Annotated in this window: 51 protein-coding genes, 1 tRNA gene and 1 pseudogene; 29 read left to right on the top strand and 24 right to left on the bottom strand. The window is 60.5% G+C overall.

Features of this window, described 5'->3' with window-relative positions; all coding sequences use genetic code 11:
- A partial coding sequence (locus AC1DXO_RS25310; protein WP_476980994.1) for a hypothetical protein occupies nt 1-180 on the bottom strand: 180 nt, incomplete at its 3' end.
- A 265-nt stretch (nt 181-445) separates the two neighbouring features.
- Between AC1DXO_RS25310 and AC1DXO_RS25305 the strand changes: the two genes are divergently transcribed.
- From AC1DXO_RS25305 to AC1DXO_RS25295, 3 genes are all read left to right on the top strand, one after another.
- Entirely contained in the window at nt 446-2974 is a 2529-nt protein-coding gene (locus AC1DXO_RS25305) for a glycoside hydrolase family 9 protein (RefSeq protein WP_476980993.1), read from the top strand.
- A gap of 161 nt (nt 2975-3135) precedes the next feature.
- Nucleotides 3136-3507, top strand: coding sequence for an energy transducer TonB (locus tag AC1DXO_RS25300; protein WP_476980992.1), 372 nt, complete (start codon nt 3136-3138; stop codon nt 3505-3507).
- Between the two features lie 163 nt (nt 3508-3670).
- Nucleotides 3671-4171, top strand: a complete 501-nt coding sequence (locus AC1DXO_RS25295; RefSeq protein ID WP_476980991.1) for a hypothetical protein — start codon at nt 3671-3673, stop codon at nt 4169-4171.
- Here AC1DXO_RS25295 and AC1DXO_RS25290 read toward each other — a convergent pair whose 3' ends face one another.
- Together AC1DXO_RS25290 and AC1DXO_RS25285 are read right to left on the bottom strand one after the other, a co-directional pair.
- Nucleotides 4172-4729 (bottom strand): fasciclin domain-containing protein, encoded by a 558-nt coding sequence (locus AC1DXO_RS25290; protein ID WP_476980990.1) that lies wholly within the window; start codon nt 4727-4729, stop codon nt 4172-4174.
- A 242-nt stretch (nt 4730-4971) separates the two neighbouring features.
- Complete coding sequence (locus tag AC1DXO_RS25285; RefSeq protein ID WP_476980989.1) at nt 4972-6204, bottom strand: SGNH/GDSL hydrolase family protein; 1233 nt, start codon at nt 6202-6204, stop codon at nt 4972-4974.
- Nucleotides 6205-6498: 294 nt separating this feature from the next.
- Between AC1DXO_RS25285 and AC1DXO_RS25280 the strand changes: the two genes are divergently transcribed.
- From AC1DXO_RS25280 to AC1DXO_RS25270, 3 genes are all read left to right on the top strand, one after another.
- The gene (locus AC1DXO_RS25280; protein WP_476980988.1) at nt 6499-8133 is read left to right on the top strand and encodes a M28 family metallopeptidase; all 1635 of its coding nucleotides are present in this window, start codon (nt 6499-6501) and stop codon (nt 8131-8133) included.
- A 29-nt stretch (nt 8134-8162) separates the two neighbouring features.
- On the top strand, nt 8163-8510 hold the full coding sequence (locus tag AC1DXO_RS25275; protein WP_476980987.1) for an MmcQ/YjbR family DNA-binding protein: 348 nt from the start codon (nt 8163-8165) through the stop codon (nt 8508-8510).
- A gap of 175 nt (nt 8511-8685) precedes the next feature.
- Nucleotides 8686-9303 (top strand): DUF1134 domain-containing protein, encoded by a 618-nt coding sequence (locus tag AC1DXO_RS25270; protein ID WP_476980986.1) that lies wholly within the window; start codon nt 8686-8688, stop codon nt 9301-9303.
- A gap of 29 nt (nt 9304-9332) precedes the next feature.
- On the opposite strand, the gene AC1DXO_RS25265 is transcribed toward AC1DXO_RS25270, so the two are convergent.
- The 9 genes from AC1DXO_RS25265 to AC1DXO_RS25225 all read right to left on the bottom strand — a co-directional run bounded on the left by AC1DXO_RS25265 (nt 9333) and on the right by AC1DXO_RS25225 (nt 16556).
- A complete protein-coding gene (locus AC1DXO_RS25265) occupies nt 9333-10349 on the bottom strand; it encodes an oxidoreductase (RefSeq protein WP_476980985.1) in 1017 nt (338 codons plus the stop codon).
- Nucleotides 10346-11389 (bottom strand): Gfo/Idh/MocA family oxidoreductase, encoded by a 1044-nt coding sequence (locus tag AC1DXO_RS25260; RefSeq protein ID WP_476980984.1) that lies wholly within the window; start codon nt 11387-11389, stop codon nt 10346-10348. Before AC1DXO_RS25260 ends, AC1DXO_RS25265 begins: the two co-directional genes overlap by 4 nt.
- Entirely contained in the window at nt 11382-12017 is a 636-nt protein-coding gene (locus AC1DXO_RS25255) for a TIGR02466 family protein (protein WP_476980983.1), read from the bottom strand. The genes AC1DXO_RS25260 and AC1DXO_RS25255 overlap by 8 nt, the downstream gene beginning before the upstream one ends.
- Nucleotides 12018-12055: 38 nt before the next feature.
- Complete coding sequence (locus AC1DXO_RS25250) at nt 12056-12682, bottom strand: TIGR02466 family protein (RefSeq protein WP_476980982.1); 627 nt, start codon at nt 12680-12682, stop codon at nt 12056-12058.
- A 38-nt stretch (nt 12683-12720) separates the two neighbouring features.
- Nucleotides 12721-13221, bottom strand: a complete 501-nt coding sequence (locus tag AC1DXO_RS25245) for a DUF805 domain-containing protein (RefSeq protein WP_476980981.1) — start codon at nt 13219-13221, stop codon at nt 12721-12723.
- A complete protein-coding gene (locus tag AC1DXO_RS25240) occupies nt 13221-13751 on the bottom strand; it encodes a DUF805 domain-containing protein (protein WP_476980980.1) in 531 nt (176 codons plus the stop codon). Before AC1DXO_RS25240 ends, AC1DXO_RS25245 begins: the two co-directional genes overlap by 1 nt.
- A gap of 114 nt (nt 13752-13865) precedes the next feature.
- A complete protein-coding gene (locus AC1DXO_RS25235; protein ID WP_476980979.1) occupies nt 13866-14708 on the bottom strand; it encodes a M23 family metallopeptidase in 843 nt (280 codons plus the stop codon).
- 2 nt (nt 14709-14710) lie between these two features.
- Nucleotides 14711-15604, bottom strand: coding sequence for a hypothetical protein (locus tag AC1DXO_RS25230; protein ID WP_476980978.1), 894 nt, complete (start codon nt 15602-15604; stop codon nt 14711-14713).
- Between the two features lie 178 nt (nt 15605-15782).
- Nucleotides 15783-16556, bottom strand: a complete 774-nt coding sequence (locus AC1DXO_RS25225; RefSeq protein WP_476980977.1) for an SIMPL domain-containing protein — start codon at nt 16554-16556, stop codon at nt 15783-15785.
- Between the two features lie 94 nt (nt 16557-16650).
- On the opposite strand from AC1DXO_RS25225, the gene AC1DXO_RS25220 reads away from it, so the two are divergent.
- On the top strand, nt 16651-17796 hold the full coding sequence (locus AC1DXO_RS25220) for a hypothetical protein (RefSeq protein WP_476980976.1): 1146 nt from the start codon (nt 16651-16653) through the stop codon (nt 17794-17796).
- A 5-nt stretch (nt 17797-17801) separates the two neighbouring features.
- Here the strand turns inward: AC1DXO_RS25220 and AC1DXO_RS25215 are convergent.
- Both AC1DXO_RS25215 and AC1DXO_RS25210 read right to left on the bottom strand, forming a co-directional pair.
- Nucleotides 17802-17877: transfer RNA gene (locus AC1DXO_RS25215), tRNA-Ile, on the bottom strand.
- A 43-nt stretch (nt 17878-17920) separates the two neighbouring features.
- The gene (locus AC1DXO_RS25210) at nt 17921-19195 is read right to left on the bottom strand and encodes an MFS transporter (RefSeq protein ID WP_476980975.1); all 1275 of its coding nucleotides are present in this window, start codon (nt 19193-19195) and stop codon (nt 17921-17923) included.
- Between the two features lie 92 nt (nt 19196-19287).
- Here AC1DXO_RS25210 and AC1DXO_RS25205 point away from each other — a divergent pair, with 92 nt between their 5' ends.
- Nucleotides 19288-19857, top strand: coding sequence for a TetR/AcrR family transcriptional regulator (locus AC1DXO_RS25205; RefSeq protein ID WP_476980974.1), 570 nt, complete (start codon nt 19288-19290; stop codon nt 19855-19857).
- A gap of 23 nt (nt 19858-19880) precedes the next feature.
- On the opposite strand, the gene AC1DXO_RS25200 is transcribed toward AC1DXO_RS25205, so the two are convergent.
- From AC1DXO_RS25200 to AC1DXO_RS25190, 3 genes are read right to left on the bottom strand one after another with little or no spacing between them, the layout of a single operon-like run.
- Nucleotides 19881-20153 (bottom strand): GNAT family N-acetyltransferase, encoded by a 273-nt coding sequence (locus AC1DXO_RS25200; protein WP_476980973.1) that lies wholly within the window; start codon nt 20151-20153, stop codon nt 19881-19883.
- 59 nt (nt 20154-20212) lie between these two features.
- A complete protein-coding gene (locus AC1DXO_RS25195; RefSeq protein ID WP_476980972.1) occupies nt 20213-21199 on the bottom strand; it encodes a M23 family metallopeptidase in 987 nt (328 codons plus the stop codon).
- Nucleotides 21196-21903: a hypothetical protein gene (locus tag AC1DXO_RS25190; RefSeq protein WP_476980971.1), complete on the bottom strand. Its 708-nt coding sequence runs from the start codon at nt 21901-21903 to the stop codon at nt 21196-21198. The genes AC1DXO_RS25195 and AC1DXO_RS25190 overlap by 4 nt, the downstream gene beginning before the upstream one ends.
- A gap of 250 nt (nt 21904-22153) precedes the next feature.
- Between AC1DXO_RS25190 and AC1DXO_RS25185 the strand changes: the two genes are divergently transcribed.
- The 11 genes and pseudogenes from AC1DXO_RS25185 to AC1DXO_RS25135 all read left to right on the top strand — a co-directional run bounded on the left by AC1DXO_RS25185 (nt 22154) and on the right by AC1DXO_RS25135 (nt 31133).
- Nucleotides 22154-22927, top strand: a complete 774-nt coding sequence (locus AC1DXO_RS25185; RefSeq protein WP_476980970.1) for an SPOR domain-containing protein — start codon at nt 22154-22156, stop codon at nt 22925-22927.
- A gap of 12 nt (nt 22928-22939) precedes the next feature.
- A complete protein-coding gene (gene nagZ / locus AC1DXO_RS25180) occupies nt 22940-24010 on the top strand; it encodes a beta-N-acetylhexosaminidase (RefSeq protein WP_476980969.1) in 1071 nt (356 codons plus the stop codon).
- A 222-nt stretch (nt 24011-24232) separates the two neighbouring features.
- Nucleotides 24233-25096 (top strand): segregation and condensation protein A, encoded by an 864-nt coding sequence (locus tag AC1DXO_RS25175; protein WP_476980968.1) that lies wholly within the window; start codon nt 24233-24235, stop codon nt 25094-25096.
- Entirely contained in the window at nt 25093-25740 is a 648-nt protein-coding gene (gene scpB, locus AC1DXO_RS25170) for an SMC-Scp complex subunit ScpB (protein WP_476980967.1), read from the top strand. Before AC1DXO_RS25175 ends, scpB begins: the two co-directional genes overlap by 4 nt.
- 18 nt (nt 25741-25758) lie before the next feature.
- On the top strand, nt 25759-25881 hold the full coding sequence (locus AC1DXO_RS25165) for a hypothetical protein (RefSeq protein WP_476980966.1): 123 nt from the start codon (nt 25759-25761) through the stop codon (nt 25879-25881).
- Nucleotides 25882-26038: 157 nt separating this feature from the next.
- Nucleotides 26039-26233 (top strand): twin-arginine translocase TatA/TatE family subunit, encoded by a 195-nt coding sequence (gene tatA / locus AC1DXO_RS25160; protein ID WP_476980965.1) that lies wholly within the window; start codon nt 26039-26041, stop codon nt 26231-26233.
- Between the two features lie 36 nt (nt 26234-26269).
- Nucleotides 26270-26498 (top strand): annotated as a pseudogene (tatB, locus tag AC1DXO_RS25155) (Sec-independent protein translocase protein TatB); the annotation flags it as partial.
- Nucleotides 26499-26841: 343 nt separating this feature from the next.
- Nucleotides 26842-27798: a twin-arginine translocase subunit TatC gene (gene tatC, locus AC1DXO_RS25150; protein ID WP_476980964.1), complete on the top strand. Its 957-nt coding sequence runs from the start codon at nt 26842-26844 to the stop codon at nt 27796-27798.
- 102 nt (nt 27799-27900) lie between these two features.
- A complete protein-coding gene (gene serS / locus AC1DXO_RS25145) occupies nt 27901-29418 on the top strand; it encodes a serine--tRNA ligase (protein WP_476980963.1) in 1518 nt (505 codons plus the stop codon).
- Nucleotides 29419-29661: 243 nt separating this feature from the next.
- A complete protein-coding gene (surE, locus tag AC1DXO_RS25140) occupies nt 29662-30477 on the top strand; it encodes a 5'/3'-nucleotidase SurE (RefSeq protein ID WP_476980962.1) in 816 nt (271 codons plus the stop codon).
- Entirely contained in the window at nt 30474-31133 is a 660-nt protein-coding gene (locus AC1DXO_RS25135; protein ID WP_476980961.1) for a protein-L-isoaspartate(D-aspartate) O-methyltransferase, read from the top strand. The genes surE and AC1DXO_RS25135 overlap by 4 nt, the downstream gene beginning before the upstream one ends.
- Nucleotides 31134-31287: 154 nt before the next feature.
- Here the strand turns inward: AC1DXO_RS25135 and AC1DXO_RS25130 are convergent, their stop codons facing one another.
- The 4 genes from AC1DXO_RS25130 to AC1DXO_RS25115 are packed head-to-tail and all read right to left on the bottom strand — an operon-like array spanning nt 31288 to nt 32831.
- Nucleotides 31288-31617: a hypothetical protein gene (locus tag AC1DXO_RS25130; protein ID WP_476980960.1), complete on the bottom strand. Its 330-nt coding sequence runs from the start codon at nt 31615-31617 to the stop codon at nt 31288-31290.
- On the bottom strand, nt 31614-32135 hold the full coding sequence (locus AC1DXO_RS25125; RefSeq protein ID WP_476980959.1) for an RNA polymerase sigma factor: 522 nt from the start codon (nt 32133-32135) through the stop codon (nt 31614-31616). Before AC1DXO_RS25125 ends, AC1DXO_RS25130 begins: the two co-directional genes overlap by 4 nt.
- A 27-nt stretch (nt 32136-32162) precedes the next feature.
- A complete protein-coding gene (locus tag AC1DXO_RS25120) occupies nt 32163-32639 on the bottom strand; it encodes a hypothetical protein (protein ID WP_476980958.1) in 477 nt (158 codons plus the stop codon).
- Between the two features lie 12 nt (nt 32640-32651).
- Nucleotides 32652-32831 (bottom strand): hypothetical protein, encoded by a 180-nt coding sequence (locus AC1DXO_RS25115; protein WP_476980957.1) that lies wholly within the window; start codon nt 32829-32831, stop codon nt 32652-32654.
- A gap of 273 nt (nt 32832-33104) precedes the next feature.
- Between AC1DXO_RS25115 and AC1DXO_RS25110 the strand changes: the two genes are divergently transcribed.
- The 6 genes from AC1DXO_RS25110 (at nt 33105) to AC1DXO_RS25085 (ending at nt 39103) form a co-directional block, all read left to right on the top strand.
- A complete protein-coding gene (locus tag AC1DXO_RS25110; protein WP_476980956.1) occupies nt 33105-34418 on the top strand; it encodes a peptidoglycan DD-metalloendopeptidase family protein in 1314 nt (437 codons plus the stop codon).
- A gap of 187 nt (nt 34419-34605) precedes the next feature.
- Complete coding sequence (gene yajC / locus AC1DXO_RS25105) at nt 34606-34887, top strand: preprotein translocase subunit YajC (protein ID WP_476980996.1); 282 nt, start codon at nt 34606-34608, stop codon at nt 34885-34887.
- A gap of 36 nt (nt 34888-34923) precedes the next feature.
- Nucleotides 34924-36516, top strand: coding sequence for a protein translocase subunit SecD (secD, locus tag AC1DXO_RS25100; protein WP_476980955.1), 1593 nt, complete (start codon nt 34924-34926; stop codon nt 36514-36516).
- Between the two features lie 69 nt (nt 36517-36585).
- Nucleotides 36586-37563 carry a protein translocase subunit SecF gene (secF, locus tag AC1DXO_RS25095; protein WP_476980954.1) on the top strand — a complete coding sequence of 326 codons (978 nt, stop codon included), beginning with the start codon at nt 36586-36588 and terminating at the stop codon, nt 37561-37563.
- A gap of 249 nt (nt 37564-37812) precedes the next feature.
- Nucleotides 37813-38427, top strand: coding sequence for a urate hydroxylase PuuD (locus tag AC1DXO_RS25090; protein WP_476980953.1), 615 nt, complete (start codon nt 37813-37815; stop codon nt 38425-38427).
- Between the two features lie 7 nt (nt 38428-38434).
- Nucleotides 38435-39103: a squalene/phytoene synthase family protein gene (locus AC1DXO_RS25085; RefSeq protein WP_476980952.1), complete on the top strand. Its 669-nt coding sequence runs from the start codon at nt 38435-38437 to the stop codon at nt 39101-39103.
- Between the two features lie 338 nt (nt 39104-39441).
- On the opposite strand, the gene AC1DXO_RS25080 is transcribed toward AC1DXO_RS25085, so the two are convergent.
- Nucleotides 39442-40134 carry a DUF1353 domain-containing protein gene (locus tag AC1DXO_RS25080; protein WP_476980995.1) on the bottom strand — a complete coding sequence of 231 codons (693 nt, stop codon included), beginning with the start codon at nt 40132-40134 and terminating at the stop codon, nt 39442-39444.
- A gap of 101 nt (nt 40135-40235) precedes the next feature.
- On the bottom strand, nt 40236-41639 hold the full coding sequence (gene trmFO / locus AC1DXO_RS25075; RefSeq protein WP_476980951.1) for a methylenetetrahydrofolate--tRNA-(uracil(54)-C(5))-methyltransferase (FADH(2)-oxidizing) TrmFO: 1404 nt from the start codon (nt 41637-41639) through the stop codon (nt 40236-40238).
- 154 nt (nt 41640-41793) lie between these two features.
- Here trmFO and AC1DXO_RS25070 point away from each other — a divergent pair, with 154 nt between their 5' ends.
- From AC1DXO_RS25070 to AC1DXO_RS25055, 4 genes are all read left to right on the top strand, one after another.
- Complete coding sequence (locus AC1DXO_RS25070; RefSeq protein WP_476980950.1) at nt 41794-42645, top strand: hypothetical protein; 852 nt, start codon at nt 41794-41796, stop codon at nt 42643-42645.
- Nucleotides 42646-42676: 31 nt separating this feature from the next.
- Nucleotides 42677-43609, top strand: a complete 933-nt coding sequence (locus AC1DXO_RS25065) for a hypothetical protein (protein WP_476980949.1) — start codon at nt 42677-42679, stop codon at nt 43607-43609.
- A 57-nt stretch (nt 43610-43666) separates the two neighbouring features.
- Complete coding sequence (locus AC1DXO_RS25060) at nt 43667-44596, top strand: hypothetical protein (RefSeq protein WP_476980948.1); 930 nt, start codon at nt 43667-43669, stop codon at nt 44594-44596.
- 119 nt (nt 44597-44715) lie between these two features.
- The gene (locus AC1DXO_RS25055) at nt 44716-45591 is read left to right on the top strand and encodes a hypothetical protein (RefSeq protein ID WP_476980947.1); all 876 of its coding nucleotides are present in this window, start codon (nt 44716-44718) and stop codon (nt 45589-45591) included.
- A gap of 6 nt (nt 45592-45597) precedes the next feature.
- On the opposite strand, the gene AC1DXO_RS25050 is transcribed toward AC1DXO_RS25055, so the two are convergent.
- On the bottom strand, nt 45598-46386 hold the full coding sequence (locus AC1DXO_RS25050; protein WP_476980946.1) for a carbonic anhydrase: 789 nt from the start codon (nt 46384-46386) through the stop codon (nt 45598-45600).
- Nucleotides 46387-46801 lie beyond the last annotated feature (415 nt).

Genomic DNA, 46801 nt, shown 5'->3' with positions numbered 1-46801 from the left:
CGATAATGCCGCTCCGCTTTCCCCCAGCCAATCGACGAAGGCACACGCTCTGACGGACCACCATCCGCTCAAGAAGTTGGCCCCCCTTTTTTCGAGGCGCTCGTCACCGAACGTCCCGAGATCATAGTCACATGAAAACATCGCGACATCTCCTAATCGGAATTGGCGCAAGTCAATCATATCAAACCCAAAGCACGCTAATCACTTGTGAGTCATAGACAAATCGAGATGTGTGCATACCCTAGTGCCTTGATGGAGTTCATGTCTCCGCCGAAGGTCCATGCGATGCGTTTTTTCGAACCCACCTGCCATGACGCCATCAATAGCATGGCGTCTCAACCTCTGTCTGCTTAGGCTGGCATGGAAGTGGCAACAATCTCTGTGCTGGTCTGACCTATTCCCCTGTGGTAGCGTTACCAAAATAGCAAAAACAGGGAGTGAGACCATGCGGATTCCGGTGCTGATGACGGCGCTATGCGTCTTGGTGTGCGGTGCGCCGGCGATCGCCGAGCCGCAAAAAACGGTCATGCAGCTCAACGACAAGGGCTATTTCGAAACCCGTGGGGTCAATGTCCTGGTCTTCTCCAACTGGTATGACGGGCTGTTCTCCGATTCGAAGATTTCCGGCGTCGAACTGATCCAGCAGGGCGTGAGGACAGCCACCAACGGCGATGTCCGCATGATGGCGACACCCGGCCAATGGGATGAGATCGGGCTGATGCTGGATCGCAAGGCCGATCCGGCAACCGGCGTCATCGAGACACGGGTGAAATATGCCGCCTATGACTTCATCTATACCATCCGGGCCGAACCGACCGGCGACGGCGTCAAGATCAGCGTCGTGCTGGACCAGCCCTTGCCTGAGGCGCTGAAAGGCAAGGCCGGGTTCAATCTGGAATTCCTGCCCTCGGCCTATTTTCACAAAAGCTACATTTTTTACGCGAAGGATGGGACCGACGGCGTGGGGGCGCAGTTTCCACTGTATCCGTCCGGGCCGATGATCAGTCTGGGCAAGGGTGTCCAGGGATCGCAACTGGGCCCGCAGACAGCGCCCGTGGCTCTGGCCACTGGTAAGACCTTCGTGCTGGCGCCGGAAGATCCGGCCAGGCGCGTGACAATCACGACCGAGGAGGGCTTGATTGATCTGTATGACGGACGCAACCAGGCGCAAAACGGCTGGTATGTCCTCCGCGAGACCTTGCCAGAAGGCCGCACCGGAACCGTGCTGTCGTGGACGGTGACGGCGAATTCCGTGGCCGATTGGGTGCGTACGCCGGTGATCGAACACTCGCAACTGGGCTATGCGCCGAACGCCCGGAAGGTGGCGGTGATCGAGCTCGATCCTAACGATCCGCCTGAGGCAACCGCACAGTTGCTCAAGGTGGGGCCTGATGGCAGCTTTACGCCGGTCCTGACGGGACCTGCCACGAAGTGGGGGCGTTATCTGCGCTACGATTATCTGCAATTCGACTTCAGTGCGGTGAAGGACGAGGGGCTGTATGTCCTCGACTACAAGGGACAGAGGACGACGCCGTTCCGCATCGCCAAAGACGTCTACGCCAATGCCTGGCAGCCGACCCTCGACGTCTATCTGCCGGTGGCCATGGACCATATGATGGTCAATGAAGCCTATCGCGTATGGCACGGCGACAGCCACCGCGACGACGCCATGCAGGCGCCGCTGAACGACGATCATATCGATCTCTATGCCTCCAAGGGCACGACGGACACGAAGTACAAACCGTATGAGCATATTCCGGGGTTGAATGTCGGCGGCTGGTTCGATGCCGGCGACTTCGATATCCGAACCCAGACCCATTACGCCGTGGTGCGGGCCCTGGTCGAGGACTGGGAAAAGTTCCATCTCGATCGCGACGATACCCTGGTCGACCAGGGCCGGCGCTATGTCGATATCCATGTCCCCGACGGCAAGCCCGACCTGTTGCAGCAGATCCAGCACGGCACCTTGCAACTGGTGGCGCAGTTCGAGGCCACGGGCCACGCGATCAACGGTATCGTCGAGCCGGATGTGCTGGAATATACCCATCTCGGCGACGCGGTGACCAAGACCGACGGGCTGATCTACGACCCGAGCCTGAAGCCGTTTGAAGTCAAGGACGGGCGGAGTGGGACACCTGACGACCGGTGGGCTTTCACCAATATCTCGTCAAGCCTGAACTACGGCTCGATCGGCGCATTGGCGGCGGCCAGCCGAGCCTTGCGCGGCTTCGACGATACCCTGGCCGACAAGGCGCTCGGCATCGCGACCAAGACCTGGGCTGAGGAGCAAAGCCATCCGCCGGTTATCTACCAGCATGGCAATACGACGGGCGGCGATATCGTCAATGAAGAGCTGTCGGCCGATGTCGAACTGTTGATCACCACCAAAGACCTGAAATATGCCCGGCGCATCGAGGCCCTGTGGCCGCAGGTGGCGCCCAAGTTCGCACAAAATGCCGACCTGATCGGCAAGGTCATGCCGTTCATGCCGGCGAAGTTCAAAAAGACGGTGCGGCCGGCGGTGGTGGCCTACGCGGCGGAGATGGATAAGGCGGCCAAGGCCAATCCGTTCGGCGTGCCGGTGACCGAAGGCGGCTGGGCCGGATCGGGTCGCGTGGTCGATTTCGCCCTGACCAATGCCTGGCTCCACGAGGCCTATCCGGACCTGATCGGCGGGGACAGCGTCTATCGCGCCCTGGACTTCCTCTATGGGACGCATCCGGGCTCGAATGTGTCGCTTGTGTCGGGCGTCGGCAGCGTTTCGAAGGAAGTGGCGTATGGCAGCAACCGCGCCGACTTCAGCTTTATCGCCGGCGGCGTGGTGCCGGGGGTGCTGATTCTAAAGCCCGACTTTCCGGAAAACAAGGAAGACTGGCCGTTTTTCTGGGGTGAGAACGAATATGTCATCAATCTGGGACCGGCCTATATCCAGCTGGTCAACCGTGCGGACAGCTATGTGAAGGAAGAGAAATAAGCCGCGGCAACTGTCATGACAGCGGCCAAAAAGTGAGAGAACGTTCGTTATGTTGTTTCATTTGATCACAGTTGCGTTGAATGGCTTGCTATTGGAAGGGTTTGGGATATCGTCATTGTGTTATGTAAGGGGGCACAGACATGGCGGTTCGAGGGACACACGTGGCTATGGCAGCCTTGGCAGCGGTATCATTTGGTACCGCCAAGGCCCAGGACATCGGCGAGACCGTGGTATCACCGGTCCTCACTGCAAAATCCAAGGTCTATCTGCGCGGTGATTTCGACCTGACCGTCGAGACGGACGTCTACCCTTATCGCGCGATAAACGAAGAGGTGCAGGGACAGTCGGTTGTCTTGTGCCAAGTCGGGGCCGGTGGTGAGGTTGCGCAATGTGTGGTCGAATCGGAAAGCCCTGCCGGTTATGGCTTTGGCAAGGCCCACGCCATGGTCATCATGAAATACAGCCGCGCCGACACCAGCATGCATCCCGAGGGAACCTGGATTCGCAACCGCCACAATTGGACCCTCAACTGAGGCATTTCCGCCACTTCCGTTTTTCGGAGTTTGTACTATAAATACTTTCCTGGGCCCGCAATTTACCCGAAAAGTGCACGATTTGACGCATGGCACTTTTCGGATTGCGTACTGAAAATAAGAATTCCCGCCGCGTTACGGCAGGGAGACAGGGAGAGCTTTTATGCAGACACGTCGTTTTTATCTCGCCGGTATAGCGGCATCGGTTCTCGCCACTGTGGCACAGGCCGCGCGGGCCGCGGTCGATCCTCTGCTCGTCTATGCCGACGGGCTGGTGCCGGGTTGGTGGATCGGTGGGTGGTCCAAAACCACACCCTCTTTCCCGTTTGCCGACGGCTCCAAGCCGATTGAAGTCAACATGGCGGGGTGGAACGTCATGACCTTTCAAACCAGCACGCCCATCGATACGTCGAAATATACGACGCTGATCATCGTTACCCATGGCGGTGAGAAGGGGAAGCAGGAATTCATGCTGAGCGCCAAGTTGGGCGAAAAGGTCGTCTCGCAAGAGATGAGCATTTCCTGCGTCAAGGGCGAATGGGCAAAGATCCTGGTGCCGCTGAAAAAGATGAAGATCAAGGGGCCGATCGACACACTGGCTCTCAGCAACAAGTCGGCCGACGCCATGCCGACCTTCTACATCAACTATGTATTGTTCCAGTAGCTAGGATTTGGGGAGCAGAACGGCGTCGATCACATGGACGACGCCGTTTTCCTGACGGATATCCGGGACGACGATATGGGCCTGGGCGCCGGTGTCGCTGGTCAGAATCAGGCCGCCTTCCGCCGCCAGGGTAAAGGTCACGGGACAGCCGCCGATGGTGTTGAGCTGGTAGGTTCCGCCGTGGTCGACGACCAGTTGCTGAAGCTGGGCTAATGACGTCATGCCGGTGACCATGCTGCAGTCGAGGACATGGCTGAGCCGGCCCTTGTTTTCGGGCTGGGTCAGCGTGGCGTAGCCCTTGTCGGGCAGGTTCTCGAAAGCGGCATCGGTCGGTGCGAACAGGGTGAAGGGGCCGGGACCGTTCAGGACATCGACAAGGCCGGCGGCCGTAACCGCGGCGATCAGCCGGTCGTGTTCGCCCGAGGCGCTGAGATTGGCCAGGATTGTCTTTGACGGATACATCTGCGCACCGCCCACACTCGGATTAAGCACCGGGGCTTGGCTCGAGGCGCAGGCCGTCAAGGTGAGGGCAGCCAGCAGGACGGCAAATTTCGGCATGGACAGCTCCGTTGATCTGCCTAGAGCGAAATGACTTTAGGTAGAAGCGTCATATCGCTCTAAGTTTTTGCTTTGTCGCGCAATTTAACCGAAAAGTGGCATCCACTTTATCGGATTGCGCTCTAGCTACAGCGTGGGGCTGTCGGCTTGATATGCGGAATTACCGTTGATTGATCAGAAAGCCGTAATGACGATGCCTCGTCCGCGCCGTTTCGCTGATTTCATATTTTGAAGAGGCGCATCTAATTCTTGAAAAGACTCAGGGGCACGGATTCGCCCATGACCTTATAGCCTTCGATCGACGGATGCAGGTGATCGCCGCTGTCATAGGCCGGGTTGAGGCGCCCCGGATTGGCGGGATCGCGCAGGATCTGGTCGAAGTCGATGACCGCGTCGAAATGGCCCGGTGCGCGGATCCACGCATTGACGGCCAGGCGATCGGCCTCAGTCTCGGCCGTCGGGTGATAATAGTCATTGTTGAAGGGCGAAATGGTCGCGCCGTAGATCTTGATGCCATGGGCGTGGGCGCGTTCGATCATCTGGCTGTAGGCCGCGATCATGTTGGCGACCAGACGCGTATGAGCCTCGGGTGTCGCCGGGGCGTCGCGGGTCAGCATGCCCAGGTCATTGACGCCTTCGAGCAGGATAATATAGCCGACGCCAGGCTGGGCCAGGACCTCGCGATCGAAGCGCGCCAGGGCGCTGGGTCCCAGGCCATCGAGCAGCAGGCGATTGCCGCCGATACCGCTGTTGAGAACGGGCATCGGCGTGCCGGCCGCGGCCAGGCGGCGCATCAGTGTGTCGGGCCAGCGCGCATTGGTGCCGGGCTGGACGCCGTAGCCGTCGGTGATCGAGTCGCCGAAGGTAACGATGGCGCGGGTATCCTGCGGCGCGGCAAGTTCGAGGCCGGAAAGGAAGAACCAGTGAACGAACGCCTTGGGCGCAGCGAGGTCTGCATCGCTGCTATGGCGGCCGTGGATAAGCCAGGAATTGGCGCGCGCCCCAGGATGGCTTGTTTCGACGGCGGGCGCTGTGGACAGATAAAAGGTGACGGCGATGTCGGACAGGTCGGGCACGACAAAGGGAATGGAAATCGGATCGGACAGGATTTCGGCGCCGGCGGGGATCACGACGAAGTCCATGTCCGAAAAAGTCACCATGACGTCGCTGGCCGGATCTACGGCCGGGGCGGTGTTGGCGAGCGGGCGGGCGAGACGAATGTTTTCGATCATCAGGGGCGCGGTGCCGAACTGGTTCGACAGACGCAGGCGGAACAGATGGCCGCCCCGGGCGACGCGGATGACCTGACGCAGGGTGGCGTCGGTCAGGTCTTCGGCCGGCAGGATATTGTTGTCGGTCGGGATCATCTGCGACGACGACCAGGCGGCGATCCATTTTAGAGGCGGCCTGGCCGCAGCAGTTTGGGGCAGCAGGACGAAGACGGCGAGAAGCAGCGCGGACAGACGCAGACGCATAAGATTTCCCTGTGATGTGGCGATGATCATTGGCCTGACCTATTCAGGCGATCATAAGACCAATTCAGGGCATGGCAAGGTCTTCAGGTACAAAAAGGCCCCGGGCGGCCATGGGGGACCGGTCCGGGGCAGTTTGGCGTGAGGCGCCTGCACAGCCCTTGGGCCCTGCTGGACTAACCTCATGACGTCTACGTTCGCAGTGCAGCATTGGATTACCGGAAACGTGGGTTACAGAAAAGTAATGACACTTTACGTTCACTTCCATTAGCATCGGGTCAAATCCGGAGCTCCCTCATGTTCAAATCCCTTCTCCTGGCGTCCGCTGCCCTCCTGATCGCCGCGCCAGCCATGGCCGAGCCAGCAATCAGCGCCGCCCGCATCTCGCAGGACGTCAAGGTCATTTCGGCCGACGACTTCCAGGGCCGCGGCATCACGACGCCGGCCGAGCAGAAGACGATCGATTACCTGGTCAAGACCTTTACGGCGGCGGGTTTCCAGCCCGGCGGGCCGGACGGCCAGTGGACCCAGGACGTGCATCTGCGCCACTTCGTCGTCAGCAATCCGAAGGTCGGCTTCGGCTTTGCCGACGGGGCCAGTATGGCGTTGAACCAGGGCCAGGAAATCACCGTGTCGACACGCGGCACGACCAGCGATGTCAGTTTCGACAAGACGCCGATCGTTTTTGCCGGCTACGGCGTGACGGCGCCGGAACGTGGCTGGGATGATTTCAAGGGGCTGGACGTCAAGGGCAAGATCATCGTCGTCCTGATCAATGACCCTGATTTCCCGGAGCCGGATTTAAACACGTTCAACGGCAAGGCCATGACCTATTACGGCCGCTGGACCTACAAATACGAAGAAGCGGCGCGTCGCGGCGCAGCCGGGGTGCTGATCATCCACGATTCCGACGCGGCCTCCTATGGCTGGGACACGGTCAGGAATTCCAACAACGGCACCAAGTTCGACATTGTCCGTCCAGATCCGTCAGCGGTCAGTCCCAAGCTGGAAGCCTGGATCAGCCACGATACGGCCGATAAGCTGTTCGCCGCGGCCGGGCTGGATCTGGCGGCCTTGCGCGTCCAGGCGCGGTCGAAGGACTTCAAGCCGGTCGAACTGAACGTCACCTTCAACGGCAGCTATAAGGTCGCAGCGGACGAGATCGTGACGCACAATGTGCTGGCGCGCCTACCAGGCAGCGAGCATCCGGACGAAACCGTCCTCTATTCGGCCCACTGGGACCACCTGGGTGTCGGCACGCCGGACAAGAACGGTGATGGCATCTTCAATGGCGCAGTCGATAACGGCACGGGGATTGGCTCCCTGCTGGAACTGGCGCGGGCCTTCCACGCTGGACGCAAGCCGCAGCGTTCGGTGGTGATGATAGCCTTCACTGCCGAAGAAAGCGGTCTGCTGGGCTCGGAATATTACGCCACCAATCCGGTCTATCCCCTGGGCAAGACGGTGGCCGGGATCAATATGGACGCGCTGAACGTCAATGGCCGGACGCGCAATGTCGAGGTGACCGGATCGGGCCAGTCGTCGCTTGAGGATATATTGGCGGTCTATGCGGCCGGCGAGGGGCGCTATGTCACGCCGGACCAGACGCCGGAAGCCGGCGGGTTTTTCCGTTCTGATCACTTCCCGCTGGTCAAGCGCGGCGTGCCGATGCTGAACGCGTCGTCGGGTCTTGACATGGTCAAGGGCGGGGTCGCGGCCGGCAAGGCGTTCAGCGAGGATTATGAGGCCAACCGCTATCACCAGGCCGATGACGAATGGTCGGCCAAATGGGACCTGTCGGGCCTGGTCGAGGACGTGCAGCTCTATTACCGTATCGGCAATGCCCTGGCCAATTCGCGGATCTGGCCGGCATGGCGCGATACGTCCGAGTTCAAGGGCGCACGCGACAAGACGGCCGAAGATCGGAAATAGGCTCAACCAGGGTATCCACGACTGTCGTCATGATTACCTACGACCTCATCTGCGACATTGCGCTGGGCTGGCCCGGCGTCGAGGAAGGGCTCTCCTGGGGGCAGCCCGTTCTCAAGGCTGGCAAGAAGGCCATGTATTATTGGAATCCGGACTTGAATGTCCCGGTCTTCAAGGTGTCGTTTGATGAGCGCGATTTTTTGATCGAAGCTGATCCGGAGACCTTCTTTACGACGGATCACCACCGGCCGTGGCCCCTGGTCCTGGCGCGACCGGACAAGGTCGATATCGATTGGGTAAGGGAAAACCTCAAACGGACCTGGCGAGCGCAGTGTCCGAAGAAGATATTGAAGGCGTGGGACGCGGCGCAGGGTGGATAAAGTGCGCGAGGTCGTTCATCAATATGGCAAAGGCGCGTCCAATCCTGCCCTATTCGCGCCATAGGCGACGTGCACTGTCACAATAACGGGTCGGGCGTGTAAGGATTTCTTGGTAAATCTTCTGTTAAGCTTACAGCGTCCATAACCCTCCGAATAGAGTTCAGGAGATTTCGCCATGGAACGCCGCCGATTTTTGACTACGAGCCTGGCCGCCGGTGTCGCCGCTGCCGCATCGCCAATGATTCCCGGCCTGGCCTTTGCCGCCGATGAAGAAACAACGACGGACGACGGCAAGCGCGAGCTTAAATCCTACAGCCGGGAAGAAATTCTTGCCGCCGGCTCCGATTTTCTGGGCGTCACGGTCGAAGCCCTGGGCGGGGCAATGGAAAAAATCTTTGCCGACTATGGCGACCATCCGACAGCCTACATTGCCGGCGAAGAAGCTTCGGGCTCCATCGGCGTGGGTGTTCGATACGGCAAGGGCAATCTGTTCATGAAGGACGAGGCCGAGCCGACTCACCTGTTCTGGCAGGGGCCATCGATCGGTTTCGATACCGGCGCCAATGCGTCGCGCGTCTTTTCGCTGGTCTATAATCTGCGCGAGCCCATCTACATGTACCGCCGCTTTCCCGGCGTCGAAGGTTCGGCCTATTTTATCGGCGGCCTGGGCGTGACCTATCAACGCGCCGAAGGGATCATTCTGACACCCATCCGCGCCGGGGTCGGCTTCCGGCTGGGGGCCAATATCGGTTATATGAGCTTCTCCAAGAAGCGGCGTATCCTGCCACTGTAGTTCGCCGGAACCGGGCCTCCTGATGGCGGTCAGGCGCCAAGTGATACGGTGCGACCTTCATGGGCGCTGAGAAAGCCGGCTTCGAGAATCTTCATCACCTTAAGCGCGTCTTCGGCAGGAACGGGATTGGGCGTGCCGTCGGCGATGCCGGCAGCAACGGCTTCGTAATAGGCCAGGTAGTTGCCGGGCACGCTGATAATTGATTCTGAATTACCGGAAATATCTGTGAGGGTGCCGAAATGGTCGTCGACGCCCCACCCGGCATCACCCGGCGTGCGGCCGGATTTCAGCATCTCCTCCTGGGTGTCCATGCCGTATTTGACGAAGGCGCCCGCGCTGCCCTGGACTTCCAGCGCGGGCCCGGACACCAGGGTCAGCATGCTGGAATGCAGGATGACGCGCAATGCGCCGTAAAAAAGCGTGACGTGGAAGAAGTCGTCCGTCTGCGCGCCAGGGCGTTGGGGCGCAATATCGGCCGTAATGGCATCCGGCCAGCCGAACAGGCTCAGCGCCTGATCGACCAGATGAGCGCCGAGGTCGTACCAGACGCCCGAGCCCGGACCGGCGCGCTCACGCCAGCGGTCGCGCACCACGGGCCGCCAGCGGTCATAGCGCAGAACCATCTGATAGACGTCGCCAAGACGATTCCGAATTTGCTGAAATGTCAAAAAATTGCTGTCCCAACGACGGCAATGAAAGACCGACAGCCGGCGATCGACGCGCGCGGCGTGGGCGATCAGGTCTTCGCCTTCCGTCACCGACAGGCAGAAGGGTTTGTCGATCACCACGTGTTTGCCGGCCTCCAGCGCCGCATGAGCCTGGGGCGCATGCAGATCATTGGGCGTAGCGATGACGACCAGTTGGATGGCCGGATCACTCAATATATCATCAAATGAACAGACGCGCTGGCCCGGCAAGTCGGCTGTGACATCCGTCGGGCGGGACGAGACGACGGCGGTCAGGGCCAGGCCGCGCGCGGCGCGGATAAAGGGCGCATGGATGGTCTTGCCGGCATAGCCGTAGCCGATGAGTGCGGTTCCGATCATGCCGGCCACGCGACTTCGAGACGGCGGCTCTCTTCGGCGCTCTGTCGAGCCAGATCGAGGATATGGGTGACCAGCAGCGTCTCGTCGATCGGGACCGGCGACGGGGCGTCTTTTTGAATAGCAGCCGCAATGCCGGCGTAGAAGGCGGGATAGTTGCCGGCTTCGCACGACATGGCCTGGGCGGCCAGGACGGTTTCGCCGTCGGCTGGGGTGAAGGTGGCCATGACCGGATCGACGCCCCAGTCCTCATCGCCGGGCGTGCGCTCCAGCTTCAGCATGGCTTCCTGGGTGTCTTCACCGTATTTGACAAAGGCGGCATGCGTGCCCTGGATGGCGATAACCGGGCCGGGCGCCGGACTGGTCATACAGGCATGCAGGACGACGCGGAAACCGGCATAGCCCAGGACGATGTGGATGTAGTCGTCGACCAGGGCGTCGGGGCGCTGGGTTAAGATATCGGCCATGACGGTTTGCGGAACGCCGAAGAGATGGACGGCCTGATCAACCAGGTGCGAGCCGAGATTGAGCCGGATACCGGCACCGGGGCCGGGCTGATCCCCCCAGCGCGCCGGATTGACCAGGCGCAGGCGATCATAGCCCAGGCGCACGTCGCTGATGCGGCCGAAGGCGCCGGCCTCGAGCAGCCGTTTGGCGGTCAGGATATGGCCGTCCCAGCGCCGGTTCTGGAAGGCGGCCACCAGGCGGCCGGCCTGGCGGGCGTGGTCGGCTATCGAACTAGCTTCGATAAGGTCGATGGCAAAGGGTTTGTCGACGACCAGATGCAGGCCGGCATCGAGCACGGCGTGGGCCTGGGTGGCGTGGACGGCATTGGGCGTGCAGATGACGGCCAGGTCGAAACTTCCGTAAGCGAGGGCGGTCGTCAGGTCGGGAAAGACGGCGGCATCGGGCCAGGCGGCGGTGACCTCGGCGCTGCGGCTGGAGACGATGCCCGCCAGTTCGAGGTCATCGCAGGCGGCGATCAATGGGGCGTGGATGATCCGGGCGCCCATGCCGTAACCGATCAGCAGGACCCTAAGCATAGTTGAAACTGATCGAGATGCGTACGTCCTCGCTGAGATTGATCGGCACTTCGTGACGCAGCCAGCTTTCCCACAGGAGGACATGACCGGCGGTGGGCTGCACGGAGTGGAAGTTGCGACGCTCGGGACGGGCCGCGGCGTGGCGCGACGGCGCCGCCATCATCAGGCCCAGGCGCGGATCTTCGAAACGCAAGGGGCTGGAGCGGGGCGGCGTGGAGATATAGATCGTGCCCGATATGACGCAGCGCGGATGGATATGGCCGGTATGTGTGCCCAGGGGCTCCACGACATTGACCCACATCGAGACCAGGCGCAGCGGCTGGTTTTCCAGATCGAGCTGGATCTGTGCCGCATACAGGGCGGCCTGATAGTCGAGGCGTTGTTTCAGGTCCGCGAAACAGGCCGCCTGCTGGGTCAGGTCGGGGATCGAGGCATAGGAGGTATAGCCGAGGTAGCCGTGGTTCTTGCACCACTCCACGCCAACCGAGTCTTCGATGGCCAGGGCGCGGCAGGCCTGGTCCAGGGCCTGCAGCGTCGCCGGGAAGCCGGGCAGCAGGTTCAAATCGGCGCGATAGATCTCGGTGACAAACAGCCGGGTGAGGGACGGTGGGAGCGGAGAGTCGTTCATCCTGCTGTCTTACCTGCAAGCTTTGCGGGCTGGCAAGATCAATAGCCGTAGTTGAAGCTGATCGAGATGCGTACGTCTTCGCTGAGATTGATCGGCACTTCGTGACGCAGCCAGCTTTCCCACAACAGGACCGTTCCGGCCTGGGGCGTGATGGAGACAAAGCTCTGGTGGTCGGTGCGGCCAGGCTTGCGCAGGGGGGCGTGCATCATCATCGGCAGGCGCGGGTCTTCGAAGCGCAGGGCAGAGGCGCCTTCGGGGATATGGACGTAGAAGGTGCCGGAAATGACGCTATGCGGATGGATATGGCCCGAATGGGTGCCCAGGTGTTCGAGAACGTTGATCCACATCGAGTCGAGCTTCAGTTTCTTGCCAGCCAGGTCGTAGTCGAGCTGGTCGGCAAAGGCCGCGACATGCTTGTCGAGCAGGGTCTTGAGCTGGGCGAAGACGGGCGCGTGAGTGGGCAGGCTGGTCAGGGAACTGTAGGATGTATAGCCGAGATAGGCCTTCTGCTGCGACCAGTCCTGGCCGGCCTCATCGTCATCGGCAATCGCCCGGCAGGTGTCGTCGAGCTCTTCCAGCGTTTCGGCGTCAAACAGGCCATCGGCGCGGTAGACCTCTGTGACGAACAGGGGCGTGACAGTGGCGGGTTTGGCTTTCTGGGTCATAGGGCGGTACCTAGGCTCTATGGGGGCGCGAGACAAGATCAGAAAATGTCAGGGACGATTGACGTCGTCTTGCCTGGCGACGGACCGAAGGCGTTGGCGCCCTTGCGGCCGGGGATAAATCCCAAAACCAGATCACCGACGAGCGCCAGGCAAATGCTGATGGCAAAGATAGTCGAGCCCCAGGCGCTGATGTCCGTCGCTGGACCGGGAACTAGTTTGTAAAGGGCTTCGTACAGTTCAGGTGTGTAGCGGGCAAAGGCAGCGAAGGCAAATGCGAACAGCCCGGGGAAGGACAGCCAACCGGTCAGCCCTATGTCATGCAGGCGGCGCGAGGTCAGGACGGCCTTGGTCCACAATACGATAAAGGGACCGACTTCGACGATTTCTTTCAAGTGGTAGATCGGTGGGACGTGGTTCCACAGGACGGCGAGTCCGAAGATCGTAGCAATAGAGCCGACCACGCCGAGCGCGAAACCGACGCGGCGTAAACGGCCGGCAGGGAACAGCAAAAAGGCTATGACCTTGGGTAGCCAGTCCATCAGAAAACGTCTGGAGCGATTTCGCTGCGGCGCGGGTCGGGACCGTATCGATTGCCCGCTGGACGGGCCGAGATGAAGCAGAAGGCTAGGACAAGCGCCAGGCTTATCCAGAAGAGGGCGATGTTCATCCCTCCCAGAGCATAGGTGACCGCAGTTGGTTGGAAACCGTTTTGCGCGACCCGTATGCCGTCGATATAGGCTAGCGGTGACGTAGCGACGGGCAACAAGAGCGGCGTTGCCAAGTACCACTTCAGGTTAACATCGTGCAGGCGTTTGACCAGAATGGCGAAACGCGGCCACAGCAGGAAAAAGTTCGCCATGGCAGCCAAGCTTGTTACCAGGCTGATCCGCCCCGGATCGGTGTTGGCGCTGGTGGCCATGGCCATCATGATGGCGGGAATGGCGACCTGTCCAATCAGGAGAAGGAGGGCCAAGGCGGGTATCTCGAACCAGCTATAGGCGCCGCGCGACACACGGCCGCGCAGAGAAAAGAAGAAGCTCCAGAATTTGAATCGCGGCCTGGTAGCCATGGTTCCCCCTTGTCTATTCAGGCTTTAGATCGGTCACTGCTTTTGCCAGCAAGCCCATGGCAACGCAATCGCGAGTCCGGGTTAAGGGGGCTTGCCCCCTTACTTGGACCCTTGTTATTCGACGATGGGGCAGTCGGGGCCGGCCAGCTTGCGCTGATAGGCATCGACCAGGGCGGTATAGGGCGGGACGAAGCTGTTAGCGGTCAGGAGCGTGCCGTCGCCCAGGGTTTCGGCCTGGGCCACGCGAATCTCGAAATGCAGGTGAATGGTCGTTGCCGTATCGCCCATATTGTTCGACACCAGGCCCAGCTTCTGGCCGCGTACGACGTGGTCGCCGACGGCGACCTTCAGGCTGGCCGTTTGCATGTGCAGGTAGCGATAGATACGGTGCGGGCTGCCATTGCCGGTCAGGGCGACGGTATAGGAGCCGACCTGGGTGATGACGCCGTCTTCGGTGGCCAGCGCCCAGTGCTTGTTGGCCTTGCAGGTTTCGGGGCGGATGTCCTGGCCCTGGTGGCCCTGGCCCGAGGCGCAGACGACATTGTTCCACGAGCGGGTTTCGCAGAAGTTGTCTTGCCATGGATAGGCATAGTTGGACGAATCGCACTGGCCGCCGGAGCCACCACTGGTCCCGCCCGGGCGGTAGACCTGGCTGTTGGCATAGGCCTTGTCGGCGAGCGGGAAGCAGATGCCGGGCGCCCAGTTCGAACGGTCGGTATAGCCGGAACCCGAGCCCGAGATCAGCTCTCCGGCCGGTTTGTGCGGAAAATCGACCATGGCGACGGAAGACGAGGATTCGGAGGACGATTCCGACGACATCGACTCTTCCGACGCCGAGGCTTCATCGGAGGCCGTGGCGCTGGATGAGGATGAAGAGGATGTGCCGGAGCCGGTCGGTTCGCAGGCAGTAAGGGCCAGCATGGACGCGGCGGCGAGGAGGGGGAGGAAGGATTTCATGCTCAGCCTCCCTTGACGATATTGCTGATGGTCTTGGAGACCTGGGTCAGGATGTTGTCGTCGGCCTTGATCGTCCGGTCGGCTTCAGACTGGGCTTCGCTGCCCATGGTGACGTCGTCCATCTGGGCGATGACGTTGCGGATATAGCTGTCGGTCTTGCAGTCCTCGCTGTTCATGCTGTCGCACGACACATCGATCGAATAGACGACGCCGTAGCGCGAGAAGGTTGCTGTCCAGCCGTCTTCCATCTGGCTGATGCGAATGTCTTCCGCCACGCCAGCCAGGCGGGCAATGGCGCGCTTCGAGATGGCGCCCGTATCGGTCGGCACGAAGGTCCGGTTGCCGTAGACGGTCACCTGGGTACCGACGCGGTTTGGTTGCGGCATGTTGAGCGCGTAGGCGTCGCCAAAGCTGATCATCTTGGCCCGGGTCGAGTCGACGACGCCGCCCTCGCGCGGCAGGACGACCGGCAGGCGGGTCTTGTCGAGTTCGGCGCGGGGCAGGCGGGCCTTCAGGCCGCCGCTGACGCGGGCCTGTTTGGACATGATGCCGGCGCGGTTCGTCGCGGCCTGCCAATCGACCTTGGCGGGAGCCATGGGCTTGCGCAATAGGATGGGCTGACCGGCGACGCGATCGCCGAAAAAGGGTTTTCTAACGACCGCGGTTGGGGCGGCGGTCGTAGTCCGGGCCGGCGCCACAGTTGCGGCATCCGTCCCCTGCGCAGTCTCGGCCTTCAGGGCCGAATAGGCGACCGGATCAGTCGGTGTTGTTTCTGCGGCCTTTTCCTGCGCCTGGGCCGAAAGGATGAGGGCGCCACCGCCGCTCAGCCCGGCGACCACGCCGGCAATGACGGCGACCCGCGCGAGGGTGCCCTTACGATTATCTGGCTTAGACATTTTGTCAGCACTCCCCAGCCGGGTCCGTCCTTTTGGGCGTCCCTGATCAGCCTTGTGAACAGCTTGTCGAAGCTATCAGAAGGTTAATCCTTTGTCACCAGTGTGCGGCGGAGCCGCGATAACAAAACCGCCCCGCAGCAGGCTGCGGGGCGGCATATGTCACGGCAGAAGCTGCGGCCTATTCGAGTTCGAAGACGGCCGAGACGCTGACCGACAGCTTCATTTCACCGGACGACACCGGCGTGGAACTGTCCTTGGCGAAGGCTTCGGCACGCATTGCCATCATCGGCATTGGCGGCTGATAGACCGGCCCGCCTTCCGAGAGGTTCTGAATGCGCTTGACCTTCATGCCCATGGCCGAGGCGTAGAGGTTGGCGCGTTGCACAAGGGTCTTGACGGCCGTCTGACGCGCCTGGTCAAGGGCGGCATCGTCGTCCTTCAGGCCGAAGCCGATATTGTCGATCTGGTTGACGCCGGCGGCAATGACCGCGTCAATGACAGGACCGGTCTGGTCGAGCTTATTCACTCGCACAGTGACCTGGTTCAGCGCCTGGTAGCCGGTGAGCTTGGGCGGGGCGCCATTGGTGTCGTAATTATATTGCGGGCTGAGGTTAAGGCTCGAGGTCTGGATGTCCTTGGCGTCGATGCCGGCCGCCTTCAGCGCCGCCATGACCTGGTTCATCTTGACATTGTTGGCCTTCATGGCGCCGGACGCGTTGCCCGACTGGGTGACGACACCGAAGCTGACGGTCGCCATGTCGGGCGTGGCCGAGACTTCGCCATTGGCTGACAGGCTGAGCGTGGTCGGCATGGACATCATATGCATCATTCCGGGCACGGGTTGGGCTTGCACGGATTGAGCGGAAGCGGCGAACGGCACCAGCGCGAATGTCGCGGCCATGGTCGTTAAGGCCAATCCTTTGGCGAGGTTTTTGATCGGGAAGCGGGTCATGTGTTTTTCTCTCACGTTTCGGAAGGAAGGTCCTGCCGTTATCCACATAAGAGCGCAATGCGTCTGAACGGCGGCTGAACCGAATAAGACGGAAATGTGGTGGCCCCTTGACGCGTGCCGCATTTCCGCCTGTAGTTTCAAGGTGGGCCATCATATACACCTTATCTATGTGCGTTACCCGCTGTGGTTTGCCATCGTCTGCCAGATCGCGGATGTGCTGCGCCATGGCGGCGCCAAGGTGCTGTTCGTCGGCACGCTCAAGGTTCTGTCGGATATGCGGCGCTTCGGACTGGCGTCAGCGGATGAAATCCTGCTGCGCGAAAATGCCCGCGACTTCGTTGTGGCCACTGGGGCGGTGACCGTCCATATCCAGTATAACCACAAGGGCGTGGCGGAGTATGTACAGTGCGTTCGGCCGGCGACCGGTCAGGACCAGGTGACGGTCAGCTTCTATCCCGATGGCTATACGAACCGGATCTACAAGCGTCCGGTCGTCGAGGCGCTGTTCGCCGGTGGTGATGAAAATAGCGGCACCCTGTACCAGATGGATATGGCGCCGAAGAAACCCGGCCTAATTCCCGGTGTCAGCGGTATCGAGACAATCGATTCGGGCCATATTGACGGCTACATCAATGCTGCACCCGTCCGGCAACAGGCGACCGAGGCGCTGGAAAGCCTGGCCATCGCGCATCCCGACGTGGTGCTGCTGATGCTGCGGTCGTGGGGCAATCCGGACAACCGGTTGCTGAAGTTTGACGGTGGGGCGGCGGTCTATGCCGACGTCGTGGCGAAGACGGTTGCTGCGATCCGGCACGATATCGGCCGCGACGTTACCGTTATCGTCAGGCCCGACAACCGTGACTACATCTATTCGAACCGGGTCATGGAAGCCTTGCGCCCTCAGGTCGATTTTCAGCTTGCGGCGCCCGGCTGGCACGATCGCCTGCCGTTCGATGCCTTCCTGTATCATTTCGATCAGATCCTGCCGGACGCCAGGCTTCATGTCGTCGGATTTGATTCCACGGCCAGCCTGCCGATGATCGTGCTTGGCAAGGGGTATGCGCACTATTTCGGCGCCCCGGAGGCGGCCTTTCCGGAGGCTCTGCGTGACAGCGCCGGCGTCAAGCAAATCCAGCACAAGCTGAAAACGCTGCGGCAGTTCCTTTACGGATTGCCGAAGGGCCAATGCGAAATCCAGGAATTCTGTCCGATGATGTTTCGGGTCAGGACCCATGCCTGACGGTTTGGTAGGCGAGGAGGGACTCGAACCCCCAACCAGACCGTTATGAGCGGTCGGCTCTAACCATTGAGCTACTCGCCCCTACCGGAAAGAGTGGCGGTGCTATCACGGGATTCAACGGGTTTCAAGCTTTGGCCGCAACGCCGGCTGTTTTTGCCCGGACGACCGTCAGCACCATCAGTGCCGCCAGCAGGCACAGGCTGCCGGCGATGATAAAGGCCGGCAGATAGGTGTTATAGGTCGTACGGATATAACCGGCCGTGAAGGCAATAGACGCAGCACCCAGTTGATGGCCGCAGAACACCCAGCCGAAGACGATGCCGGCCTTCTCCTTGCCGAACTTTTCCGCTGTCAGCTTGACCGTCGGCGGCACGGTGGCGATCCAGTCGAGACCATAGAAGACGGCAAACGGCGACAGGCCCATGAAGGTGAACTCGGCATGCGGCAGATACAGCAGGGACAGACCGCGCAGGCCGTAATACCAGAACAGAAGCCAGCGCGAATCGACGCGATCCGACAGCCAGCCCGAGCCGACCGTGCCGAAGAAGTCGAACACACCCATCATGGCCAGGACACCGGCTGCTGTCACTGCCGCCATGCCGTAATCACCGCACAGGCTGACGAAATGGGTCTGGATCAGGCCGTTGGTCGAGGCGCCGCAGATGAAGAAGCTGGCAAACAGAACCCAGAAGGTGCGGGTTCTGGCGGCTTCGAGGAAGACCTTGAACGGTTGCAGGTTCTGCGGCGCGACGGCGGCCTCGACCGCGTCTTCGCCATAGGCCGGGAGGTCGAGGTCACGCGGCCGGTCACGCAACAGCAGAATGACCAGGACAAAGGCCGTGGCCAGCAGGGCGCAAACGAGGACGAGGGCGGCACGCCAACCGTGATCCTGCGCCAGGCGGGCGATGACTGGCAGGAAAGCCAACTGTCCGGTTGCCGAACTGGCGGTCAGCAGTCCGATGACCAGGCCGCGGCGCTTGACGAACCAACGGCTGGCGACCGTAGCGCCCAGCACGATAGCGGTCATGCCGGTGCCGACGCCGACGAAGATCCCCCAGAACAACAGAAGCTGCCAGATCTGGTTCATCACCAGCGACAGGCCAAGCCCCGCCAGGATCAGCGCCAGGGCGCAGGAGACCACGCGTTTCAGGCCGAAGCGCGCCATCAGCCAGGCGGCGAACGGGGCTATGGCGCCCAGCAGCACCAGGCGAACGGCCAGGGCGCCGGAGATCTCCGCGGTCGTCCAGTGGAATTCGCGCTCCAGCGGCGGCATCAGCACGCCCGGCGCACCCAGGGCGCAGGCGGTGGTCAGCATGACGAAGAAGGTCACACCCGCCATGACCCAGCCATAGTGGATATTGCGTTGCCTAAGCGTCGTGGCGAGGGCGGTCGAGATCATGGCAGTCTCACTTAATCATGATGGTGATCATGATTGCATTTATGATGGTGATCATGTATAGTCAATGCCAGAATTCGTAAGAGAACTGCCAAATGGCGAAAACATCGCGTGCTACGGTCGAACATAATCGCGAACGGCTGTTGGCCACCGCGTCCGAGCAGGTGCGTAAACACGGCATTGATGGCGTCAAGGTCGCCGACCTGATGCGCGAGGTCGGCCTGACCCATGGTGGCTTCTCGACCTATTTCGCCTCAAAGGAAGACCTGGTCGCCCAGGCCTGTGCGGCAACCGTGCAGCGCCAGTCCGAACGCGTGCGGCGGGCGGCAGAGACGGGGGACGCGCGGACGGAAGTGCTGGCCCTGTATGATCGCTACCTGTCTCAGAAGAACCGCGACAATCCGGATCAGGCGTGCCTGTTTCCGTCCCTGGCCGGCGAAATGCCGCGCCAGCCCGAAGCGGTGCGGGCCATCTTTACCGAAGGCTTGAAAGACTATGTGGGCGGGCTGCAAAGCCTGTTGGGCGGGAATGAGGCCGAGGCGATGAGCGTCATGGCGTCACTAGTCGGCGCCATGGTCCTCGCGCGGGCGGTCGATGACGCGGAATATTCTGATCGAATCCTGGCCGCAGTCGGGAGCGGGCTAACGAAGAATATGGCTGCGTGATCGTCAGATAATAGGTTCCGCGCCTATCCCGCCATATCGGCATACTCGGGATGCCGGCGGATCCAGGCGGCCGCATAGCCGCAGATCGGGATGACCTTCAGGTTCCGTTTCCGCGCCGAATCCATGACGCCCTCCATCAACCGACCGGCCGTGCCCTTGCCACGCAGTGCGGGCGGGGATTCGACATATTCGATATACATCGTCTGGCCGTTCAGGCGGTAGTCGGCGACGGCCATTGCGCCGTCTTCCGTAAGCTCAAACCGGTCACGGGCGGAATTGTCGATCACATTGGACATGGCTGTCTCCTTGATGCGCAGGCAAGAGAGATAGTCACGACAGAATAAGCAAACAATATCTACCAGTTACTCGTGGTGCAGCCGGCGCCGGCCATCTTGCGCTGATACGACGCGACCAGGGCCTGGTACGGCGGGACGAAGGTATTTTTGGGCCGGACCTGGCCGTCGATGGTTTCCGCCACGTCGAGGCGCATTTCGAAATGCAGGTGGACGGTGGTGTAGGGTTTGACCACACCATTGACGAGGCCGTAATTGGCGATCCGCCCCAGCTTCTGGCCACCCGAGACGCTGTCGCCGACATGCCAGTGCGTCTTGAAATCCGGGTTCATGTGTAGATAGCGATAGACGCGGTAGGGCGGGGTGGTGGCACGCAGGGTCAGGGTGAACGAGCCGATGTCCTTGATGCGGGCGTTTTCCGGCGCCACGGCCCAGTGGACGCTGGCCGCGCAGGTGGCCGGGCGTATATCCTGGCCCTGGTGACCGTAGCCGCTGTGGCACAGGATGTTTTTCGTACCGTCGGAAACGCCGCGATATTCGCAGAAATTGTCGCGCCACGGATATTCGTAGTTGCTGTCGGCGCAGGCGCTGCCGTTTACCGTGGCGCCACGCGTCGGATAGTTGCTGCCGCCGGGATTGAAGACCTGCGAATTGGCATAGGCCAGGTCTTCCGCCGGGAAACACATGGTCGGCGACCAGTTGGCAACATTGCTGTAGGCCGCAAAGGCGGGGATCGAACCGTTCGACGTCCATGAACCCGGGATCAGGTCGGTTGGCGGCAGGAAGCTGAAGCCGCCCGGCGCGTCGACACTGGCGCTCTCCGAAGCGGACTCAGATGCAGCTTCGCTGGTCGTAGCGCTCGTTTCGCCGGGCGCAACGGATGCACCGTCAGCGCTGGACGATGACACGGAAGATGTTGCCGCACCGCCGATGGGCAGGACCGGCAGGCCATACTTGGCGCCATTGCACTGATACAGCACGGCCAGCAGGATCAGCAAAAGGATGAAGATGATGGGGCCACTGCCGCCCGATCCACTGTTGCGGCTCATGACATCACCTCACGATTTGCGGTGAAGGGGCCGAAGGGATCGCGGTCGTTGTAGGCTTCGGTCGCGCTGAGGAAGACGCGCAGCGACTTGGCGCCCAGCACGACGGTGGTCAGGCTTTGCGTCAGCTTGATGACATAGTCAGGCTTTTCGCAGGTCGCCATGGCCTGGGGGCTGCCGCAGGTGACTTCGGCCGTATAGGACATGCCGTATTTGGAGAAGCTGGCGAGCCAGCCGTCTTCCGTCTTTTCAATCAGTACCGGAACGTCGGCGCCGCCGATATTGACCGTATCGTATTTGGTTCGCGACAGGGTGCCGGCCTCGACGGGAACGAAGACGCGGTTGCCGCTGAGCAGCACGGTCAGGCCCGGAGTCGGTTGCGGAATATTGATGTCATAGACATCGCCCAGGCTATAAAAGATCAGGCCGTTGGTCGAAACGCCGCTGGCCGCATCGGGCAGCAGGATCGGAATATTGGTGTTGTCGACCTCGGGTTGGCCGGGGCGCAAGGGGCGCGAATATTGCGCGTTGGCCTCAATATTATAGTTGAAGTCGCGCGATACCGCCTTCCAGTCGATGCGGGCCGGGGGCATGGCGCGGGGACCGGCGTCCTGGGTCTGGGCGGTGACGGCGAAAAGTACGCCGGTCGCGGTCAGGACGGCGCCCAGCGCGGCGGTAACGGTATAGGCCAGTTGGCTGCCGGTCACGAAAGCCCCCTTCAATAACTGCGTTCTGTCGGTTCTTAGCAGGCTTTTGGCCCGGAGTCCTTCTCGGAATTAAGAGAGTCCTTCGCGGCGTTAAGGATTAGCAGCATTATTTGGCGACCTGAACATTTTTGGCCACAGGGGTGTCAAAATCGTCAGGTAATCTCTATTCTCTTGGCCTGCCTGAGTGGGAATCAGGCCATCAGTACATTTTCAGGCCCATAAATTACCCACGGGCCAGGGACTTCATTCCATGCTGGACAAGGATCGCGGCACCTATTCGCCCCCGACCGAAGACAATCTGAGCTACGAAACGCGCCGCACGGCGTCGCGCGACCAGGCGCCCCTGACCCTGATTATCAGCGGCATCGTGCTGGTCGTCGTGCTCCTGGCGGCTGTCCTGTTCTATAATTCCAAGTACAGCAGTCGCAATCACGTACCGACCGAGGTCGGCGAAACGGTCGGCGATTTCAAGGACGACAAGGTCACGGACGCCAAGGTGTTGAGCGACGCCGACCTCAATGGCGCCGAGACCGACGACAGCCAGGCCAAGTTTGCCCCAGGCAGCGAAACGCCGGCCCTGCGCGACACGGCGTCGGAAACCAATGCCGCGCCGCCGGTCGCCACGCCGATCGAAGGACCGCTGCCGTCGCAGGCGGGCAAGACGGACTCGGTAGACGACACGCCGGTGCCGGGCACGCCCGTCGCCGTAGCGCCCAAACCTGCCACACCCAAGCCTGCCGCTTCGGTCGCGGCGCCGGCGGCCGTTAGCGCCCCCGTCGCGCCGACGGGTACGTCAGCTGTGCAGATCGGCGCCTATAATTCTCCCGAACAGGCCAATGCCGAATATGCCAAGGTGGCGTCGTCCTATGGTCTGTTCGTCGGTGGCGCCGGCAAGAAGATCGAAAAGGTCGTGACCGACAAGGGCACCTTTTATCGTACGGCCTTCACCGGACTGAGCGCGGACAAGGCCAAGTCCTTCTGCGCGGCGCTGAAGTCGGCCGGCCGCGCCTGCATCCTGCGATAAGGAAATTACGCCTTGGCCAAAGCCGATATCCGGGCCTGTATCCTGGGCCTTTCCGGTACCGAACTGACGGCCGAGGAACGCCGCTTTTTTCATGACCATCCGCCCCTGGGCTTTATCCTGTTCCGGCGCAATGTCGAAACCCCGGACCAGGTCAAGGCGCTGGTTGACGCGCTGAAGGCCTGCGTGCCGCACGACCCGCTGGTCCTGATCGACCAGGAAGGCGGCCGTGTCCGTCGCTTGCGTCCGCCGCACTGGCCCGACTATCCGGCGGCTTCGCGTTTCGCCGAAGTCTGCAACGATGCCTTCGAACAGCGTGAATATGTCCGGCTTGGGGCACGCCTGATGGCGCACGACCTGCATGCCCTGGGTATCAATGTCGACTGCGTGCCGGTGCTGGACGTGCCGCAACCTGGCGCTCACGACATTATCGGTGATCGCGCCTATGGCCTGACGCCGCAGGACGTCGCCGTCATGGGGCGGGCCGCGTGCGAAGGCCTGCTGGCCGGTGGAGTCTTGCCGGTGATCAAGCACATTCCGGGACATGGCCGGGCAGGGGCCGATTCCCATACCGATCTGCCGAGGGTCGATACAAAGCTCGAAGAGTTGCTGAAGGTCGACTTCTATCCCTTCCAGGTCAATGCCGACATGCCGATCGCCATGACCGCCCACGTTTTGTACAAGGCGATCGACCGGCGCAATACGGCGACAACGTCGCGCAAGTGTATCAAGGTGATCCGTGAGGTGATCGGGTTCGACGGTCTGTTGATCTGTGACGATCTGTCGATGAATGCCCTGTCGGGTGACCTGCATCGCCGGGCGAAGGACAGTTTGCGCGCCGGTTGCGATGTCCTGTTGCACTGTAACGGCCAGATGGACCAGATGAAGGCTGTTATGACCGAGACACCGAAGCTGCGCCGTGAGGCCCTGCGGCGGGCTGAGGCGGCGTTTCGGCGCATTCTGAAGGCGCCGGAACCGTTGGATGTGTCAGAGGCGCGGGCGCGCTTCGATGTGGTGCTGAGCCGAGGGCATGAGTCGGACGTGGCGATCGATCCGACGGAGGTTCTGGCGGGCGCGCCGGTATGAAGAAGGTTTATCCCCAGGTTGCGCAGACAAGCGTTAAGCGCGCTCACCCCTCCGTCGGCTTCGCCGCCACCTCCCCATTGCTTCGCAAGCGCTTCGCAACAGGGAGGAGGGAGGTGCCGAAAACCAGCTTGGCGAATCTATCTCCCTCCTCCCTATTCCGAAGGAAAGGGGAGGTGGCGCGCAGCGCCGGAGGGGTAACCTCTGCCTTCAGGGAGCCTGTATATGTCGCGTGAGCCGACCCAGCCTCCCATGCTCGACCACGACGTCCGCCAGAGCCGGCTGGACTTCAACGTCCAGGCGCCCGAGACGCCCGAGGAAATCGCACCCGAAGAAGCCCTGGTGCTCGATCTCGACGGCTATGAAGGCCCGCTGCACGTCCTCCTGGCCCTGGCACGGTCGCAAAAGGTCGACCTGCTGAAGATTTCGATCACCAAACTGGCCGAACAATATCTGGCCTTCATCCACGAAGCGCGCAAACGGCGGTTCTCGCTGGCCGCCGACTATCTCGTCATGGCGTCGTGGCTGGCCTATCTGAAATCACGCCTGCTGCTGCCGCGCAATGAACGCAAGGCGGGCAACGAGCCGGCGCCGGAAGACATGGCCGCCGCCCTGGCGTTCCGGCTGAAGAAGCTGGAAGCCATGCGCAAGGCCGTCGAGGCCCTGACCGAGCGGCCGCAATTGAAGCGCGACGTCTTTGCCCGCGGCGATCCTGAGGCGCGGATGATCATCCCGTCATCGCGCATCGAGGCCAATGTCTTCGACCTGATGAGCGCCTATGTCACCCAACGCCGTCGTGAAACCGAACGCCACTATGACCCGACCCGCCGCATCGAGGCCTATTCCCTGGAAGATGCCCGCGACCATCTGCGCGCGCGCCTTCCGTCTTTGAGCACTTGGACGGCGCTTGACGATGTGGCGCCGCATCCGCGCAGCGCCGCAGGGCCGCGTCGGGTGTCCTATCTGGCTTCAACCCTGTCGGCATCGCTTGAGCTGGCCAAGGAAGGACAGTTGCAGGTCCAACAACTGGCGACCTTTGAAACCCTGTACATGCGCAAACGCCAGCCGATCATCGGGAGCGAGCCATGACCCCGGAAACCCTGGAACGCGCCGTCGAAGCGCTATTGTTTGCCGCCGACGGCCCCCTGTCGGCCGCCGAACTGGCCTATCGCCTGCCGGAAGGCTGCGACGTCGGCAAGGCGCTGGCGGGGCTGAAGGCGCGCTATGCCGGTCGCGGCGTGGCGCTGGAGGTGATCAACGACCGCTGGCAGTTCCGCACCGCCGCCGATCTCGGCTATCTGATGGTCGAGGAGCGCGAGGAGCCGCGCCGCCTGTCCAAGGCCGCCCTGGAAACCCTGGCCATCATCGCCTACCACCAGCCGGTGACGCGGGCCGAGATCGAATCGGTGCGGGGCGTCGGATTGTCGCGCGGGACGCTGGATGTGCTGCACGAAATGAACCTGATCAAGCTGCGCGGACGCCGGCGCACACCGGGGCGCCCGGTGACCTACGGCACGACCGAGACCTTCCTGGAGCAGTTTTCCCTGCCCAGCCTGGCCGACCTGCCGGGCGCCGCCGAAATGCGCGCAGCCGGTCTGCTGGATATCAATGTGCCGGCCGACTTCATGGTGCCCGATCCCTCATCGGGTCAGGTGCTGGAAGACGCCGCCAGTCTGGAAGATCTGGAAGAGGTCGAATTCGCGCAGGATTTCTTCGAAGACGCGAAAAGCTGATAAAACAGGGGACAGACTATGGGTAGTTTCAGTATTATACACGGCTTGATCCTGCTGATCGTTCTGGCCACTCCGATTGTTGCGGTCGTCGTTGTCGTGGCGGTCGTGCGCAGTGAAAAGAAGCGCAGACGCAAGGATTAACCTTGTCCGCAGAAAATTTTTGCAAAGACCTGCGCAAACCGCGCAAAAGTTCTTCCAAATTAAGACATAAAAAGCCTATAAGGGCTGAAATTTACATCGCGCCCGCCCCATATGACGAGTCATGCCTGGAGCGAGAGGCGCAAAGGAGACGAGTATTATGGGTGGTATGAGCTGGATTCACTGGGCCATTGTTGCGGTGGTTGCCTTGCTCCTGTTCGGCGGCCGTGGTCAGATTACGAACCTGATGGGTGATGCCGCCAAGGGCATCAAGGCCTTCAAGGACGGTCTGAAAGACGAAGCCGACGAGAAAAAAGACGCCAAGAAGGCCGATAGCGAAGAGCCCAAGGCGTAAGCCGCGACCTCAGATTCTTAAGAGAAAGCTGCAATCATGTTGCCCGGTATCGGCGGCAGTGAGCTAATCATCATTGCGATTGTCGCCCTCGTCGTCGTCGGGCCCAAGGATTTGCCGAAGCTGTTGCGCCAACTGGGGCGCTTCGTCGGTAAGATGCGCTCGATGGCCGACGATTTTCGGGCCTCCTTCGACGACATGGCGCGTCAGAGCGAACTCGACGAACTGCGCAAGGAGGTCGAGGCCCTGCGCTCGACCAATCCGGCGTCCAGCGTGTTGAGCGACGTCAATAACCAGATGCGCGCCATCGATAGCGACATCAAGGACAGCGTCAATCGCCTCGACGCGCCGATTGCCATTTCCGATCCGCAACTGGACGGTCTGCCACCGAAGTGGGATGCCACGGTAGCACCCGATAATGCGCCGCCCTCCGTCCTCACGGACTCTGTCCTCACGGACTCGGTTATGACCGAAGCCGCGTCCGACGTCATGGCCAGGAAGCCGCGCGTCCGCAAGCCGAAGCCCGAACCTGCGCCTGAGCCATTACTTGCAACTGAAATTGTAGCGGAACCAGCCGTGGCGCCCAGGCGTAAACCCAGGAAGACTGTCTCGTGAGCGAAACGACCAACCTGCCTGCGGCAATCGAGGACAAGCACAAGCGCAAGCTGGTGACCCAAGGGGCGCCCATCATTCATGATGATGACGCGGAGATCGAACAGTCGCGCGCGCCGCTGATGGATCACCTGATCGAACTGCGTCAGCGGATCATCGCCATGGTGGTCGGTTTCGCCCTGTCGGTCATCGCCTGTTATACCGTGCACATGCACATTTTGAAGATACTGATCCGTCCCTATCAGGTGGCGACGGCGCTTTACAATGAGCAAAAGGCGGTCGCCCACCCCGGACCTTTCGACCTGATCCTGGTGCTGACCGGCTATAAGCATATTGATGTGGTCAAGGACATTCCGCTGATCGCCACGGCGCCGATGGAAATTTTCTTTACCTATCTGCGCCTGGCCATGTTCGGCGGTGTCATCGTCAGCTTCCCGTTCATGGCCTATCACCTGTATCGGTTTGTCGCACCGGGTCTCTATAAGCGGGAGCGCATGGCCTTCCTGCCGTTCCTGATCGCCGCGCCGGTACTGTTCGTCATGGGTATGGCGCTTGTTTACTACATCATCCTGCCGATGGTGCTGTGGTTCTCGCTGAGCCAGCAGGGTGACGGTGCGCATGGCGTCATGGTGCAGTTCCTGCCCAAGGTGTCGGAGTTCCTGCAACTGGTTGAAACCCTGATGATCGCGTTTGGCCTGTGCTTCCAGTTGCCGGTGATTATCACCCTGCTGGGCCTGGCCGGGATCGTCAATTCCAAGATGCTGGCTTCGCTGCGCCGCTATGCCATCCTGGCGATCGTGGTGGTGGCGGCGATCATCACCCCGCCCGACATGATCTCGCAATTGATGCTGACCATTCCGATCGTGTTGCTGTACGAAGTGGCCATCCTGTGCGTGCGCATCATCGAATGGAACCGCAAGGGCCAGGACGCTCCGACCGTCGAAGCGGAATCGTGATAGCGCCCAACGGCGCCTGACTCACCATCTAATCGTTGACCAAAGACGTTCCGGTGCCTAAACGCACTGGGACCTGAACGGCTATATTCCCCCGAGGCTACCATGCACGACATCAAGGCACTGCGCGAAAACCCGACCCAGTATGTCCAGGGCTGGACGTCGCGTGGCCGTGAGTCGGCGCAAAGCGATGTCGACGGCTTGATCGCCCTGGATGCAGACTTGCGGGCGGCCCAGACGGCGTTCCAGACGGCCCAGAGCCGGCGTAACGAAGCGTCGAAGCAGATCGGCCAGGCCAAGGCGCAGAAGGACGAGGCGAAGGCTCAGGCCCTGATGACCGAAGTCGAGGGGTTGAAGGCGACGCTGGAAACCGAAGAGGGCCGCCAGCGCGAACTGGGCGAGAAGCTGCGCATCGAACTGGCGTCGTTGCCGAATATTCCGTTCGAGGATGTGCCGCAGGGCCCCGATGAACACGGCAATATCGAACAGCGCCGCTGGGGTACGCCCGTTGGGCTAACCTTTACGCCGAAAGATCACGCCGATCTGGGTGAGGCCCTAAAAGGTCCGCTTGGTTCGCTTATGGATTTCGAAGCGGCGGCCAAGATATCCGGCGCGCGGTTTGTCGTGTTGAAGGGCCAACTGGCGCGACTGGAACGTGCGATCGGCCAATTCATGTTGGATGTTCAGACGAGCGAGCACGGATATACCGAAGTCAATCCGCCAGTCCTGGTCAAAGACCATGCCATGTTCGGCACGGGCCAGTTGCCGAAATTTAAGGAGGATTTATTTGTTGCGCGGTCAACGAACTGGGACTCAGTTAAAAGTAAAATAGATGAAGTGTTTGAAATGTATTTAGATTTGAGCACTTCATTTGCTGAAGAGGAAGCAGAGGAGAAAAACAAAAAGTTCTCCCGCGAAAAATTTAGAGGCCGTCTTGCCGACAGAATGGCAGAGGCTCCTAAATTTGTGTTCGATCATGAGAATGTAAAAGAGGCATTGGAATCTGGTATTTTTAGCGACGAGCGCTTTCTCATTCCCACCGCTGAGGTGTCGCTGACCAACCTTGTTCGTGAAGCTATCACGGCCGAAGAAGAGCTGCCCTTGCGTTTGACAGCCCTGACCAACTGTTTCCGCGCCGAGGCCGGATCGGCGGGGCGCGACACCAAGGGGATGATCCGCCAGCACCAGTTCCAGAAGGTCGAATTGGTCTCGATTACGACGCCCGAGCAATCGGCGGCCGAGCATGAGCGCATGACGGACTGCGCCGAGACCATCCTGAAAAAGCTGGAACTTCCGTTCCGCACCATGCTGCTGTGTACCGGCGATATGGGCTTCGGTGCGCGCAAGACCTACGATCTGGAAGTATGGCTGCCATCGCAAAATACCTATCGCGAGATTTCGTCCTGTTCGAACTGCGGCGATTTCCAGGCGCGCCGCATGGACGCCCGCAGCCGCAAGGCCGGCGAAAAGGGCACGCGCTTTGTCCATACGTTGAACGGCTCTGGCCTGGCGGTCGGCCGGACCCTGGTCGCTATTATGGAAAACTACCAGGATGAGAACGGGAAGATCGCCATTCCGGCCGTCCTGCAACCCTATATGGGCGGTTTGACACAGATTGGCTGACGGTAAGAAGGATTTTTCCACAGATTTTCACAGATTAGCACAGATTTTTCAGTGGGTTAATTCGCCGCATTGCGAATGAGGGGCGCTGTTTTCTGGCGCAAAGCGCCGTTTTCTTAATCTGTGAAAATCTGTGCCAATCTGTGGGCAGACTCTTTTCACTACACGAGAAATTTCTCATCCTGGCCACTTTTTGTTCCGCTCCCCGGTTGCCTTGGCGCGCGAAATCGCCCTAAACATTAAGCCATGCGTATCCTGTTGACTAATGACGATGGCATCGAAGCCTATGGCCTCGAAGTGCTGTACCAGATCGCCCGCCAGCTCAGCGACGATGTGTGGATCTGCGCCCCCGTGGTCGAGCAATCGGGCAAGGGCAGGGGGGTGACACTCCACGACCCGCTGCGCGTCAAGCGCTTGGGCAACAAGCGTTTCGCCGTCTCCGGCACGCCGACCGACTGCGTCCAGATCGCCGTCAACGACCTGATGGATTTCCCGCCCGACCTGTTGCTGTCGGGTGTCAACCGCGGCTTCAACCTGGCCCAGGACGTGACCCTGTCGGGAACGGTGGCCGGTGCGCTGCAGGGCATGACCCTCGGCATTCCGTCAATCGCCCTGTCGCAATGTCTCGATTTCGATGTCGACCTGGAAACCCAGTGGAACGCCACCCAGGTCCATGGCGCGGCCGTGCTCAGTGCCGTGCTCGAAAAGGGCTGGCCCGCCGATGTGGTCGTCAATATCAACTTCCCGGACTGTCCGGCCGAGGCCGTCACCGGCATCGAGGTCACCAAACAGGGCCTGCGTGACGCCCATGAAATGCACGCCGTCAAGCGCTGCGACCCGCGCGGTCGCGACTATTACTGGATCGATTTTCACGATTATGAGCAGACCCTGGTCGACGGTACCGACCTGAAGGCGGTCGCCGAGCGGCGGATATCGGTCACGCCCCTGCATCTCGACCTGACGCATTACGAGACGCTGCACCGGATGCGCAAGACGCTGGGCGGAACCGTGCCGAAACAAATTAATGTTGAACAGGTCGTTGAAAAAGAGGTGCTGAAATGAGCGAAGCGCCGAAAAATGTCGTCGAAGAGACCCGGTTGCAGCGCCTGATCAACGGCCTGAAACATCAGGGCATTGACGACAAGAAGACCTTGCATGCGCTGGAGATCACGCCGCGCGACCTGTTCGTGCCGGAACTGTTTCTCGATCGCAGCTGGGAAGACTCGGCGATACCGATCAATTGCGGCCAGACCATATCGCAGCCCTATATCGTCGCCCTGATGACTCAGTCGCTGAAGATCGAGGGGCGGCACCGCGTGCTGGAGATCGGCACCGGCAGCGGTTATCAGACGGCGATCCTGGCGCGGCTGGCGCGCTATGTCTATACGATCGAGCGCTACCGGTCGCTGATGGTCGAGGCCGAGATTCGGCACAAGCGACTGATGCTGGAAAATATCATCTACCGTTTCGGCGACGGCTGGGACGGCTGGCCGGAACAGGCGCCGTTCGATCGTATCCTGGTCACGGCCGCCTTGCCGGAAGCACCGGTCGAACTGCTGAGCCAGTTAAAGCCCAAGGGGATCATGGTAGGACCGCAAGGCAAGGGCTCGACCCAGCGCCTGCTGCGCTATACGCGCACACCTGACGGTTACGATACCGAGGATCTGGGCGAGGTGCGTTTCGTGCCACTGATATCGGGCGTCGCAAAAGACGTCTAAGAGACTGTTTGCAAATTCGTCAGGCTGGTCTGCAAAGGGCCGTTTTCTGCGCTTCCGGTGCTCACGTACTTGAGTACGCTCCGCTCCGGTTCTCGAAACCAGCCCTTTTCGCCTCAGCCTGACGAATTTTCAATACAGTCTCTAATCGGCCCGGCTAAACCGGTATGCCGAAATCGCGCAGGGCCGGGGCCAGATATTGCCAGCCGACGGCGATCATGCCGAGAACGGCGAGGGTGATGACGGCCGGCACAACGTCCTGACCGAACTGGACCAAAACCGGCGTAACATAGGGCATGATGACGAAGAGGACGGCAATGGCGACAACGCCGCCGGTCAGCCACCATCCGAGATTTTCGATCAGACGGCGGCGCTCGATCTTTTCCATGACCGTAATGACGAAGCCGACATCGCGCGCCGGTTGGCTCGGCGGCGTAATTTGGGCGTCCTCGGCGGCGAACAGGGCTTTCAGGGCGTCTTCACTCATGAGGCTACTCCCAGCAGGGCACTTAGTCGTTCGCGCCCCTTCTGAATATGCGACTTTACTGTGCCGAGGGGAAGCCCCAGAATTTCGGCGGCTTCGCTGTGGCTGTAATCGGCAGCGACACACAGGCTGATGGCGGCGCGCTGGTCTATGGGAAGCTGGCCCAGTGCGGTTTGAAGGCTCAGCCGGGTGTCGGCGGTCGAAGTCGTCTGTTGCGGCATCAGGTCGTGCCATTCGCTGTCGCGCCGCGCCTGACGCCCGAAGCGGCGGCGGTCGTTGAGCGCCTTGCGGTAGGCGATGCCGCAGACAAAGGTGCGGAAGGAAACGCCGTCGCGCAGTCGGTCGAGTCGCGACCAGGCTGTGACGAAGGCGTCCTGCGCCAGGTCGTCGGCCTCGTCACCGGCCAGGCGACGCAGGAAGGCACGCACAGCTTGCTGGTGTTGGGCGACCAGCCGCGAAAAGGCGTCGTCCGAGCCCTGACGGGCCCGGCGCACCAGAGCGGTCTCATTTGCCGGATCCATGATGTCAGCTCTGGTGCGGGCCTGTAATCAGTCGTCCCGCCGGTCGCGTTTATCATCGAGATCACCTGGGTAATCGCGCGGCTTCGGGCCGAAGATGGCGTTGCCGACAGCAATGACGAACCAGACCGTGGCGGCGACGCCAAAGGCGAGCGCCAGGGCCAGGAAGATGGTGTGCGGACCGTGCTCGCCATAATATCCGGCGTAGCCGAAGCCGGCGGCGAGGGCGGCAAAAACAACGATCTTGCTCCAACCGTAGCCGTAGCGATAGCGCCGGCGATAGTAGCGGCGGCCATAGCCATGATCGAAAGCGCGGTCTTCATCGGATTTCAACGCGTCGAGCAGGAAGGCCGGCGGTTCCTTGCCCTGGTCGGCATAGGATTTGAGCAACCGCAGGGTTTCGCTGCGGTGATGGTGGTGACTGAACATACCGAACACCCCCATCAGCATGCCGCCGACCGGAAAGATCAGCCACCAGTAGGCGGAGAAAAAGTCTAGAGCGGTCATGAATATAGTCCTTTAGCAGTCGAGATTGCGGCGCAGGCTGTCGGGGACAGACTGTCCCTTGTCGAGATAGGCCTTCATCAGGTCAAGCTTCTTTTGCTCGTAGCTGTTGCGCAGGAACATGCGGACGATGCCCGACACCATGAACATGATCGGGAAGATAAGCCACCAGTAGTGGAAAAAGTCGATAGTCATTGAGGTCTCTCCTTGAAGAGGTTAAGTTTGCCGGGGCGCGCCCCCGGCCATCCCGGGCCGTTTTCATGACTGAATGTCCGCCGGATGATCGATTGGATGTGGCGCATTGAAAAAAATTTGCGGCGAAGGATTTTTACCGGATTTTTACAACGCGGCGCCCTCATGGTAAGACTTCGTTATCCATAGATTAGCATAAGCTAAGGCTTAGCTATGCCCGGGTCAGCGCCTGGGCTGCGCCAGCATGTTCACGATCTGACGCTCCGGGAGCCGACCATGACCTCGCATAACATAATATCCAGCAAGGACTCCGGCTCCAGCAAGGGCTGGCGTGGCTCCGTCCTGGTCATGGCCATGAGCGGCGTGATGTTGCTGGGCCTGCAGGCTTGCGCCACGACCGACATGCCGTCACCAAAATATCCGGTCTATATGCAGGACAAACCCGCTGAGGCCACAGCCCCGGCGAGCGCTAACGATACACCGGCACCGACTAACGCGCCGCCGGTGATCACCCTGCCTGCCTCGAGCGGCAAGATTACGACAACGGAACTGGCGCCGCCTCCGCCACCACCTCCGCCGGCTGAAGTCAGCCCCTCGGTTACGCCTGTCGCGACGACGCCGGCTCTGGTCGCGGCGGCACCGACAGCTCCCGTAAAGGACAGCCGCGCCGCCTATGTCTATATCCTGGCGTCGCACGATACGCTGTACGGCGTTTCACGCCGCTTCGGTGTGCCGGTCAAGACGCTCTATGATATCAATGGCTTCGAACCCACCGCCACCCTGAAGATCGGCGAGCGCATCCTGTTGCCGGAAGGCGCCACCGACAAGGGCGTAGAGGAACACGCCAATGGATCCGGCATGGTCAGGCTGAGCACCGCTCTGGCGTCCGGCGCCCCGTCGCCGGCGCCCAAGCCCGCAGCGACGCCTCTCGTCGCCAAGCCCGTGGCGGTCGCCTCGGTACCGGCCAAGCCCCCCGTGACCACACCTCCCGTCACCGCGGCGCCGAAGACGACAACGACAACCGTAACGACTCCAAAGACGACAACGACGACCACAACGACCGTTTCCGTCGCCCCGGCGCCCAAATCGCCGGTTACGGTCCCTGCCACGACGCCCGTCAAGCCCGCCACCAAACCCGTTACCTCTCCTTCGACCGCGGTCGCCGGATTCCCGAGCAACACTCAGATTTCGCAGATGAGCCGGGGCCTGTTCGCCTGGCCGGTCAAGGGCAAGGTCATTGTGCCGTTCGGTCAACTGGCGCCGAATGTCCGCAATGACGGTATCAATATATCCGCGACCAGCGGCACCGAGGTGCGCGCGGCGGCGGACGGGGTCGTGGTCTATGAAGGCGACCAGGTCAAGGAACTGGGCAACACCATCTATGTCAAGCATCCCAATGGCTGGTACACCGGCTATTCGCACCTGTTGTCGATGAACGTCAGCAATAATGAAGCGGTCAAGAAGGGCCAGGTTATCGGTACCGTCGGCGATACGGGCACGATCGACCAGCCGCAACTGCATTTCGAGGTCCGCTATACGCCGTCGACCGACATTGCGCGTCCCATCGACCCCAATCTGGTCCTGCCATAGTCCTGACCGGCCGTCACGGTCAGAAAACCAGGCTGAAACCACTCCCGGCGCGTGACATTTATGCCATTGACCTTTTGAGCGATCTGCCTATGTATGGCGGACCTTTTTTGGCCGCCTGTGCGGTCGTGATTTGACACCCCGGGAGACGTTCGTGTTCGGAAATGCCGCTGGTTCGCCAGACATCAGTATGCTGCTCATGATGGGCGGCTTTGTCGCCATCATGTATTTCTTCATGATCCGTCCTCAGCAGCTGCGTGCCAAGCAACACAAGGCCATGATCGCCGCGATCAAGCGTAACGACACGGTCGTCCTGTCGTCGGGCCTGATCGGCAAGGTGACGCGCGTCGAAGACGCCGAAGTTATGATCGAGATCGCGACGGGCGTGAATGCGCGCGTCGTCAAAAGCATGATCACCGAAGTCCGCGTCAAGGGCGAACCCGCCCCGGCCAACGATTCCAAAGTCGCGTAAGCTGACTTACCTTAAAGACATCCGAGCACCACGAACATGATTAACTTGTCGCGCTGGAAGATCGGGGTGGTCATTGCGGCCATCCTGCTGGGCGTATTCTTTTCCCTGCCCAATTTTCTGCCGGCCGATGTGCGGGATCAGATGAAGGGCTGGGCGCCCAACCGGACACTTAATCTGGGTCTCGACCTGCAAGGCGGCTCGTACCTCCTGATGGAGGTCGATATCAACGACCTGAAGAAGACCAAGCTGGCCAATATCCTGCAAGGGGCGGAGGAACGACTGGCCGATGAAGGCATCGAGGTCGCAGGTCAGACGACCGACGCGTCGTCGGTGGAAATGCGGGTCACCGATCCCACAAAGGTCAAGGACGCACAAAAGGCGCTGGCCAAGCTGGCCTCGCCCCTGCCGAACAATCCCAATGCGACCGACCTCAATATCACGACGACCGATCAATCGGTCCGCATGACACTGACCGAAGACGGTATCCGCTCCAGCTCGGTCCAGGCCGTCGCCAACTCCATCGAAATTATCCGCAAGCGGATCGACCCCCAGGGCGTCAAGGAGCCGTCGATCCTGAAGCAGGGCACCAACCGTATCGTTATCGAAGCCCCGGGTGAAAGTGATCCGGAGCAGTTGAAACGCCTGATCGGCCAGACGGCACGCCTGACCTTCCAGATGGTCAATGAAGATGTGACGCCGTCGGAGATCGCCGCCAACCGCATCCCGCCGGGCTCTGAAATGCTGTACGATGAAAGCCGCGGCGGCTATCCGACCGTTGTCTATAAGGCGATCGTAGTTTCGGGGATGAACCTGCAGAAAGCCACCGTCGGCACGGACAGCTATAACCGTCCCGCCATCGACTTTACCTTCAACAACGAAGGCGCCCAGAAGTTCGGCAAGGCGACGCGCGAGAACATCGGCAAGCGCTTCGCCATCATCCTCGACGGACGTATCGTCTCCGCCCCGACCATCCAGGGCGCTATCACCGGCGGCCACGGTCAGATCACCGGCAGCTTTACGCCGCAGGAAGCGTCAGAACTGGTCTCCATCCTCAACGGCGGCGCCCTGCCGGCCAAGCTGAACTTCGAGAGCCAGCGGACCGTCGGCGCCGAACTGGGCAAGGACGCCATCGACAAGGGGATCATTTCGACCGTCATCGGGTTCGTGGTCATCGTTATCTTCATGTTCCTGGCCTACGGCTTCGTCTTCGGCGGCGTGTCGATTGCCGCCTTGCTGGTCAACCTGTTGCTGATCCTGGCCGCCATGACGCTGTGTCACGCAACCTTGACCCTGCCGGGTATCGCCGGCCTGATCCTCAGCCTGGCTGTCGCCGTCGACGCCAACGTGCTGATTTTCGAACGGATCCGTGACGAGGCGCGCACGGGCCACAAACCCATCGCTGCCATGGACGTCGGCTTCTCACGCGCCCTGGTGTCGATCATGGACGCCAACATCACCTCACTGATTGCCGCCCTGATCATGCTGGGCATGGGGGCGGGGCCGGTCAAGGGCTTTGCCTGGACCCTGCTGATTGGCGTTTTCACCTCCGTCTTCACGGCCATTCTGGTCAGCCAGGTCCTGCTGGGCTGGTGGTATCGCGCCGCCCGTCCCAAGACCCTGCCTATCTAGACCTGCCGCACCCTTACTCGAAAAAGTGGCGACACTTTTTGCCAATATGCTTCTCAAGGTAACCGCGCCATGCATTGGCCTCTGATCAAGAATCTTCCGACCGATTTCCACTTCCGGTTCACGAAATATGCGCCCGTCGCCGCGGTCTTATCAGGCCTTGCCATAGCGGGGACGATCGCCGTTCTGCTTCTGCAGGGACTTAACCTCGGCACCGATTTCGCCGGCGGCAACGTGCTGGAACTGCAGATGCCGGGCGCAGCGCCGCTGGGTGAACTTCGGGCGCGCATGAAGGAATTCGGCGCGCACGACCCGTCGGTGCAGGAATTCGGTGGCCCGCGCGATGTTCTCGTCAAGTTCAAGCTCGATGAACACGACCAGGGCCAAAGCGGCGTAGAAGCCGTCAAGACGAAGCTGACCCAGGCCTATCCCGGTGTGGTTTACAAGCGGACCGAAGTCGTCGGGCCGAAGGTGTCCGGCGAACTGATGCAATCGGGCCTGATGGCGCTGGGTTCGGCCCTGCTGCTGATGCTGCTGTTCATCTGGTTTCGCTTCCCGTCCGGCCTGCAATTCGGCGCTGGCGCCGTTATCGCCGTTCTGCACGACGTCTTTCTCACCATAGGCATCATGGGCGCCCTACAGATCGAGTTCACCATGACCTCGATCGCCGCGCTGCTGACCGTTATCGGCTATTCGATGAATGAAAAGGTCATTACCTTCGACCGGTTGCGTGAAAACCTGCGAAAATTCAAGAAGACGCCTCTGGCCGACATCATCAACCTGTCGGAAAACGAACGGCTGTCGCGGACCATTATTACCGGCTCGACGGCCGTCATGGCCCTGGCCGGGATGCTGTTCCTCGGTGGCCCGGCGCTGTTCCCGCTGGTCTTCGCCATGGTCTTCGGCATTATCATCGGTACCTACAGCTCGATCTATGTCGCCCTGCCGATCATTCTGATCTGGGGCGTAAACCGTAACGACCCCGACGCCGAAATCGTCGACATGGGCGGGTTCAAAGGCTCGAAAAAACCCAAAAAGGACCTCCCCTAGGCTCGGCCGTGCCGGAGGTCTGCAAACACGTCATCTTCCATCAATGCGTCTTCGCATTGTCTTCACAATGCTCGGGCGCCCTTGCTCATGTACCAAAGTACACTTCGCTGCGGGTGCTCGGAAGCTAACGGTTTTCGACTCACCGGCCCGACCGAGCGGTCCAGAGCCAGCAGAATTAGGCGGGTTTTGCGTCTGAAGTAAACTTGGCCTAAGGTGCGACTCATCTTCAACCAAGTGCAGGGGTGCGTCGTGGCTGGTTTTCTCTCCAATTTCCGCAATGTGATTATCGTCAGCCTGTTGCTGGCGCTCGTGTTCATCATAGGCTTCGGCTACGATTCGCCGCATGGGTTCGACGGATCCTTCGCCATAGCTGTTCTGCGCTGGGCGCATGTGGTGTGCGGCATACTGTGGATCGGGCTGCTCTATTATTTCAACTTCGTCCAGATCCGTGTCATGCCGAATGTACCTGCCGAACTGAAGCCTGGCATAACCAAATATATCGCACCAGAAGCCTTGTTCTGGTTCCGTTGGGCGGCTCTGCTGACAGTGATCATGGGTCTGTTTCTGGCCTTTCATAACCGTTATCTCGTAGAGGCCTTGAGCTTTGGCTACGCGGGAGCCAATCAAACCGGCGATGCGCGATATGCCTTCATCGGCACGGGTATGTGGCTGGGCCTGATCATGATGTTCAATGTCTGGGGCTTTATCTGGCCGGCCCAGAAGATTGCGCTGGGCATCAAGGACGGCACGCCCGAGCAAAAGGCCGCCGCTGCCAAGAAGGCGATGATGTTCTCGCGCATCAATACGCTCCTGTCACTGCCCATGCTGGTCACCATGACCATGTACCAGACCCTGTTCGGCTAAGGTTTTTATGACGTCCTCTGAGCTGTTACCGAAGTCCGAGGACGTCCGCCTGGCCTGCGCCTTTATCCCCGACGCGGACAAGCGCGCCGGGGTTTTGGCCTTGTTTGCCCTGCTGGAAACCCTGCGCGAGATACCGGAACGGGTCACCGAGCCGCTGATGGGTGAGATACGCCTGCGCTGGTGGTACGAGGCCTTCGAAGCCATCGGCCAGGGCCGCACACCGCACTATCATCCGTTGACTGAACTGTTTCAACGGATGATCCCGCTGCACACCTTGCCGGTTCAAAGCTTTCTGGATATGGTCGAAGGCCAGATGCCATTGCTCGACAAGGGGCCGTTGTCGCTCAAGGATGCCCTGGGCGTTGTCGACAAGGGCGAGGGCATGGTTGCCGATCTGGCGGCGCGCATCCTGGGCAAGGCGGGTGACCTTAACGCCGTTGCGCGGCTTTACGGTATGGCGTGCATCAAGGCCGGTCGAGGGCTCATTGACGCCGGGGACACCGAATTGAATCATCTGACGCGCGACGCGCGATCTGCGGTGAAGGGGCTGGCGGTGGAACTGATGCCTCTGGCCCTTCCGGCCGTCCTGGCCGGCGATATCTGGCACGGCCGGGCAACCGGCCCACTGTCGAAACGTTTTCAGCTGTTCTGGGCGTTCTTAACAGGTCGCATGTAACGCCAGAGCGTGGTGCGGCTTAGATCTGGCCTGTGGTACCCCCAACAGAAAGTAGCCAGTCCTCCACCGTAGCGAAGTGTAACGAAGCGTACGGGGGAGGTGTCGCCGCTCGTCGGCGACGGAGGGGGCAATTATCCAACTTAGAATTTCTAAACTATTCGAAATTGTAAGCCCGCTAGAACGTAAAACAGCTAGGCAAATTTCTTCTCAATGTCTGGCGTAAAGATTAGTATTACGCCCCCTCCGCCGCCTTCGGCGGCACCTCCCCCGTAACGCCCCGCGGGCTACGGTGGAGGACTGGCCTTTTCGGGTGGTGAAATTCTGCAACGGTACGGCAACTACTTCTTGTCTTTCTTCTTGCCGAACAGGTGCCCCGTCGCCCACGGCACAGGCCCCTTTTTCTCAGTCGTTGTGACGGAAGGCGGGACGATGATGGTCGGCTTGGTCGGATAGGCCTTCCAGCCGGTCAGGACCAGTTCCTTGAAGCCGGCGCATTTCGGCATGACCTTGACGGCGCCTATGGTTGGGCGGGAGAAGGGGGCCGGCTGTTGCGTGTCGGGCCGTGTCGGGTCGATGAACGCCCAGTCATCCTTCAGCCCATAGCCGTGCTCACCGCCCGTGCGAACGGCATTATAGGCGATGCGGGCGTTGAAATCATTGACTCCAAAGGCGATCATGGCGCGGTAGAAGATGCCGTCGGCCTCCTCGCGTTTGTCCTTTTCACCTATGGCGTACAGATAATCGTGGATGATGGCGGCGCGCGCCGTAGGCCCCTGCGGGTCGATCACGCCCTGGCCGTACCACGGCACGGAGGCGAAGTCGGTGACATACCATTTCGGTACGACGATCACCTTGCCGGTGGCCGCATCGCAGTAGGGAAATTCCTCGTTCAGGGTGAAGAGCTTGCGGCCCTGCTTGGTCTTGTTGAACAGGATAACCGGCTGCGGTGTCAGCGAACTGGGCGTAACAATGGGCTGGACCGGGACATAGACGGTCGTTTCCTTGACCGTTTCGGCGCAGCCGGCCACCATCAGCGCGGCGGACACGGTAAGGCAGGACAACACAGAGCAGGGCAGGCGACGCAACTTATATTCCCCCGTTTCGGCAAACATTCGGGCGTATAGCGACAAATTCAGGCGATATTTAGCCAGTTTTGAACATCATTCAAGGCGCGCAAGCTCATCAGGCGTTTCTTGGCCCGGCCGCGTTCCTTGAGGGGAATCTTGACGCCGTTTTCGTCGACCTTGGGCGCGTCAAGCGGCGGCAGAAGACCGTAATTGATATTCATCGGTTGGAACGAACCACCTTCGAGATGGCCGATGGTGATATGGTTGAGCAGGGCGCCAAGCGCCGTCGTTTCGGGCGGCTCGGCCAGGGTTTCGCCCAGGGCCTGGGCCGTCGCGTAGCGCCCAGCCAGCAGGCCGATGGCGGCGCTTTCGATATAGCCTTCAACCCCTGTCAACTGGCCGGCGAAGCGAACTGTCTTGTCCGGTATCAGCGCCTTCAGGCGCAGCTGGCGGTCCAGCAGCTTGGGCGACTGAATGAAGGTGTTGCGGTGAAGCCCGCCCAGCCGCGCAAACTGGGCGTTTTCCAGCCCCGGAATCATGCGGAAAACGTCGGCCTGGGCGCCGTGCTTCAGCTTGGTCTGGAAGCCGACCATATTATAGAGCGTGCCCAGGGCATTATCCTGGCGCAACTGGATGATGGCATGCGCCTTGACGGTCGGGTTATGCGGGTTGGTCAGGCCTACCGGCTTCATCGGACCGTAGCGCAAGGTTTCACGGCCGCGCTCGGCCATGACCTCGATCGGCAGGCAACCGTCGAAATAGGGGACGTGCTCCCAGTCTTTGAATTCGGCCTTGGGGCCGTTCAACAGGGCGTCGATAAAGGCCTCGTACTGCTCACGGTCCATCGGGCAGTTGATGTAGGCCGCAGCGTCGCCGCCCGGACCTTCCTTGTCGTAGCGCGACTGTTTCCACGCCTTCGACATGTCGATCGAGTCATAGTGGATGATCGGGGCGATGGCGTCGAAGAAGCTGAGCTGGCCTTCGCCCGAAACATCGAGCACAAACTGCGACAGGGCTTCGCTGGTCAGCGGTCCCGTGGCGACGACGACATTGTCCCACGGCTTGTCGGCCAGGGTCTCGACCTCTTCACGAACGACGGTGACGAGCGGATGGTTCGACAGCGCCGCCGTGACCGCCTGGCTGAAGCCGTCGCGATCGACCGCCAGGGCGCCGCCGGCCGGGACCTGATGGGCGTCGGCGCATTGCATGATGAGGCTCGAAGCCTTGCGCATCTCGGCGTGCAGCAGGCCGACGGCATTGAACTGCCAGTCATCGGATCGGAACGAGTTGGAACAGACCAGTTCGGCCAGGCCGTCCGTGTGGTGGGCGTTGGTCGGCTTGACGCCGCGCATCTCATGCAGGACGACCGGAACGCCGCGCGAAACGATCTGCCAGCAGGCTTCCGAGCCGGCCAGGCCGCCGCCGATAACGTGCACAGCGTCTGGAATGGGTTTTGATGAAACTGTCATGAGGCGGGTCTATATCAGGGTGTGGCCTGGTAACAAGGGCGGCCGGGAATTTTGTGCTGCCCTGCGAAATAAGCTTTTAAAGGGAATGGATTTGAGTCTCAAATCACGGCGGGCTGAAATGAAGTGTTGAGCAGGACGCTAAGGTGGGCAGTTTATGAGTAGCAGGTCGTCTTTTTCGCTGACAAAGGCCTTGTCGGAAGCGGTTGGCGGGCTGCCGGCGGCGTGGAGTGGCGCCTGGGCTGCGCTGCTGCTGCTGTGGGCCGTGGGCACGTTTGGTCCTCTGGCGGCCTTCCATCACCATCATGCACCTCTCGTTGCTGGGGCTGTCGGCCTCGTTAGCGGTGTCCTGAAGGTCATGATGATCGGGGCGCTCTACCGAATCGCGCTCTTCGGCAAGACCGCGAAAGCCGAAGGGCTCGGGTTCGGTGGCTTGCAACTGGCAATGCCGGAGCTTCGGCTGGTGGTTGCCAACATAGTCGCCAGCCTGTTTATCCTGGTTGTCTTTGCTGCCGTCTTCATCGTCTTTGCCATGGGGTTGAGCATGTCTGGCATTGCCGGCGACGGTAATTCACTGGGCGCCGTGCGCCTGGCGTTTTGCCGTCATCGTAGCGTGGGCGACTGGGTGCTGATCGGCTACGTACTGGCGTCCGCGGCCCTGTTGATCTTTGTCGCGCTCAAATTCACCCTGCTGCACGCAGCCAATATCGCCCAGCGCCGTCTTGTTACCCTCAATGCCCTGGGACTGAGCTCCGGCCAGGTTGGCAAGCTTTTCGCCGGTCTTCTGATTGTCGTTCTGCCCTTTGTCATAGTGGCGGTTGGGGTCATGCATCACTTTGCCCCGCAGATCCGGCTGGCCCACGCCATGCCCTATCCGTGGATGGGCCAGCGCATGCATATCCTGCTGCATGGCGGTATGATGTTGCTGGGTATCGCCGTTCTGGCGCCGGTGCTGATTGGTTTTTTTGCCTCGGCCTATAGGCAAATCATCGCGCTTAGGGGTAAATAAGGCCAAAATCGGGCGCTACTGGGGGACGGCCATGAATAAGCTAAGCATAGATTTCGCATTTGAAGGGTTTCGTATTATTCGCGAAAAGCCGGGTCTGATCGTGGCCTGGGGGTTGGTCCTGTTGATTGGCAATGGGATTGGCCTCGCGGCGGCTCTGCCTTTGGCCTGGCCGACCCTGAAAGTATTGTTCAGTGGCGCCGCTTTTCCCACCGAACCCATGGCTATGTTCAGCCTGATCGGCGGACTGTTTCTGCCATGCCTGATTCTGATCATCGTGACCGTCATCGTGCGGTCTATTGTCGATTGCGCCGTCCTGCGCCTGGTGCTGGAAAGTCCGCAGAAAAGCTTCGGCTATATGCGCTTCGGAAGCGACGAAATGCGCATTATCGGTTTCGGTATTGTGATGGGGCTGCTGATCTTCGCATTCAGTTTTGTTTGCTCCCTGGCCAGTTCAATGATCGGCATGGTTCTTACCCTTGCCCTGAGCAAGACCTCGGCCGCAGGTCTGGGCGTTGTCGTGCAGATGTTGCTCTACTATGGTGCCGTCTATTACATCCAAATCAAGCTATCTTTGGCCAAGGCGCAGACCTTTAAGGAGAAATCGCTGAATTTCTTCGGCTCATGGAAACTGACCGACGGCAGTGTCCTGACGCTCCTCCTGGGTTATATTGTCTTGGGCATTCTGATGTTTGTTGTCGTCCTGCTGTGCCTCATCGTTTTTTTCGTCGTCATGGCGATAGCCCTTTCCGCCGGCGGTGTATCGACCTCCGTTTTCACCGATCACATGACGCCGCAGCAGATCTTTGCCTTGCTGCCGCAGTTCAGCTATGTCGTGGCCATCTATGTCGGCTTTATCAGCCTGGTGGTTTCGCCGCTGATGGTGGCGTTGATCACCGGCGCGCCCGCTGCTGCCTATAAGATTAAGGTCGGGGTTGGACGCAGCCAGGTCGAGAACATTTTTTAGTACAAGTATCCGGCAACAGACCGACAACCACGCGGAAAACTCATCCAGGAGGAGCTAATGGCGCTCGACATCGATTTTGCTTTTGAAGGTTTTCGGATACTTAAACGCAAGCCGCTGCTCATTCCGATTTGGGGGCTGGTGTTTCTGCTCGGGCTTGTTGTGGGACTAGGCGGATTGTTCGGGCTCGGCTATCCCGCCTTCCAACGCCTGACGCAAATGGGAAGCACGCCGGACCCGACGGCAATGATGACCATCATGCCCATGTTGATCGGGCCGTATCTCATTTTGTTCATCGCGATGATTCTGAGCCAGAGTGTCGTGCAGTGCGCCATTTTTCGGGCCGCGCTCGAAGAGCCCCAGACCACTTTCGGCTACCTGAAACTCGGTGGCGACGAAGGCCGTAACATTCTCGTCAACCTTGTGTTTGCAATAGTGTTCATGGGGATCTACCTGGGCGTTTTCCTCGCTTGCGGTGCCGTCACCTGGGTTTTGGTCACCCTTTTAACCCTGATCAACAAAAATCTGGCTGGCTTGGGTGTGTTCGTCGGCGTTTTGGCTGGCATATGCAGCATGTTCTGGATCATGGTCCGCCTGTCATTGCACTCGGTTCAGAGCTTCGAGAAGAAGCGGTTCGATCTCTTTGGTTCCTGGTCCTTGACCGCGGGCAAGACCTGGACTCTGTTGGGAGGCTATCTGATCGCCGCGATCCTGGCGATCGTCATCGAAATCGTCGGTTTCATCATACTTGCGATCGTGGTTGGCATTCTCGCATTCCTCGGTGCGAGCGCAGTGAAGAACGCGGGGTCCGGCAATCCGGCTGACGTCATGAAGATGGTAGCGGCCATGGCGCCAGCGATGATCGTCTACATCCTGGGTATCGGGTTGGTCATACTTCCGCTGATGCTGACGGTCATGCTGAGCCCTGCGGCGGCTGCCTATAAGCAACTGGCGGGCGTGGGCAAGGCTAAGATCGAGAACCTTTTCTAAACCCGTCCCGTATGTTTGTAGAGCAGCCGTTCTGATAGCGTCAGGACGGCTGCTTTGCGTTTTGGGCTTGCGCTAGCCACAAGCAGGCCTATCGTGGCGCCTTCGCCCAAGGATACAGCATGCCCCTGTCGCTCGATTTTGCCCTGGAAGGTTTTCGCCTTATTCGCGAACGTCCAAAGCTGATCGCTTTGTGGGGCAGCGTAACGCTCCTGGGAAGCGTGGTCGGTATGCTGTTGCTGGTTGCCTTTGCCGGGCCGTTATTGACTGCGACCTACGCGATCCAGGCAGATATCGCAGCCGGCAAGACCGCGACCGATATGTCGGCTCTCGACAAGGTAGCGGAGCAGGCCCTGCCGGGCGTAGCCATGTATTTGGCCATCAGCATGCTAACCTCCGCGGTGATCACGACAGCGGTGTGTCGCGCCGTGCTGGAGCGCGGCGACGACAGCCTGGGCTTCCTCAAGTTCGGCCTCGACGAGGTGCGCATGCTGGTCGTCAATATCGCGATGACGCTGATGTCGCTGGTCATCTTCGTCGTTGGGGGCACGCTGGGCACGCTTGCAGGTGCCGCCGGTCAAATGATGGGGATGATTGTAAGCCTGGGCTTCATTGTGTGGCTGCGCGTCCGCCTGTCCCTCAATTGCGCGCGAACTTTCGATAGCGGCAGGATCGATATATTTGGCAGTTTCGCTGCGACCAAAGACAATTTTTCGTCCTTGGCCGCCGGCTACGCCGTGGCCTTAGTCCTGGCCCTGGTCGTCTATTTCCTGTGTTTCAAGGTTGTCGATGCAGGCCTCCGGCTGGCCTTTCCAGCCGTCGGTGTACCCGACACGACCAGCCTTCATGCGTTCCTGACGGCGCCCAATATCATTTCCATGATCGCGGGCGGCGGTATTGTCGAGCCGCTGCTCCTGGCTATTCTTTACGGAGCGCCGGCGGCTGCCTATCTCAGACTGAAGGCGGGACGTGCCTATGCCAGTGGCGACGTTGTCTAGCTTTTTTCAACCGCCCGAGACATGCAGGTAGTCGCGGTCGTGGCGGTCCTGGCTGGGGCGCGCATTGGGGCCGATCAAGCGCTCGAAGGCGTCGGCCTGTTCTGCCGAGACACTGAGCGGTGACGAATAGATCATCCAGGTCACGCCTTCGGTGCACGGCGGCGTGGTCAGGGAGCCGGAATAGACATAGAAATCATTCGTGCCCGGCTGGAGATCCTGGGCATTGATCAGCAGGTCCGACAAGGGCAGGGGCTGGCCTGGATCCGACGGCAGGTAGGTCCATAGCGAACCCAGCATCGGATCGGCAACGCCGACATCATACAGCACGGCGACAATGACCTTGTCGCCCTTGGCGTTCTCGTGGACGAACTGGCTTTCCATGGTCGAATGGTGACCATTGATGCTGTGTTCGGACGGCGAGTGGAATTCTATATATTTCAAGGTATAGGACGTGCCGTCCAGATCCAGGGTTCCGCCGTTTTCCGTCGCGATCCGCACCGTCTTGCCGGTATTCTGGATCGTCGCCGTGACGGAATTGTAATTGAACTTGATCTTTGAATAGCGTTGCGGCGTCTGGCCCGAAATATCGACGGGCGACTGACGTTGTCCGCTGCCGCAGACCGCCGCAGCGCCGCCCAGTTGCGCCCAGTGATCGGGACCGTTGTCGCCGTCATAGGTCCATTTGGTGACCGGCGGACCGGCATGGCTGTCGCCTTCGCTGCCATGCTCGGCCTTCTTGGGCGAACAGGCAGCCAGCAACAGCAGGAGTGGTAGGGCGATTGGAGCGATTCTCATGCGCCCAACATGCCGCAAAACGGTTAACGGAGATTAAGCACGGATCGGCTAAAGTGCTCTAACAATGGCACTGACTTGCCGCATTGTCCAAGGCCGCCCGGTGCTTCGCCAAGGTCCAAGTGGCTATGAACACCTCTCAACAGCCAGTCCTCCCCCGCAAGCGGCTAGGCGATTCACACATCTCAAAAAGGCAAATAAACTCAATAAGATTTTCGCGTGAGATGTCAGAGTTTGCGACGCTGAAATTTGGTGCCTGTTTAAGCTGTAGCTAAGGCCCCCCACCGTCACGGCTTACGCGCCGAAGAAGCGCGAGCGCCGCGCCACCTCCCCCGCCAACGGGGGAGTATAAGAAAAACAAATACTTATACCGCCCCGTGAGCGGGGCGGGGGACCGCCCGAGACATTGCGAAGGAAG

The sequence above is a fragment of the Asticcacaulis sp. P2_C5 genome (genome assembly GCF_056404555.1).
Note: the sequence above shows the minus strand (reverse complement) of the source record. Positions and strands in the feature narration are given on the sequence as shown.

Coding starts and splice junctions, on each gene's coding strand:
- AC1DXO_RS25225 (WP_476980977.1), bottom strand. CDS start 16,556: ATGACCCGCTTCCCGATCAAAAACCTCGCCAAAGGATTGGCCTTAACG.
- AC1DXO_RS25220 (WP_476980976.1), top strand. CDS start 16,651: ATGTGGTGGCCCCTTGACGCGTGCCGCATTTCCGCCTGTAGTTTCAAG.
- AC1DXO_RS25295 (WP_476980991.1), top strand. CDS start 3,671: ATGCAGACACGTCGTTTTTATCTCGCCGGTATAGCGGCATCGGTTCTC.
- AC1DXO_RS25125 (WP_476980959.1), bottom strand. CDS start 32,135: ATGGATCCGGCAAATGAGACCGCTCTGGTGCGCCGGGCCCGTCAGGGC.
- AC1DXO_RS25245 (WP_476980981.1), bottom strand. CDS start 13,221: ATGGACTGGCTACCCAAGGTCATAGCCTTTTTGCTGTTCCCTGCCGGC.
- AC1DXO_RS25050 (WP_476980946.1), bottom strand. CDS start 46,386: ATGAGAATCGCTCCAATCGCCCTACCACTCCTGCTGTTGCTGGCTGCC.
- AC1DXO_RS25240 (WP_476980980.1), bottom strand. CDS start 13,751: ATGGCTACCAGGCCGCGATTCAAATTCTGGAGCTTCTTCTTTTCTCTG.
- AC1DXO_RS25130 (WP_476980960.1), bottom strand. CDS start 31,617: ATGAGTGAAGACGCCCTGAAAGCCCTGTTCGCCGCCGAGGACGCCCAA.
- AC1DXO_RS25115 (WP_476980957.1), bottom strand. CDS start 32,831: ATGACTATCGACTTTTTCCACTACTGGTGGCTTATCTTCCCGATCATG.
- serS (WP_476980963.1), top strand. CDS start 27,901: ATGCACGACATCAAGGCACTGCGCGAAAACCCGACCCAGTATGTCCAG.
- AC1DXO_RS25305 (WP_476980993.1), top strand. CDS start 446: ATGCGGATTCCGGTGCTGATGACGGCGCTATGCGTCTTGGTGTGCGGT.
- tatA (WP_476980965.1), top strand. CDS start 26,039: ATGGGTGGTATGAGCTGGATTCACTGGGCCATTGTTGCGGTGGTTGCC.
- secF (WP_476980954.1), top strand. CDS start 36,586: ATGCATTGGCCTCTGATCAAGAATCTTCCGACCGATTTCCACTTCCGG.
- AC1DXO_RS25165 (WP_476980966.1), top strand. CDS start 25,759: ATGGGTAGTTTCAGTATTATACACGGCTTGATCCTGCTGATCGTTCTG.
- AC1DXO_RS25085 (WP_476980952.1), top strand. CDS start 38,435: ATGACGTCCTCTGAGCTGTTACCGAAGTCCGAGGACGTCCGCCTGGCC.
- AC1DXO_RS25055 (WP_476980947.1), top strand. CDS start 44,716: ATGCCCCTGTCGCTCGATTTTGCCCTGGAAGGTTTTCGCCTTATTCGC.
- trmFO (WP_476980951.1), bottom strand. CDS start 41,639: ATGACAGTTTCATCAAAACCCATTCCAGACGCTGTGCACGTTATCGGC.
- AC1DXO_RS25080 (WP_476980995.1), bottom strand. CDS start 40,134: ATGGTGGCCGGCTGCGCCGAAACGGTCAAGGAAACGACCGTCTATGTC.
- AC1DXO_RS25255 (WP_476980983.1), bottom strand. CDS start 12,017: ATGAACGACTCTCCGCTCCCACCGTCCCTCACCCGGCTGTTTGTCACC.
- AC1DXO_RS25135 (WP_476980961.1), top strand. CDS start 30,474: ATGAGCGAAGCGCCGAAAAATGTCGTCGAAGAGACCCGGTTGCAGCGC.
- secD (WP_476980955.1), top strand. CDS start 34,924: ATGATTAACTTGTCGCGCTGGAAGATCGGGGTGGTCATTGCGGCCATC.
- AC1DXO_RS25230 (WP_476980978.1), bottom strand. CDS start 15,604: ATGTCTAAGCCAGATAATCGTAAGGGCACCCTCGCGCGGGTCGCCGTC.
- yajC (WP_476980996.1), top strand. CDS start 34,606: ATGCTGCTCATGATGGGCGGCTTTGTCGCCATCATGTATTTCTTCATG.
- AC1DXO_RS25175 (WP_476980968.1), top strand. CDS start 24,233: ATGTCGCGTGAGCCGACCCAGCCTCCCATGCTCGACCACGACGTCCGC.
- AC1DXO_RS25185 (WP_476980970.1), top strand. CDS start 22,154: ATGCTGGACAAGGATCGCGGCACCTATTCGCCCCCGACCGAAGACAAT.
- scpB (WP_476980967.1), top strand. CDS start 25,093: ATGACCCCGGAAACCCTGGAACGCGCCGTCGAAGCGCTATTGTTTGCC.
- AC1DXO_RS25270 (WP_476980986.1), top strand. CDS start 8,686: ATGGAACGCCGCCGATTTTTGACTACGAGCCTGGCCGCCGGTGTCGCC.
- AC1DXO_RS25235 (WP_476980979.1), bottom strand. CDS start 14,708: ATGAAATCCTTCCTCCCCCTCCTCGCCGCCGCGTCCATGCTGGCCCTT.
- AC1DXO_RS25200 (WP_476980973.1), bottom strand. CDS start 20,153: ATGTCCAATGTGATCGACAATTCCGCCCGTGACCGGTTTGAGCTTACG.
- AC1DXO_RS25280 (WP_476980988.1), top strand. CDS start 6,499: ATGTTCAAATCCCTTCTCCTGGCGTCCGCTGCCCTCCTGATCGCCGCG.
- AC1DXO_RS25275 (WP_476980987.1), top strand. CDS start 8,163: ATGATTACCTACGACCTCATCTGCGACATTGCGCTGGGCTGGCCCGGC.
- AC1DXO_RS25120 (WP_476980958.1), bottom strand. CDS start 32,639: ATGACCGCTCTAGACTTTTTCTCCGCCTACTGGTGGCTGATCTTTCCG.
- AC1DXO_RS25065 (WP_476980949.1), top strand. CDS start 42,677: ATGAATAAGCTAAGCATAGATTTCGCATTTGAAGGGTTTCGTATTATT.
- AC1DXO_RS25205 (WP_476980974.1), top strand. CDS start 19,288: ATGGCGAAAACATCGCGTGCTACGGTCGAACATAATCGCGAACGGCTG.
- AC1DXO_RS25070 (WP_476980950.1), top strand. CDS start 41,794: ATGAGTAGCAGGTCGTCTTTTTCGCTGACAAAGGCCTTGTCGGAAGCG.
- AC1DXO_RS25195 (WP_476980972.1), bottom strand. CDS start 21,199: ATGAGCCGCAACAGTGGATCGGGCGGCAGTGGCCCCATCATCTTCATC.
- AC1DXO_RS25210 (WP_476980975.1), bottom strand. CDS start 19,195: ATGATCTCGACCGCCCTCGCCACGACGCTTAGGCAACGCAATATCCAC.
- AC1DXO_RS25250 (WP_476980982.1), bottom strand. CDS start 12,682: ATGACCCAGAAAGCCAAACCCGCCACTGTCACGCCCCTGTTCGTCACA.
- AC1DXO_RS25060 (WP_476980948.1), top strand. CDS start 43,667: ATGGCGCTCGACATCGATTTTGCTTTTGAAGGTTTTCGGATACTTAAA.
- AC1DXO_RS25110 (WP_476980956.1), top strand. CDS start 33,105: ATGACCTCGCATAACATAATATCCAGCAAGGACTCCGGCTCCAGCAAG.
- surE (WP_476980962.1), top strand. CDS start 29,662: ATGCGTATCCTGTTGACTAATGACGATGGCATCGAAGCCTATGGCCTC.
- AC1DXO_RS25285 (WP_476980989.1), bottom strand. CDS start 6,204: ATGCGTCTGCGTCTGTCCGCGCTGCTTCTCGCCGTCTTCGTCCTGCTG.
- AC1DXO_RS25290 (WP_476980990.1), bottom strand. CDS start 4,729: ATGCCGAAATTTGCCGTCCTGCTGGCTGCCCTCACCTTGACGGCCTGC.
- AC1DXO_RS25265 (WP_476980985.1), bottom strand. CDS start 10,349: ATGATCGGAACCGCACTCATCGGCTACGGCTATGCCGGCAAGACCATC.
- AC1DXO_RS25260 (WP_476980984.1), bottom strand. CDS start 11,389: ATGCTTAGGGTCCTGCTGATCGGTTACGGCATGGGCGCCCGGATCATC.